Here is a 54,530-nt window from a genome sequence, read left to right on the forward strand (position 1 = left end):
TGAAGAGGCCGCCTCGGCGGGGCTCCTCGACGTGCTCATGGTCACCGGCAAGAATAAACGGTCAATCGAGGACCACTTTGACCGGGCGTTCGAGCTGGAGGGGGCCCTTGAGGCCAAGGGCGACGAGCATCGGCTGTCCCAGGTTCGCGAGCCCGCCTCGCTCGCGACGCTCCACTACGTGCGCCAGGGCGAGCCGAAGGGTCTCGGCCACGCGGTGCTCTGCGCCAAGCAGCACGTGGGCGATCACCCGTTCGCCTGCCTGCTCGGCGACGACCTGATCGACCACCGCGACCAGCTGCTCAAGCGCATGATCCAGGTGCGCGACACGTTCGGCGGAAGCGTGATCGCGCTGATGGAGGTGCCCAAGGAGCAGGTCTCGCAGTACGGCGTGGCGACCATCGAGGCGACCGCCGAGGACGACGTCGTGCGGGTCACCGACCTGGTGGAGAAGCCGCCGGCCGACGAGGCGCCGTCCAACTGGGCGATCATCGGCCGCTACGTGATCGATCCCGCGGTGTTCACGGTGCTGGAGGACACGCCGCCGGGGCGCGGAGGCGAGATCCAGCTCACCGACGCGCTGCGCACGCTCGCCGCGCGCGGCTCCTCGGAGGGCGGGCCCGTGCACGGCGTGCTGTTCAGAGGGCGGCGCTATGACACGGGCGACAAGCTCGACTATTTGCGGACGGTGGTGAAGTTCGCGGCGGACCGGGAGGATCTGGCGCCGGATTTCGTGCCGTGGCTGCGGGAGTTCCTCGATGAAATCGGTTGACGCGCATCTGGCCGACATCCTGGCCACTGTGCGTCCGCTGGCGCCCCTGGAGCTCGACCTGGAGCAGGTGCTGGGGGCGACGCTGGCCGAGGACGTGTCGTCGCCCGTGCCGCTGCCGCCGTTCGACAACTCGGCCATGGACGGGTACGCCGTACGCGCTGAGGATCTGTCGGAAATTCCGGTTACGTTGCCGGTGATCGACGACGTGGCGGCCGGGTCGACCGAGTTGCGGGCCGTCGGGCCCGGCCATGCCGTACGCATCATGACCGGGGCGCCGCTGCCCGCCGGGGCCGACACCGTGGTGCCGGTGGAATGGACGGACGGCGGCACCGTCTCCGTGCGCATCGACCGCCGCGCCGAGGCCGGCAACGCGATCCGGCGGGCGGGAGAGGACGTCCAGGCAGGCGACGTGGTGCTCGGGGCGGGCACCGTGATCCGCCCCGCGCAGCTCGGCATCATCGCCGGGGTGGGGCGGCGCCGGGTCCTGGCGCGGCCGCGGCCCAGGGTCGTGGTCCTCTCCACGGGCGCCGAGCTGGTCGAGCCGGGGTCGCCGCTGGCCACCGGGCAGATCTGGGAGTCCAACAGCTACACCCTGACGGCGGCCGTGCGGGAGGCGGGCGCCGAAGGCTACCGCGCGGGCTCGGTCGCCGACGATCCGGCCGAGCTGCTCGATCGGCTCGACACCCACCTCGTGCGCGCCGACGCGATCATCACGAGCGGCGGGGTCTCGATGGGTGCGTACGAACCGGTCAAGGAGGCCCTGTCGCCGCTGGGGACGGTCCGGTTCGAGAAGGTGGCCATGCAGCCGGGGATGCCGCAGGGGTTCGGCGTCCTGGGGGACGACCAGGTGCCGATCTTCGCTCTGCCGGGCAATCCGGTGTCGTCCTTCGTGTCATTCGTGCTGTTCGTACGCCCGGCGCTCGACAAGATGCGCGGCCTGCCCAGCGGCATGCCGGAGCTCGTGACCGCGAGGGCCGCGGGTCCGTTGCGCTCGCCGTCCGGGCGGAGGTCGTTCCTGCGTGGGGCGCTCGCGCCCGACGGCACGGTGACGCCGGTGCACGGGCAGGGCTCCCACCAACTTGCCGCCCTGGCGGTGGCTGACGCGCTGATCGTGGTTCCCGAGGAGGTCACCGAGGTGGCTGCGGGCGCCACGGTGGAGGTGATCAAGCTGTGAGCGAGCTGACCCACATCGACGAGACCGGCGCCGCCCGCATGGTCGACGTCTCCGCCAAGGACGTCTCGGCCCGCACCGCCACGGCGAGCGGCCGGGTGCTGCTGACGGCCGAGACGGTGGCGCTGCTGCGGTCGGGTGAGGTGCCCAAGGGCGACGCGCTGGGCGTGGCCAGGATCGCGGGCATCATGGGGGCGAAACGCACCCCCGACCTGATCCCGCTCTGCCATCCGATCGCGCTGCACGGCGTGAAGGTCACGCTGGAGGTCGAAGACTGGGGCGTGGCGATCACGTGCCGGGTCAAGACGGCCGACCGCACCGGCGTGGAGATGGAGGCGCTGACGGCGGTCTCGGTGGCCGCGCTGGCGCTGATCGACATGGTCAAGGCCGTCGATCCGGGCGCGGTGATCACCGACGTGCGGGTGGAGGAGAAGCTGGGCGGGAAGACCGGCCGCTGGACGAGGGATCCGGCGTGATCCGGGCTCTCGTGATCACCGTGTCGAACCGGGCGTCGTCCGGGGTTTATGCCGACAAATCCGGCCCCATCCTGGTCGACCTGCTGCGCGGCGATGCCGGCTGCGAGACCGTCGAGGGCCCCGTGCTGGTGCCCGACGGCGAGGCGGTCGAGCGGGCGCTGCGCGACGGCGTGGCGGCAGGCTTCGACGTCATCGTCACGACCGGCGGCACCGGTCTGACGCCGCTCGACCTGACGCCCGAAATGACGGCCAAAGTGATCAGCCGGGAGGTTCCAGGGATAGCCGAGGCTATTCGCCAGGCAAATCGCGAAAAAGTGCCTACTTCCGTACTATCCCGGGGATTGGCCGGACAGGCGGGCAAAACCTTGATCGTAAATTTGCCAGGATCTTCCGGCGGCGTACGCGACGGCATCGCCGTACTCGCGCCGATTCTGCGGCACGCGGTCGACCAGATCCAGGGCGGCGATCACCCGCGCTGACCACGATCCGCATCCTCGATCGCTGACCCCGTGGCGACATCATGGCCGATAGGGGGATGATGAGAATGTGGATCGACTTCGTGGCTGGCCGGCGACTCTGAGGGAAGGTCCGGTCGGCCTGCGGCCGCTGCGGCTGAGCGACGTGCGCATGTGGCGCGAGACCCGGCTGCGCAATGCCGACTGGCTGCGTCCATGGGAGCCGAGCAACCCGGAGACGCCGCTGTTCAGGACCGGTCTCGGCCCCTACATCTCCATGGTCGGCACGTTGCGCCGCGAGGCCAGGCAGGGGCTCGCGCTGCCCTGGGTGGTCACGTACGACGGGCGCTTCGCGGGGCAGCTCACCGTCGGCGCGATCGTATGGGGATCCGCCCGCTCCGCCCAGGTCGGCTACTGGATCGACGGCGCGCTGGCCGGCAAGGGCATCACCCCCACCGCGCTCGCCATGGCCGTCGACCACTGCTTCTTCACCACCGGCCTGCACCGGCTGGAAGCGAACATCCGCCCCGAGAACCAAGCCAGCCGCAGGGTGGTTGAGAAGCTCGGATTCCGGGAAGAAGGCATTCGGCGGCGCCAACTCCACATCGATGGAGCCTGGCGCGACCACATCTGTTACGCGTTGACCGTCGAGGACGTTCCTGGCGGCCTTCTCGTGCAGTGGCGTCGTGCACGTGAGTCGGCAACTCACGGCGGTTCTCCCGTCGAAGAGGTTTGACGATCTCGCGACACACCGCACCGAATGCTCGTCAATTAGTGACACGCGGTCTTACGGTGCGTGACGTGAGCACATTGAAGACGCAACCAGCACACTCGCGTCTTCGTGCTGCCCGGAGGTGCCCATGAGCATCCTCCTCTACTTCGCCATCGTCGTGATGTGGCTCTGCGTCCTGATCCCGATGTGGCTGCGCAGGGACAAGACCAACCTCGCCGAACTCGCCGAACTCGAAGAGCACTACACCGGCGAGCACCAGCTGCCCGACCTCGACAACCTCGACCCCTCCGACGCCGACGAGGACGACGGGGCGGTGCCGATGGAGGTCGAGAAGGTCGACGTCCGCCAGTTCCGGCTCCGCCGCCGCGCCATCATCGTGGCCCGCCGGCGCCGCCTCCTCTTCTTCACCGCCCTGCTGGTGCTGGCCTCGGTCGTCACGGCAGCGGTCAAGATGATCCCATGGTGGGGGGTCGCCCCCTCCGTCGTCATCATGCTGGCGTACATGGCCTTTCTCCGCATCGCCGTACAGGTCGACAGGGAACGGCGCGAACGTGCCCGCCAGGCGCGCGCCGAGCGGCTGCGGCGGGCACGTGAGCAGCGGCGGGTCGTCGAGGAGGCGGAGGCCGAAATCATCGATCTCGCCTCGCACCACTCGGATGTGCTGTTCGATCAGTACGCCGAACCGCCCAAGCGAGCGGTGGGCGACTGAAACGGTGGCGCGAGGACCCTCCGGAGTTTGCTAATCTGGTCGAGTCCTTGGGGATGTAGCGCAGTCCGGTAGCGCACTTCGTTCGCATCGAAGGGGTCAGGGGTTCGAATCCCCTCATCTCCACCCAGGGCCGTTCTTGAAACGGCCGGACAGAGGTTGACGAGTCCCGTCTGATCATCACGATCAGGCGGGTTCTTGTCGTTTCAGGGGTTTTCCGAATCGGGTTCGTCCTGGTTTGGGAGCTGCGGAGCAGGTGCCTGGGAAGGTCCGGGTGGTGTCAGGCCGCTGGTCGAGGACCGAGTTTGCGTCGTTGGGCATGGCGAAGCTGACGCTGGGCTGGGTGCTGCGACAGGGTGATCTGAATTGCGGCTTATGGGATGGGTGGTGGCCTGCTCCGACTCGGGAGCGGCATGCGGTCGACCTGCTCTGCTGGGATTTCGAGGACATCGGGCGAGGTGTCGGGCTCGTCTGGAGGCTGCTGGGTGTGGCGCCACTGGTCGAGGAAGTGGTCGTTGGCGACGGCGACGATCAGCGCGGCCAGGATGGTTTGGGCGACGCGGCCGTGGGCGAGTCGGTTCTTGGGGTCGCCGAGGTCGAGGTCGTGCCCCTTGACTCTGCCGTTGAGGCCCTCGGTGTTGGCGCGAACGGACTTGTAGGTCCCGATCCAGGCGGGACTGAGGTAGGGCAGGTCTTGGCGGAACTTGTCGAGATGGCCGAGGTCGTCCTTGCGCAGGGTGATGGTGTGCTGGCGGCAGATCTTCGGCAGTTCGCCGGCCTTCAGGTCGGGCCGTGGGGGCAGGACGCGGGGTTTGGCCGACGGGTGGGCGGCGCGCTGCCGGGCATCGGTCAGGTCGACGGCAATGGGCTGGTTGGGGCCGCGCTGGTGGAGGCGGGCGAAGCGGGGGCAGGTCAGCGATGGGGAGGTGCCTGCTGCCGGGCATTGGAAGCGGACGGTGCCGCTGGCGTTCGGGCTCTGTTTGAGGCGCAGCAAGTACGGCTCGCGCGCGCTGATCAACGCGGTGAGGTCCTCCGACGGGGTGCGGATGGCGGCGTCGTCCAGGCCGGTGGTGGCGTGAGCGAGCCGGTCGGGCATCAGCGGGCAGGCCAGGGAGCCGTCGATGAGCAGCGTCCACGGCGCGCCGTGGACGCTGCCCTGCACTCCCCGCTGATCCACCTTGTAATCGAGGGCGAGTCGAAAGCCGAGCTGGCGGGCGGGTTGGGCGAAGTGGACGCGTTGCTGGTCGGTGTAGGCGCGGTCGACGACGGCGAACGCTGTGGGAAACCCGAGTTGGGCCAGGGGCTTCAGGGTGGTGATGGCGTTGGCACCGATGCGTTTGCTCGGCGTGTCCAGGACCAGGCCGAGTGCCAGCTGCGGGAAGGAGCCGAGAACCGAGTGGGTGCGGGCGGCGACGGTGAGCGTGGCCGAGTAGCCGTACTCGGGTGGGTCGTTCCCGGCCGAGTGGTGCCAGCCTGCGGTGATCTCGGTCGAGGCGATCAGCTCGCCGGTGGAGCGGCGAGCTCGGGGTGGGCGGGCGAAGACCGGGACGGCGGTGGTGTCGATGCCGACGTCGCCGCGGAAGTCGGTCAGGTAGCCGCGGCCTTTGGCCCAGCGGACCGGGGTGAGCACGAGCGCGGTGACGATGTCTTGCAGCAGGTCCCGCTTGCGGGTGTGGTCGGGATCGTCGTCTTCCCAGGCGATGGCGAACAGGTCGGCCTCGTGCTGCGGCAGACGGGTGCGGCGGTCGTGCCGGACCGGGTCCAGCAGGCTGGTGAGCCTGTCGAAGGCGCGGTAGAAGCATCGGCTGTCGGCCAGGCAGGCGTGCGGATCGTCGGCAGCTGGCCGGTCGGCGTCCAGTCCCAGATGCTCACGGGCGGCCGGGGACAGACAGAAGGCGGCCAGCCGCCAGGCCTCGGCCAGGGTGACTTTGCCGCTGTGATGGATCGAGACCAGCAGACAGACGAGCGCCGCCCGGATAGGCACTCCCGCCGGTCCGGGGCGAGGGCCGAGCTCGGCATCGATCAACGACATGATGCCGGAGTCGTCCACCAGCCGGGCGTAGTGGCTGGTGACGGAGTCGGGGATCTGTGCCGTCTGTTTGGTGGGAGGCCGGGGGCGGGTGGCACGGGCTCGGGTGGTGCGCGGCGGCCAGGCGCGTGGCTTCGCCGTACTCAACCGGCCCGTTCGTCGGGTCGGCCGCGCAGCAGCGCGACCGCGGTGGGCTGGTCCAGGGCTGGGACGAAATGTTGGTAGCGGGCCAGTGCGGAGGTGCTCATCCCGGCCGCGGCGGCCACCACGCCCAGATCGATGCGGGCGCTCAGCAACTCGACGATCCAGGAGGAGCGCAGCCGGCGCACCGACAAGGCGGGCAGGGCGCCGGTCGGGGTGTGGCGGGCGGTCCAGGAGCTGAACAGGTTCTTGGCGTGCCGGGCGACGCGCCCGGGCCGGAACACAAACCGGCCGCCAGGCTGACCGGGGGCACCAGCCAGGACGTGCTCCCAGGCGGCGCGGCAGACGATCAACCGCTGCGTGCCGGGGACGGAGACGACGACCGCGCCGGAGTCCAGACGGCGCAGATGCTCGGTGCGGACGGCGGCAACCTCGCCGGAGGTCAGACCACAGCCGAAGGCCAGGGCCATCAACGCCAGCGCGTCGCCTCTGGCCTGGCCGGGCAGGCGTTCGGCCCAGCCGCGAAGGCGGCCGGGCTGGGCCGGCGAGTACGGTGGGCTGACCCTCTTGGGGGCTTTCATCGGCGGCGGCGCCTGCTCGCCGCGCTCCAGCCAGGCCAGCGTGGCGCGCATGTGCCGCAGCCAGCTGCGGTAGGTCTGCGCCGAGCTCGGGGCCAGGTCGGTGCAGCCGGTCAGGACGAACGCGTCGATCGTCTCGTGCCGCAGCCACACTTCCGGGTCGTCCGGCAGGCCGGAGCGGTGGCACCACACGGCCAGTCGGGTGGTCGCGGTGAGCAGCCGTTGCACCCGGTAGGGAGATCGGTCGGCGCTGGCGGCGACCAGCATCCGCACGTGCCCGGCGACAAGGTCCCATTCCGGCTGGGGGTTCTGCGGCCGGTAGCCGGTGATCGTGGCCGAGGTCTCCGCATCGAGGGTCACACCCCATCCATAGCGGCAAGACAACCTGCCGTTACGCAGTGCGACGACATCCACCGAAAGGAGCGCTTTGTCATGGTCGGAGGACGCGGGCGTTCCCGTTCGCCCCGGGACCTGGCCGAGGACCCGGAGAACTGGCCCCACGCGGACCTGTCCGGCCATGTGGCCGCCGCCGTCGTCCAAGCGATCGCCGCCACCTTGGCCGAGGTGATCGCCGACCAAGGGCTGAGTTTCCGACGCCTGGCGGTGCTGTCGGGCGTGAACCGGCAGACCATCAATGACCTGGTCGCCGGGCGTTGCTGGCCCGATGCGGCCACCATCGCGCAGTTGGAGGCCGGGCTGGGCATCCGGCTGTGGCCGGTCTCGCCCGGTGGGTCCGGTGGAAGCTGACCCGCGGCGAACGCGTCTTGGCCCTGGTGAGGGCCCCGTTGGAGACACTGTCGATCCTTCCCGCCTCGTCCTGTTGGTGGCAGGGCAGGCGAAATCCGGGCTCGACGTCTCCCCAAGAGAACCCATCCGGGTTACTCTCGGGAATGCGGGAGCCACTGTCGGTTAGACCTGCTGGTCGCTCACGCAACCTCGGGTGCCGCCGAGACGCAACCTCGGCGGCACCCTGCTCATGCACGGCATGGCCGTGATCAGGGACGGATGGTCAAATCGGCCTCCCCGGTCGGTGCGTAGCCGTTGATCCCGGCGGCGATCGCGTAAAGCCCATCGGCTTCCCGGCAAAGCCACCCATCAGTCACCAGTCGCTGCAACCGCGAACGCATCCCCTCGACCTGGGAGCGGGTGTCCGGCTTGCCGATCGCCTGCACGATCTCCCGTGCCCGCATCGGCTCATCGGCCGTAGCCAGCAGCGCCACCACCTGCTGCCTGAACCCCCGCAGCGGCGGTAGCTGTGCGTGCTCGACTTCAGGGCCGAGGCGAGCCGGGGCGGGTGGTTCCTCCTCGACGACCACGCCGTCACCTTCAGCCATGTCGGCGTCGCTGAGGTGACCGCCGGTGAACTCTGTCAGCGTCTCGCGCGTGATGGCCAGACGCTGCAGTCGTTCCTCGACCGCGGCCAGTTGCGCCCGCAAGTCCTCGGCCTGCCGTAGCGCAGCCGTCTCGGCCTGGGCCACGCGTTCCAACAGTGACGTCACCATCGCCTCCCACGGGAGAAGCAGCCGTACCCGCCTGCCGCATTCACGCCATGCAGCCCAACAACTCCACACTGTAAACGGCGAAACACTGGCAGTCACTACCGCACTCAAGATCTGTCCGCGCCAGTCAACGTCGACGCTTACTGAGCCGAGCCCAACCCCGCGGAAATGTCAGCCGCCTCTGTCAAGGTGATCTGGCCGCCGGTTGCGTCCGCGGAAGTGGTGTACGAGTTTGACCTTGTCACAGGCGTTCAGAGGATGAGCTCGGTGGCGACGGTGAGAGCGGGCGGCCAGAGCAGGGGATCCTGGGAACGTCGCGGAGTTCAGGCGCGTCGAAGATCACATGGAGGCCGTCCCAGGAAGGATCAGGAAAGCGACCGCCCTGCTGCTTTCCCCGGCTCCGGCCGGGATCGCGCTGGTGCTGATCACGTTGCTTGCCCAGGCGCAGAGCTCGCTCAGTTTGCCGCACTACGAGAATCCGCAGGAGATTTCGGCGGCGATGTGGCGTTCCGCGGCGAGCCAATCCGATAAGGAGTTCCGCGACCAATTGCTCGGCCTTGGCATATTCACTGCGGCGGCCACCGTCGTGTTCGGGGTGCTGGCGTGGCAGGTGCGGCGTGGCACGCGGCGGCCCACCTTTCTGTTCGCGGCCGCCACCGGGCTGACCGCTGTCTATGTGGCCATGCTCTGGCAGGTATTCGCCATGGAGCCGTCGGGACTCCTGCTCGTGTCCGACGGCGGACAAGAAAGTCACCTCATCAACCTGGAGCTGCCCGGTTGGTACGCCCCGCTCCGCGGGCTCCTGGTCCTGGCCGGTGCGGTCGCACAGGTATGGGGTCTCATTCTGCTGACCGGTAGGCAGGGAGTGGAATGGTGGACCGTTCACCAGAAGTGGCCCGCCGGGGCGGGCCCCGCGCCCCTGTGGATGAGCCCGCTCCGCCAGGCGGCCTTGCTGATGCTGCTCACCCCCGCGTTGTTACTGATCTACGCCCTGGCGAACTATCCCGGCGCCGTGGTCGGTCTGGCCATCGAACGCGGCGAACCCGATTTCCTCCCCTATCTATTCCTCCAGGATATGGAGGTCCACGTCGAGTTTTTCGGGATCACCGCGGCCCCTGTCGTGGTAGCGGGCCTGATCCTTTGGCGGCACCACGCCCGGGAACGGCTGGCGGCCGGTTTGCTCGCCGGTCTCATCGGAATTCCCTACGCGGGCGGTCTGCTGGACTCTGCCCTGCATTACAGCGACACAAGTTACTTCCACAATTACGTGGGCACGGGAATCATCACACCCTGGTGGCACGTGCCAGCGGTATCGACCGTCGGCCTCACCCTTCTCCTCTTCCACCTGGCCAGCCTGGCCCTCCTCTTCCGGGATCCCCGCACAAGAGCCGCGTTCTCCGTGGCTGGGTCAGGTGGTGGAGCGGGACCAGAATAGGCCGCCCGGGATTGTGCCGGTCGGACCGAGCAGCATGGCGAAGATGGCGCCGGCCAGGCAGCTGCCGAAACCGTCGGTGGAGTTGGGCCGCGTGCAGGGCGCCGATGACCGCGCTAGGTCCAGGTCGTGGTCGATACGGTCGGCTCGCTCAGCCCGGTCTCGGGCGCCATGGCGCAACCCTGGGAAACGATCAACCAGAGTCCGGGAAGCGATCTTCAGATCTCCAGCACTCGCCAGGTCGGGCCCACTCGTGAACACCCCACCCAGGGCCGTTCTTGAAACGGCTGGGCTGAAGTCGACGGGATCCCGTCTGATCATCGAGATCGGGCGGGATCTTGTCGTTTCAGGAGTTTCCGAATCGGGTTCGTCCTGGTTTGGGAGCCGCGGAGCGTGTGTCCGGGAAGGCCCGGGTCGTGTCTGGTCGCTGGTGGAGGACTGGGTTCGCGTCGCTGGGCGTGGCGATGCGGCTCCGGGCTGGGTGCTGCGACAAGGTGATCTGAATTGCGCGTTATGGGATGGGTGGTGGCCGACTCCGGCCCGTGAGTGGCGAGCGGTCGAGGTGCTCTGCTGGGATCTCGAAGGTCTCGGCGGATGCGCCGGGCTCGTTGGAGGGCTGGTGGGTGTGGCGCCAGGCGTCGAGGAAGTGGTCGTTGGCGACGGCGACGAGCAGGGCGACCAGGATGGTCTGGGCGATGCGGCCGTGAGCGAGCCGGCTCTTCGGGTCACTCAGGTCGAGGTCGTGGCGCTTGAGACGGCCGTTCAGCCCCTCCGTCATGGCCCTGACCGTGGAGTACGTCCCCCGGCACGAGGGGCTGAGGTAAGGCAGATCCTGACGGAACTTGGCGAGGTGGCCAAGGTCGCCGGGGCGCATGGTGATGGTGTGCTGGTGGCAGATCTTCGGCAGTTCGCCGGTCTTGTGGTCGGGGGTTGGGGGCAGGACGCCGGGTTTGGCCGCAGGGTGGGCGGCTCGCTGCCGGGCGTCGGTCAGGTCAACTGCGATAGGTCGGCTGGGGCCGCGCTGGTGGAGGCGGTCGAAGCGGGGGCAGGTGAGCGACGGGGAGATGCCCGCTGCTGGGCACTGGAAACGGCTGGCGCCGTCTGCGTTCGGGCTCTGTTTGAGACGCAGCAAGTACGGCTCTCGCGTGCTGATCAGCGCGGTGAGTTCTTCCGATGGCGCGCGGATGGCGGTGTCATCCAGGCCAGTAGTGGCCTGTGCGAGCTTGGCGGGCATCAGCGGGCAGGCCAGGGAGCCGTCGATGAGCAGCGCGCCGTGGACGCTGCCCTGCACTCCCCGCTGGTCCACTTTGTAGTCGAGCGCGAGTCGGTAGCCGAGCTCGCGTGCGGGTTGGGCGAAATGGACGGGTTGCTGGTCGGTGTAGGCGCGGTCGACGACGGCGAATGCTGCGGGGAAGCCGAGGGTGGGCAGGGGTTTAAGGGTGGTGATGGCGTTGGCGCCGATGCGTTTGTGCGGGGTGTCGAGGACGAGGCCGAGCGCCAGTTGCGGGAAGGAGCCGAGTGTCGAGCGGGTGCGGGCGGCGACGGTGAGCGCGCTCAGCACCCAGACGATCATACCGCCAGCGTCTGCGGCGGATGCACAGCTCGGGTCATACGGGCACCCGAAGGCACTCCTGACCTCCCCCAGCAGGCCTGTCGCGGTCGCTGCGGGATGGACCGTGGTGACACTTATCCCATGGGGGCCTCCTCCTCACGCAGAGAATCGGCCAACTCCCGCAGCGCCGCCTTGCTGCCGACGAACGCCGACCAGCGGGGGACACCGGTCATCCCGGCGAGGCGTTGACGAAGATCACATGACTCCTGGGCCGCCGCAACGCGGGCAACGTCAGCGCGGAGGACCCGGCTCACCGGACGGTGACCAGACCCGTCTCGTTCACGCTTGCCGCCATCGGGTGCGCAGGACGGCGACAGCCTCCTCAACACGTCCCTGACGGATGAGCAGTTCCTCTAAGAGGTTCTGATTGCTCCCATCGCCGTCGCCACTCACCGGCTGCAAGACCTCGATGGCATCCTCCAGGCGACCGGCACGTACCAGCAGGTCAGCCAGGAGCTCTGCACCGTCCCAGCAGCCGGACTCCGGATGGACGCGCAACTCCGTGATCGCCTGATCCGTGCGACCGGAATCGGACAGCAACCGAACACGCTGACGCAACAGGTGAAGAGACATGCCGCCCTCCTGTACGGCGAAATCGTCGATGATCGCGAGGGCCTCCTCGACGCGGCCCTGGTCGGCCAGCCACGTATACAACCGTTCGGCGAAGTAGTCGCGGTGTTCGTAGTCGTCGGTAATGGAATAGGGCACCGGGCGCAGCATCTCGATCGCCTCGTCGACTCTGCCGTTGCGGGCCAGCAAGTTGGCGAGCGCCTCTGCCGGGCCCGGTGAACCACTCCTGACGAGCGGCCGGAGCACCTCGATGGCCGCTTCCACCTCTCCGCGCTCTTCCAGAAATTGGGCCAGGCACTCAGCCGCCGTCAGACTGCCCTTCTCAGCCGCGTATGCCCGGAGCTCGTCCTGTCTGCCGTGTCTGGCGAGCAAATCGGCGAGCTCGTCGGGGCCATAATTGGATGTCAATTCAGAGGTGCGCATCAGGGCCACCGCATCGTCGACTCGCCCCTGCCGCTCCCTAACCACGGCCAGCAGGTGCACAGCGTTTGAAGGCTCGACGTATCGCATGCAGTGGGGGCGGTCCCGAGCAGCGTCGATGCGCGCCTGTAGGAGCGCGGCCACCTCCTCATCCCGGCCCAGGCCGGCGGTCACCTCGACGAGCACAGACGCGACGTCCACCCGCTCGATGTGCGGGCGCAGCAGCTCGAACGCCTCATCGCTGCGGTCGTTCCGGGCCAGCAGCCTCGCCAGATGGAACATGGCGAAAAAATTCGCAGCCTCCGTGTACGGGCGGATCAAGGCGATCGCCTCCTCCGGACGTGCCCCGCCCTCGAGGATGTCGACGGCCGTGGAAGCCGCGATCCACCAGCCGGTATCGACGAACGGGGCCAGCACCTGCAGGGCGGCGTCTCGCTGCCCCTGTTCGATCAGCATCCGCGCCCACCCCTTCGCGCAGTTCCAGTCCTCGCCGGCCTGCCGCCGCACCTTCTCCACGTGGCCGTGATCGATCATCAACGAGACCAGCCGCGGCGGGATCAACCCGTCGCCAGTGCGGAATTGTTGTGCAAGCTCGTCAGCGTCCATGACGGCAAACATAGAGGTGACCCAGCCAGCCTTTGCTCAGAAGGCGTCCGAAGGATGCTCCTACATACCGTCCATCCGAGTCTGGGAAACGATCAACCCTCGCGCGGGAAGCGATCTTCGGACGCGCCTATTCCGCCAGATCATCCACTCTCGTGAACACCCCACCCAGGGCCGTTCTTGAAACGGCTGGACTGAAGTGACGGGATCGTCTGAGCACCGCGATCAGGCGGGTGGCAGGCGCGCGGTCAGCGACCACCCATCCGGTACGGCCCGCGTGACCAGTTCACCACCCTGCGCCTGGGCAAGCGCGGTCAGGCCGGGCAGGCCGGACCCGCCGCGCCGGCCACTTCGCGCTCGTGTCACGCCGTCGTTGGTCATCATGATCTCCAGTAGACCTTCTCCGGCGCTGATGCCCAGGTCGACGCGGCTGGCCTGGGGAGCGTGCCGCCGGACGTTGGTGAGTCCTTCGATGACGATCCGGTAGGCCAGGACCGCGGTCTCGGCCGGGACGGCTACCTGCGGGTCCATGCGCAGGTGGACCGGCGCGGGGCCGGCGGCGGAGAAACGTTCGGCTGCCTCGCGGATGCCGCTGAGGTCACCGTTGGAGGTGAGGGGCCGGTGGCTCAGCTGCGCTCTGGCCTCTGCGAGCGCCTCTGCCTGCCGAGTCCAGTCTCCGCAGTCGAGGCTGCCCCCGACCATGTCGGCGCCGGCCTCCGAGTAGGCGTGGAGGCGTTCCACCACTTGGGCCGGGCTGCCGGTGACCGGTATGGCTTGCGCTTCCTCCGGCGTCATGCCGTGCACATCCACCAGGTCGCGGGTGAAGGATTCGACGGCAGCCGCGTTGTCGACGAGGATCGCATGCCCTCCCACGGCGATCGACGGGACCGGTCGTCCGAGTTCATGGGCGATCTCGCGTAGGCGTACCACCTTCTCGGCCAGGGCCGCGGGGCTGATCAAGGAGGGTGCCCAGCCGTCACCGTGGCGGACGGCGCGGTGCATCGCCGCCTCGGAGTTCCCGCCGACGAGGATGGGCGGGACCGGGGCGGCGGGGCCGAGGGTGATGTCCTCCTCGCCCAGCGGGGTCGCCTCGCCGCGAATGAGGCCGGGCAACGCTTGCAGCGCTTCTTCGGCCCGGCGGCCGCGGCCCTGCAGTGGCGCCCCGACCGCACGCCAGAACGGCGAGCCGGGGAAGCCTCCGATCCCGACGCCAAGGGTGACCCGGTTGCCTGACAGGTGCTGAAGGGTCTGTATCTGCGCGGCGATCCAAGCGGTTGGGCGCAGCGGAAGGCTGAGCACGCCGAACTCCAGTCCGATCTTGTCGGTCACGGTTGCGGCGGCTGCCAGGGCGGCAGCCTGCTTCCCGGCTGAACCGGTTGAACTTCCATGCCGGCCGGGAGCCGCCCCATTCCGTTGGGCATGGGTGACGCCTGTCGCTCGAGTCGCCGTCCGGGCCGGTCGTGCAGGTGGCCGTCCAGGCTGATGAGGGGTGCCGCATTCGCGGTGCGTAGTAAGCCGCCCTTCGAGCCGGGGCTTGTGGGCAACGATTGCAACCTGTAGGTTGCCGATTGATGGCAACCTACAGGTTGCGAAGGAGGGCGGGGCATGGTTTCGGACGCGATCGAACGTGTGGCGATGCTGCGGCACCCCATCGAGCGGGTGTGGGCCGCGCTGACCACCGCGGAAGGGCTCTCGCGATGGTTCGGCTCGGTAGCGGAGATAGATCTGCGGCCCGGCGGGCGAGCGTTCTTCCGCTGGGACGAGCTCGGGGAGGAATCCGTCGCGACGATCGCGGTGGTCGACCCACCACGCCGTTTCGCGTTCAGGTGGGGAATCGAGGGCCTGCCGGAGGATGACGCACCCCAGACGCTTGTGGACTTCACCCTGGAGCCGGTGGCGGACGGCACTCGGCTGCGCCTCGTGGAGAGTGGATTCGCCCAAGCCGCCGACGACGTGGCCCGGTCCGCCCACAAGGCCAACAGCCAAGGATGGGACACGGAGCTCGTCGACCTGGAGACCTACCTCGATGCGGCAGCCTGATGCAGAAGGGCGGGCCGTTGCGGTGTTCGCGGCGCTCACCGATCCGACGCGGCGGGCGCTGCTGGAGGAGCTCGCCCGCGCGGGTCCCGCAACCGTCACTGATCTGGCGCGGCGGTTGCCGGTCAGCCGCCAGGCGGTCGCCAAGCACCTCGGCCAGCTCGCCGAAGCCGGCCTGATCAGCGCCGGCGAACCGGTCGGCCGCCGCCACCCCTACCGGTTGGAGCCAGCCGCTATTCGTACGGCCCAGGTCTGGCTGGCCAGGCTCGCCAACCGGTGGGATGACCGGCTGGCTGCGCTGGAACGTGCACTGGACGCCACTGACCCGAACCAAGGAGTCACCTAACGATGAGCAAGCCCGAATTCACGGCCGGCCTGAACATCGCCATGAAGATCCCCAAGGCACAGTACGAGGCCACCGTGGCCTTCTACCGCGACACTCTGGGCTTCGACGTCAAGGAGGACGACGTCTCCTACGCTCCGACCGTCTCGAGAACTCATTCGGTGCGGTTCGGTCCCAATACGCTGTGGCTCGACTGCGTCGACAACTACAGCCAGCCCGACCTGTGGCTGCAGCTCCACACCGATGACCTGGACGCGGCGACGAGCAGACTGGCCGGCATCGGTATCCACCCGTGTGACGAGGTGGAGCCCCTCGATAACCTCGATTCCAGAACCCACTGGATCAAGAATCCGGCCGGTGTCGTACATCTGCTCGCGGAGTCCGGCTGATCCTGATCTCCCGGTGAGGCATCCCAGACACAAGAGAAGGTTCGCTGTCGCAACACACTTCTGAGGTCTTCGGATCGTTGGGCGGCCAGGAGGACGGTCGGCTTGACGGCGCCGGTCTTGCCTGTAGTCCAGGACGAGCTGGTAGCCCAGGGTGCGGGCGGGCCGTCTCCGCCGGAGCGCGCCGGTCGGCGCGGTCGGGGTCCTGCGGTGGTGATCCGGTCGAAGCCGCGGTAGAGACGCCGGGACGAGGCCGGCTCCTGATGCGTGGCTGCCCCCTTCCGGTCCCGCTCGGTCAGGGCTCGTCGCCCTCGGCCAACGCCCGCAGCACCTTGGCCTGTTCGACGTCGGTGCCCTCGGCCCGCATCCGGGCCGCCTCCCCGGCGGTGAAACCCGCCGCGCGCCAGGCCGCCACCTCCTCGATCGGCACCCCGGCGCGCCAGAACTCGGTCATCAGGGAAGTAGCGTCCTGCCCCGAGGCGAGCACCCGTTCGGCCTCGCGGGCGGACAGGCCGAGCGCTCCGAAGACCCGTGCCTGTCCCGCCTCGATGCCGTGTTTCGCCCACTCCACCGCGTCGGCGCCCGTCCAGCCCGCCTCCACGTAGGCGCGTGCCTGGCCCGCCGGGACGCCCGCCCGCAGCAGTTCCCGCATGCTGCCGGAGCGCTCCTCGTCGGCGAACGCGTCGCCCGGCTTCTCGCGCCGGTGCAGCAGCCGCCACAGCCGGCCGCGCGGGTGCGGGAGTTCCCCGGCGAGGTGCCGGTCCGCCGCCTCCTCGGGCGGATAGCCCAGTTCGCGCCACCGCACCGCGTCCCGCGGCGTCATGCCGGCCCGCAGCCACAGATCCACGGTGTACGGGGTGGCTCCGGCGGTGCGCCAGGGCCGCGCATCGGCCGCTGTGTAGACACCGGCCTTGCGCCACCGCTCGGCGTCGTTGATCGAGAAGCCGTCCTCGATCCACTGCCGGGCGTCGGCGATGGTGAAACCGCGTTCCCTCCACTCGTGCAGCGGCTCGGGGCTCGGCTCCTCGACGTAGCTCGTCGTCATGACTCTCCTTTCGCCGGCGCCCGACGCGGCGGGTCCGCCGGGAGGCGGGCCACGGACGCCCAGTCGGGCGCGTGCCCGCCGTCGCCGATCAGGCAGATCACCACATGCGCCGCAGGGCGCTGCTCGGGCCACGGCGTCTCGCCGTCGGTCAGCACGATGACCAGGTCGGGACGGGGCCGCAGCGCCATCGCCGCGGCGATGCCGGCCCGCATGTCGGTGCCGCCGCCACCGGCCAGTTCGATGTCGCTCGCCCGGCGCACCACCTGGACGGGATGGGGGTGGACGTCGCAGCAGAACGCCCGCAGCCGCCGGTTCGGCCCGGCCACGCCCTCGATGATCCCGGTCACCTCGGCGAGCAGCCGGTTCAGCACGTCGTCGGTGACGCTGCCGGAGGTGTCGATCACCAGCACGGTGTCCGGGACCGCGCGCACCATCGACGGCGGCACGATGTCGGTGTAGGCGCCGGCGCGGCGCGACGGGCGGCGATAGCTGAAGTCGACCTGCCCGGCCACCGCGCTCACCCCGCGCCGGATCGTCGCGCCCAGGCGGGCCCGCCAGTTCACCGAGGGGCGCAGGCGCTCCTCGGCCCAGCGGCGCCACCCCGACGGCACCTCGCTGCGCGCGCTGATCCGGTCCTGGATGCCCGCCGCGATGGAGCGTTCGAGCAGTTCCCTGTCGAGCTGGGTGAGCCCTTCGCCGGAGCCGCTGTCCTCGTAGGTGCGCTCCCGGCCGTCCACCGCGCCGCCGCAGTCGATCGCCTCTGCCAGCGCCCGCCCGCCGCGGCCCATAGCCTGGGTCAGCACGTCGAGCATCGGCACGTATTCCTCGGCGGTGCGGTTGACCGGAAGGCCCAGCTCGGCGGGCGACACCACGCCCGCCGGGGCGCGCAGGTCCTCGGCCTCCAGGTCGTCGTTGATCTCGGCGTCGGCGGCCTGGTTCCAGCGGTGGGCCTCCTCGTCGCGGACCGCGCCCGCGGCGTGGCTCACCTCCTGGCCCGGCTGCGGCCGCACCGGCGAGCGGGCCGCGTGGCCACGCACCAGATGGCCCACCTGGTGCAGCATCCACCAGCCGACCTCCTCGACCGGGGTGGCCAGCGCGGTGCCCGGTTCCACGTACAGGTTCCATCGGGTGTCGGCGGGAAAGGCGCGGAACTCCTGGTCGGCGATGGGCGCGCCGGTGTCCTCGTCCAGGGCCGGTTCCAGGATGACCGGGTTGAGGGCGAAGACGGCCGACGCGAGGTACGGCGCCTGGTGCGCCGCCCACAGCCGTGCGGCGGCGATCCGGGCGCCCACCGCCTCCTCGTAGGCGGGGGCGCGGGGGTCGTCGGCGCTCATCGCATGAGCCCCGCCGAGCGCAGCACCGGCGCGAGTCCGAGCATCGTCTTGGGCAGGGTCGCGCCTTCGGGCCGGGAGCGGGCCAGCGACCGGGCCGCGGTCGCCGCCACGTCCGGCGCGGTGCGCGCGACCCGGGCCACCACCGCCCACGCCCGCTCCCAGGTGCCGGCCGTGCCGTCCGAGTGCACGTACGCCACCACCGCGCCGAGCAGGGCGTGCAGCCGGTCGAGGCGTTCGGGCAAGCGGGCCTGGGGGTCGTTCAGCAGGGTCTCCGGATCGGGCAGGTCAAGGTTGCGGCGCCAGGAGAGCAGTTCGAACCCGGCCGCCTCGCCGACCGCGCCGAGCACCAACTCGGCCAGGACCGGCTCGCCGGAGCCCATGTGGTCGCACGCGGCGGCCGCGCGGGCGGCCATCTCCCAGCTTCGCGGGCTGGGCCAGCCGCGGCCCGCCCGGTCGGGGCTGTCCGGCACCGCCAACACGAGTTCCGGCCGTACCCGCAGGAACGCCCCCACCAGCGCCCGCGCGCCGGCCACCTCGGCGGGCCCGGCCGTGTCCTTCACGTCGAACTCCGGCACGGGGAAGCCGCCGGCGAAACCCTCGGCGATGTCGTCGGCCGAGACGGTCCAGTTCAGGTGGATGAGCCGGTTGGCCAGCGGCGCGGACAGGTCCCAGCCGTCGGCGGCCTGGTCCGGCGGGTTGGCCGCGGCCACGATCCGCACCTCGTCCGGCAGCACGAGGTCGCCGACCGTGCGCTCCAGCACCACCCGCAGCATGGCGGCCTGCACGGCCGGCGGCGCGGTGGTCAGCTCGTCGAGGAACAGCAGGCCGGCGCTCTCGGCGGCGAGCCGCTCGGCCCATCGCGGCGGCGCGAACCAGGTGCTGCCGTCACGCAGCACCGGCAGCCCGGAGAAGTCGCTGGGCTCGCGGATCGAGCCGACCACCACCTCGACGGGCAGGCCGACGGCCGCGCCGAGCGCGGTCACCGCGGAGGTCTTGCCGGTGCCTGGCGCACCCCAGAGGATGACCGGCAGATTGGCCGTCACCGCGACTGCGAGAGCTTCTCGTGTCACTGATGGCACTGCCATGCTTCGTCCTCCTCGCCGGCACTCCGGACCGTCTTCTATGCCGTCATCCTAGGTTGACGATTGGGCGAGCGTCAACCTAAATTGACGCCCGGTGGGCGTCGTGTCCGGCCGGCGAGCTGCTCAGCAGGCCGTCGTCATCGGCACAGGCTTCGTTCGGCGGTGGTGGCGAGTATCGTCGCGGTCTGGTCGAGGGGCAGGTTGCGGCCGGTGTGCAGCAGGTCGAAGCTGTCGAAGCCGGTCAGCAGCCAGAGCAGGTCGGTGGCCTGGTCGAGGGTGACGTCAGGGCGCAGCACCCCCTGCTCGTCCAGGCGCTGAGCCAGCTCGTCCATTCCGGCGGCGCGGCCTTGCTCCATCCGCTGCACCGCGCCGCCTACCGCGGCGGCGTCCAGCAGCGCCATCGACGCAAGCACGCGCAACACGTCCCGGTGGGCCGCGTACATCTCGACGATCGTGTGGATCGCGCCGCGCAGCGCCTCGCGGGCGTCGGGATGGGCCGACGCCTGGAGCATGCGGTCGAAGCCGCCGCGCTGCAGCAGGTCCGCGCCGACCGCGTCGAAGAGCCCGGCGCGGGAGCCGAAGACGAGATAAACGGTAGGGCGCGCGACGCGCGCCATGCGGGCGATGCGATCGATGCTGACCGGTTCCGATGGCGCTTCGCGCAGCCGTTGGTAGACCGCGTCCAGGATGCGGCGCCGGGTCTCCTGCGCCGCCTCCGCGCGGAGGCGCTGTTCGTACTTCCGGGTGGCCATGGGCCTCATCCTAACATTGGGTTGACAGGATGTATTTTGAAATACAAGCTGTCGTTCGAAATCGAGGTCACCGCAGGACGCGGTGACAGCCGATCCCGACAGTGAATGCGAGGAGCCCGTCGTGCACGTGATGATCCGCTGGCAGATCAAACCCGATCAGGTGGAGCGCGAACTGGAGTTGCTGCGTGCCGTCTACGAGGACATGCACGCGGTTCGGCCAGAGGGCCTGCGCTACGCCACCTTTCAGCTCGACGACGGCGTGACCCTCGTGGACGTGGCCGAGATGGCCGACGGCCCCGGGGTGTTGCAGCAGGTGGAGGCCTTCCAGCACTACAGGGCCACCCTGGAGGAGCGGTGCGACGAGCCTCCTGCCGTCACCGTGCTGCAGGAAATGGGCGCCTACCGCTTCCCCTGATCCCGATCAGCGGTTCGAGGCCCGAGCCAGACACGTACACCAGCGTTCCGGAAGGCAACCCGTCATGCGATCCACGATCCAACCGCCCGCCGCCGACCAGTCCCAACACACCAGCAGGCCGAAGGTGGCGATCATCGTCGGCAGCACCCGCCCGGGCCGCAAGGCCGAAGCGGTCGCGGCTTGGGTGCACGATCTCGCCGCCCGCCGCGACGACGCGACCTTCGAGGTCGTGGACATCGCTGACTACGCGCTGCCCCATCTGGACGAGCCCGTCCCGCCACGCGCCGGCCACTACAGCCACCCTCACACCCATGCCTGGGCACAGAAGATCAGCGCCTTCGACGGGTACGTCTTCGTGACCCCGGAGTACAACGCCTCTGTTCCCGGCGCGCTGAAGAACGCCATCGACTTCCTGTACGCCGAGTGGAACGGCAAGACCGCGGGATTCGTCAGCTACGGCATCCAGGGCGGCCGTCGAACACCTGCGGCAGATCCTCAGCGACCTGGAAGTCGTCGCCATGCCCCACGACGGTCGCCTTGACCCTCGCCGACGACTTCCCGGACCACACCTCCTTCACGCCGGGCGCGGTGCCGGCCGAGAATGCCGCCGGCATGCTTGACGAGTTCGTAGCCCAGACCGCGCAATCGAAGGATGCGGGGCGCCGCTGAGGCCGGCCTTTCGAGAACGGCCAGGAAGGAGCGGCGGACGTTGTGCGCCCGTCCGTTGGCCGATCGGGCGGGCGGGAGGGGACACTATGCGGAGTGCATCAGCAGAAGGTTTCTGGTCAATCGGGTTGCAGTCTCGCAGAAGGCGTCCTCCTGCCCGCCGGCGAGCGGACGGATCTATGGGCGACAGCAGCGACGACCGGCCCGGGATGGATGCGGTGAGGTACTTTCGCCGGCCCTGGGACGATGATCGTGGGGATCGGTACGCCGGCTGGGGAACGTCGGTGTGCTACCTCGCGATCGACGGCGCCGGAACTGCTCGCCAACAGGTCGAGGTATACGCCAACGAAGTGGTCCTCGCGTATGACGAGCAGCACGATGATGACGAGTTCGGCGGGTTGACCTACGCAGACCTCGATCTGGAGGAGTTCTCGCCTTTCGAGATATCGCGGCGGGATTTCTTCGACGCACTGGCTGGCCTCAAGCCGATGAACCGGTGCTGCGGTGAGTGACGAAGAACGCTGTTTCCGGGTGCGGTTCACCTGCGTCCTTCGTTTGAAGGGGCAGGGCCGGAAGGGGAACCCACGACGAGGTGCCGGCCGACGACGCCGGCGACCGTCGCCTGCTGGCCGGCCGGACGCTGTCCTGTGCCCCTGTCCGGGTGGCCTTGGCGGGCCGGATGGGTGCAGTGATCGGGCGCCGATCGGCCAAGATATTCCTTGACACGAATATTCTTTAGGGTGAATACTTCTCGCCCATGGAGGCACTCATCGCCGCACTGGCCGACCCGGCCCGGTGGCGGCTCGTGACTTTGCTGGCCGAGCGGCCTAGGTCGGTCGGCGTCCTGGCCAAACTCGCCGAGGCGCGTCAGCCGCAGACGACCAAGCACCTGCAGACCCTCGAACGCGCAGGTGTCGTCGTCTCTCAGCGCACCGGCCAGCGTCGCGTGTACGCGCTCCAGCCCGGCCCCCTGCGGGATCTGGCGGCTGTGCTGCATCGGCTCGCGGACACCGCGGACCGGGGCGGAGGCCCACGCGAGACGTATGACCGTTACGGGGTAGGCCTCCACGCCGAGAGGCAGGCCGCACGGGCGCCGGGATGGGCCGACGGCCGCTCGTTCCGCTTCCGTCGCTCTCTGACAGGACGCCCCGAGCGGATCTGGCACTATCTGACCGACGCATCGCCGCTCGCCCGCTGGTGGGCGCCCGACGGACTGCGCGTCTCGGAGTTCGTGTTCGAGGCGCGACCGGGCGGGCGGATCGTCCTGGAATACCGCGATGCCGAGGACCTCGACGACTCCGACCTGGTCGTCGGGCGCGCACAGGGTGTCGTCGACGACCTACGCCCCGGCGAGCACCTGGCCTACCGGCTCTCCCCCCTGCTGCCCGACGGCGGCCTCGCCTTCACCGGCCACCTCGACTTCGACCTCCGGCACACCGAAACCGGCGCCGACCTGGAGGTCCATTACCGGATCACCGACAGCACCACCGACTCGGCGGACTTCATCGCCGGCATCGAGATCGGCTTCGGCCAGAGCCTCGACCGACTCGCGGCGGCCCTCGCCGCAGATCGTCGCAACACCGACGGCACCGAACACGACACCGACACGAGGAGCACGACATGACCGAGCAGACCGCCGGCCGCAAAGTCACCGCCAACCTGGTCATCAGCCTCGACGGACGCTACCACGGCGCCGGTGGGCCCACCGATTTCGCCGCGTTCGCCTCGTACGCAACCACCGACGTGGCGCGCGACCAGATGACCCGTATGCGGGAGAACGCGACCACCGCCGTGCTCGGCCGGGTCCTCGCCGAAGGGTTCATGGGGTACTGGCCGCCGGTCGCGGCCGACGACAACGCCGATCCGCGCGACCGCGGCTATGCCAAGTGGCTGGTCGACACTGAGAAGGTGGTCTTGTCGACCACCCTGGCCGAGGCGCCGTGGGAACGGACCCGCGTGGTGAACGCCTCCGCCGCTGATCTCGTCTCCGAGCTCAAGGCCGACGGCGAGGGCGACATCCTCGTCAACACCAGCCCCAGCGTCACCAAGGCGCTGCTGTCGGCCGACCTGCTCGACCGGATGTACCTCGTCCTCATCCCGGAGATCGCCGGAGGCGGGCTGCGACTGTTCGACGACGGCCTTCCGCCGTCGAAGTGGAAGCTCACCCACCAGGAAGCCGGCGAGCGCGGCGTGATGGCCTTGGTCTACGACCGGGTCCGCTGAACCGGCTCCGCAACGTTCCTGAGCTTGCCGGATCGAGGGTGGTTGTGGCCGGCCCGGGTTTCCGGCGGAACCCGCCGGAGGAAGATCTGGGGTCAGGCTCGGGGCACGCCGGTGAGGCGGGCGTTGACGAGATGCCGGCGTTCCGGCGGGAGATCGTGAGCGTCCATGGCCCTTCGCAGCAGTTCGGCGTCGAACGAGTGCGCCGCCAGGTGGTCGAGGAGGGGTTCGTACCGATCGGGGCGGTCGCGCAGGAGTTCCGTCGCCAACCGCAGCTCCAGCCGCACCACGGGCACTCGGTACGCGCCACAAGCGATCATGACGTAGTGCTGCCACGGGCCGCGGCCGACGCACTCCATCCCGTCGGAGTCGGTCTCCCGCTCGACCGTGCTGATTTCCACGTGGACCCCGTTCACCTCGTACCTGGTGAAATACTGCAAGCTCTCGGGCAGCCACGATGGGGCGTACAGGCAGGGAAAGGGCGAGAGGGCGGCGGCGAACGTGTCCACGTCCTCGCGCCGGGCCGCCAACAGGTCGACGTCTCCGACGGGGAGCCGGACTCCTTGCAGCAGGGCGGCGCTCGTGCCGCCCACGCGGTACGTCGGGTCGGCCCCCGCCGCGCTCAGGGCGGTGAGAGCCGCCTCCAGCGCCGACGTCACATTTGCTCTTCGCAGTGATGCCATGCGGGTCAGCGTACGGAGCGCGGGCTCGTCCCCGTCAGGGGTGCGGCGTCGCCGAGCGCTCCCGAGCGAAGCCCGGCTGCTCGGGCAGGCGCCACTGCCCGGAGCGGAGCGGCGGAGCGGGTGCCCGGGAAGGCCCGGGCGGTGGACTGCTCCTGACCGCGGGGCCTGGCATCAGCGGAAGGCCGCGGCGTTGCGCTTGGCCCAGTCGGCGAAGGTGGCGGGAGTACGGCCGAGGATCTTCTGGACATCGGGGCTGACGGTGCGTTCGCGGACGGTAGGGGTGCCGAGAATGTCGAGGGTGGTGTCGGCCACCGGGGCGGGCATGAACGTGAGCATCCGGGCGTGGGCCTCTTCCCTGGTCTGGTCGATGAAGGTGACGGGCTCGCCGATGGCGTCCCCGATCGCGGCCGCGCGCTGGCGCGGGGTGGTCGGCATCGGGCCGGTCAGTTCGTGGATCGCCTTCGTGTGGCCCGGTTGGGTCAGGGCGGCGGCGGCCACGGCGGCGATGTCGCCGGGGTCGATGACCGGGAGGCCGACCTCGCCGAAGGGCGCGGCGATCGTGCGGGTCGCCTTGACGGACGGGGCCCAGGCGTAGGCGTTGGAGGCGAAGCCGCCAGGCCGCAGGATGGTCCAGCCGGTGCCGGAATCCATGACGACCTGTTCGAAGGCGGCGAAGGCCTTTCCGTGGGACAGGGAGTCCGGGCGGGTGGCCACTCCCTGGGAGGAGAGCAGGACGATCTTTCCGTAACCCGCGAACGGAGCGACGACCCGAGCGGGGTCGCCGCCCATCATCAGGTCCCCGCCGACGAGCAGGAAGACCGCGTCCGCTGTGGAGGGCATGCCGGCGGACGGCTGGGAGAGGTCGGCGGAGACCGCGCGGACGCCGGGCGGCACGTCGCCATCGGTGATGCGGCGGGAGGCGGCGGTCACCTCATGGCCCTGCTCGGCGAGGATCCGGACCAGTGTACGGCCGACATTTCCGGTGGCTCCCGTGACAACGATCACGATGGACTCCCCAGTTCTGAGTTAGTTGGCTGACTAAAGAGAACCTAGCACAGCGCCGCATCGTCCGACCACGCCCGGCAGCTGGACCAGCTCTCCGACCCCGCGCCCGCCACTCCCGCTGTCCGCCTTGTCGTCGTGTGTAGTACGGTGACCTGCGTGACTGCCGGGTCGGCCTTGGGCCACGCACCAGAGAGCAGCCCGGCTGACGCTTGATCGCCGGGCGGGCCCGCGGCCCGCCATCTTCTTCTCCCTTCAGTACGTACGGCAGAACGCACCCATGGAGAAGAATGGATTTCAACCAGCAGGTCATCGGCGAGTTCCGCGCCAACAACGGTCAGGTCGGCGGCTATTTCGATGGAGCGAGACTGCTCCTGCTCACCACCACGGGCGCCCGCTCGGGCAAGCCGCACACGACTCCGCTCGGCTACCTGCCCAACGGCGGTGAGCGCACGCTGGTCATCGCCTCAGCCGGGGGAGCGCCGAACAACCCGGCCTGGTATCACAACCTGAAGGCCAACCCGCGCGCCACCGTGGAGACCGGCGTTCTCATCTTCGACGTCGAGGCGGAGATCCTGGAGGGCGCCGAGCGTGACGTGGCGTTCGCCCGCGCGGTGGAAAGCGACCCCGGATGGGCCGGCTACCAGGCCAAGACGACGCGTACCATCCCGGTCGTCGCGCTTCGCGTGGTCGGCCGGCCCCGGGCCGGCGCACCGCCGGGCGGTGCGTACCTCAAGCTCGTGCACGACGGCTTCCGCCGCGAACTCGCGCTGATCCGCAAGGAACTGTCCGATTCAGGACGGCCAGGGCTGGGCGTGCAACTGCGCATCAACTGCCTGACCCTCTGCCAGGGGCTGCACCACCACCACACGGGCGAGGACACCATGATGTTCCCCGGCCTGGCCGAGGGGCATCCCTCGCTCGCTCCGACCTTGGAGCGGCTGGCCAAGGAGCACGAGCGCATCGCCGCGCTCCTGGAGGAGCTGAAGCAGACCCTTTCCGGTGATGATCCGCTGAAGGTGCGGGCCGAGATCGAGCGGCTCGCCGACGAGCTCGAAGCGCACCTGAGGTATGAGGAGGAGCAACTGATCCCGATTCTCGACCTCGCCTGAAGCCCGCCGGCCGCGGGTCTCGTACCTGCCGGGAAACGATGACACTCGTGGGCGCCCTCCCCGGCTGTGGCCGGGGAGGGCGCCCATCGTTCGGACGCCCCGGGCTCCCGCCCGAGTCCGGCTCCACGTCCCACATCACCGTGCGCCTCCGGTGTTCGGCCAGATACAGCGGTAGCGCCAGCAACTTCTTGCCCGTCGGCGGACGGAACAGGATCTCGCCGCGCTGCCCCGCCGTCCGGATGGCCGCATCGGTGCGTTCGATCTCGCCCGCCATGGTGGAGGGGGAGACGAAGACCATGCGCCGATGGGTGTAGGTGTGGTTGGCGAGCTGATGGCCTGCGGCGACCAGCGCCTGCGCGTCCTGTGGCCGGGCCTTGACCTGGGTGCCGACGACGAAGAACGTCGCGCGAACGCGCTGCTCGGCGAGGACGCCGATGATCTCGCGGGTGTGCTCGTCGGGGCCGTCGTCGAAGGTCAGGGCGACGACCTTCTCGTCGGTCGTCACGCGGTCGGTCAGCTCTCCCGCCAGCTGGAAGGTCCGGGCGTTCATCAGCTGGTACAGACCCATCGCCCCGAGGAGGAGGAAGATGGCGAGAAGGGGCACGAGGAGCTTGAGCCATCTTCTTCGTACGGTCGTTTCGGCTGCGTCCATAGGCGATCATGGAATCATGAGCCGGAGAACCCGGAGGCCCTTCCCTCCGGAGTCGGCGGGAGCCGATCGGGAAGCCATGTCACTCGGATGGCTCCGGCGCCGGCGACCTCGACGTCCCGCACGCGCCGGCCGCCGAGGCAGCATGCGCTGGGACGGGCGGTCCGGGCCGGCCACGGCGCGATCTCCTGTTCGGTTTTGCGTTCGAGCGCGCTCGAAGGCATAACGTCCCCGCCATGACGACACAGACCTGGATCATCACTGGCGCGTCCCGCGGTTTCGGTCGGGCACTGGCGGAGTCGGCGCTCGGGGCGGGCGACCACGTGGTCGCGGCGGTGCGCCGGCCCGAGAGCGTGGCCGATCTGGCGGCCGAATACCCGGACAGCTGCCTGATCGCGAAGTTCGACGCCCGGGACGTCGCCGCGGCCGCGGACCTCGTACGCGACACCCTCGACCGCTTCGGTCAGCTCGATGTGCTGGTCAACAACGCCGGCCGGGCCGTGGTCGGAGCGGTTGAGGAGGTCAGCGACGCGCGGTTGCGTGAGCTGATGGGTCTGCACCTGTTCGGCCCTGCCGCGCTCGTACGGGCTGCGCTGCCCGCGATGCGTGCGCGGGGCACCGGGACGATCGTGCAGATGAGCAGCCAGGGCGGGCGGACGTCGTTCCCCGGGGTGTCGGCGTACTCCGCGTCGAAGTTCGCCCTGGAAGGCTGGTCCGAGGCCCTGGCCGGTGAGGTGGCACCGTTCGGGATCCGCGTGATGCTCGTCGAGCCCAGCCGGTTCAGGACCGGCTTCAACGGGGGCGACGTGCTCGAGTTCGTCGAGCCGTCCGCGACCTACCGTGACGTGCTCGCCGACATCCGCGCGGACATGGCAGGGACCGACGGCCGCCAGGAAGGCGACCCGGCGCGGGCGGCCGAGATCATCGTGTCCCTCGTGCACGGTGACGAGGTGCCGCTGCGGCTGCCGCTCGGGCGCGAGGCGGTCGAGCGTCTCTCGCGTGCGTACCGGCGCGGCCTGGACGAGGTCGAGCGGTGGGCCGAGACCGCCCGCAGCGCCGACTTCGAGGGCGTCTCCGCATCGGTACGGCCCGTCTAGGCTCGGGGTCATGGCCACCGACGATCTGATGACCAGGGCGCTCGAAGCGCTTGGGGATGACGGTCCGCTGTCGGTCGAGGCGATCCACCGCCTCGCCGACCTGGCCGACCTGGCCGACCTGCCCGAGACGATGACGATCGCCGAGGTTGCCGGCCTTCTCGACATCTCGCCTCACACGCTGCGCTACTACGAGCGAACCGGGCTGGTCGAGGTGGCCCGCGACGGTAGCGGTCATCGCGTCTACGACGCCGGAGCGGTTCGGCGGCTGGTGTTCCTCACCCGGATGCGGTTGTCCGGCATGCCGATGCGTGACCTGCGGCACTACATCTCGCTCGTCGACGCAGGCGAGCACACGGTGCCCGAGCGGCTTGACGTCCTGGTCGAACATCGCGACATCCTCCGGCGCCGGATCCGTGAGCTGACCCTTTCCCTCACGGCGGTCGAATACAAGATCGCCACGTACGGTGGGTCGACCGGGCCGGACGTCCAGGACCGCTAGTTCCAGGCGCCAGGCACCTGGTAGGGCACCTTGCCCTCGAGCTGCTTCTGGTCGAGCACCTCGCCCTTGAGCGGCGGCGCAACCGTGACCCGCCGTCCCCAGGCTGAGTAGCGGGTGTCCGACTCGACGCGGAGCACCGAGCCCTTCCAGTGGCGCAGGGCTCCCTTGGTGGTAAGCCGTTCGACGAGTCCCGCCCCGCTCAGGCGGAGGGTGTACGAGATGGTGCTGACGGGCTTGCTGATGGAGTAGCCGTGGAAGTTCGAGGCGAAGGAACGGGACACCTTGACCAGCTTGTCGGCCTTGATCGTGCCCTTCACCACCCCGCCCCGCCACGACGTGCGGTGAGCCAGCAGCGCCTTGAGCGTGGCGGGCTCGAGAACGTCCAGCAGCGGGTTGCTGGCAGGCAGATCGGTATGCGGGTAGCGCACCCAGTTCGTGCCCTGCGGCAGCACGTCGGCGAATCGAGGGCCTGAGACGTAGTCGTCGTGGCCTGACGAGATCACTCTCAGCGGCGTCTCTTCCAGGGCGGCGTCCTCCGCCATGCCGAGCTTTTTCGCGGCGCTCATCGCCGTCCTGCTGTATTTCAGGCGCTGGGACGTATCGGAGGCTGTTACACCGCGCGGCCCGAACGCGACCAGGCCGTCCAGTTCCAGGGTGTAGTACACGCCGCGACCGTGATCCATCTTCGCGGTGGAGACGACGTTCGCGCCTTTGCCCGGGCTAAGGCGGATCGGAGCGCTTTCACGGGGTCGGGCGCTGCCTGCACGGGGGCGGCGACGAGTTGTGCCAGGCCCGCGACCAGCATTACCCCCACGGCGGTCCGCATCATCACGATCCCTAAGAAAATGGACGGAGGGACGCAATAATCTTGTGGATACGAGATCAACTGTCAAGCCGATTCGGCTGAGTGACCGAGCGGACAGGAGCCAGCGGTGCGGACGCGACGAGGTGCCCGGGTTGTGCTGCTGGACCAGGACGATCGGATTCTGATGATCCGGCACAGGGACGACGGCGCCATCGTCGTTCCCGGGTCTCCGGTCCGGGAGCTGTTCTGGGTGCCCCCGGGTGGAGGCTTGAAGGAGGACGAGGACTTCGTTCAGGCCGCTCGCCGGGAACTGCTGGAGGAGACCGGGCTGGCGGAGGTCGAGTGGGGGCCGTGCCTGTGGACCCTCGATGCGGACGTGCGGTGGCGCGGCGAACCCGTGCACATGCACGAGCGGTACTTCCTCGCGCGGGCACGCGGCGCGCAGACCATCACCCGCGCCTATCTGGAACCGGGCGAACAGCAGGCGATCATCGACCACCGATGGTGGTCCGTGGCTGAGCTTGTCGCGGCCCGGACCACGGAGACCCTGCGGCCTGTGGGACTTCCGGAGTTGCTGGCCGAGTTGCTGGCCGCAGGGGGACGTCCGTCAGGCGGGCCGCGTGCCCTGTCCGTCCAGCACGGCGCCACGGAGTGAGACGGGGTCAGGAGGCGGGCGTGGCGTTGTGGCGCTGATAGTGGCGTGCCGCCCGCGCCCGGTTGCCGCATGACGGCTTGCACCATTCCTGCCGCCCGTGGCTCTTGACGAAATAGCGCACGCAGCGCGGCGCGTTGCAGGCCCGCAACTGTTCGCGTTGCGGGCCGCTCAGGAAGTCGATGGCAGCCCGGGCCAGGGCGGCGATCAGCCGGACGTTCGCGTCGGATTCATCCGACAGCACGCCCGCCCGAGGTGGTGAGTCCGCGGGCCAGTCGAGTTGCGGGGCGATGGCTTCGCGGGCGGCCGCCGCGTTGAGGTGAGCCAGCGCCTGCTCGACCGGCATCAGCCGGTGGGCGTCGGCCCGGCTCGGCGGCGCGGGGCTGACCGCCTGCGCGAAGAGGGCCCGCACGGCCCGGCGCAGCTCGACGATCTCGCTGCCGAGTTTCTCGTCCACCGTGAGCGCCGCGACGTCGACGTGGTCGGCCAGCAGTTCGGCCTGCTGGTGGATCCAGCGGGCGGTGCTCTGCGGCGTGGCCAGGTCGTCGGCGACCCCGCCGCTGCCGTCATGGCGGATCGTGCTCGCCAGTTCAAGGGCAGGCCAGCGCTCCACGCTCACCCCTCCGGGTTGTCCATCTCCTCTTCGTACCTTACCGTTCTAACGGTAAATCTTATTAAACCATTAGAAGGACGCCACGATGACGTTGTTGCTGGCCCAGATCAGCGACCTGCACCTCGACGGCACCGACAGAGCGCTCCGCCGCGCCACCCGGGTCATGAACTACCTGCGGGCACTTCCCCGACCGGTCGACGCCGTGCTGGTCACCGGCGACATCGCCGATCACGGGGAGGAGGCCGAGTACGAGCAGGCCGCCCAGGTCCTGCCCGCCCCCTTCCCCGTGCTCACCTGCCCCGGCAACCACGACGCCCGCCCGGCCTACCGCAAGGCACTGTTGCGGCAGCCGCCCGACCCCGGCCCCGTCAACGAGGTGCACCACATCGGTGGCACCGCCATCCTGATGTGCGACTCCACCATCCCCGGCCGCAACGAGGGCCGCCTCGACCCGGAAACCCTCGCCTGGATGCACGCCACCCTCGACGGCCTCACCCCTGACACGCCCGCGCTGATCGCGTTCCACCAGCCGCCCGTCGCCCTCCATCACCCGTTGCCCGACTCCCAGCGGCTGGAGGAGACCGGCGACCTGGCCGCTCTGCTCGACGCCCACCGACAGGTCGTGGCCGTGCTCACCGGCCACGCTCACACGCCGGTCGCGTCCACCTTCGCGGGCCGCCCTCTGATCGTCGCGCCGGCCATCACCTGGACCCTGCGCCTGCCGTGGGAGGGCGACCAGCCCGCCGACCGCGAACAACCGCCCGGCCTGGCCTTTCACATCCTGGACGACGACCGCCGCCTGACCACCCATTACCGCGTGGTGCTGAAGGGGTGATCCACCCGTACGCGGTCGCCGCGTTCGTCCTGGCGATCCTGCCCGTCATCGCCACCCCGGGCGCCAGCCTGACCCTGCTGATCCACCACGTCGCAGCCGGCGGCCGCCGCCGGGCTCTGCCCGTCATCCTCGGTACGGTCAGCGGCCTGTACGCCCACGCGACCCTGGCCGTCGCCGGCCTGTCGGCGCTGGTCATGCACTCCAGCCAGGCCTTCACCGCCGTCAAACTCCTCGGCGCGGCCTACCTCGTCTGCCTGGGCCTGTGGACCTGGCGCTCCACGACCAGGCCTCCCCCTCCCGCGCTGACGGACCAGCCGGAAAGGCGGACCGGCTCCGTCTACACCCAGGCCCTGCTCGCGAACGTGCTCAACCCCAAGGCCGCCTCGATCTACCTGACCCTGGTCCCGCAGTTCATCCAGCCCGGGCGCGATCTCGGCGGGCAGATCATCGCCCTGGCCACCGCCCACGCCCTGCTGATCTCGGTGTGGTTGCTGGCCTGGACGGCGCTCCTCCATCGGGGGGCGCAGCTCCTGCACAGGGCCCGCTTCAAGCGTGCGGCCGGCAAGGTGGCGGCGGTGGTGCTCGTCGTCCTCGGCCTCCGGGCCGCCACGACGTAGGCGGTGTACACCGGCCACGGGTGAGACGCGCCGTGCGCGGCAGCCAGACGGACAAGGGCTCCTACACGACGTACGCCGGTCCGGTGAGCGTGTACGCCAAGGGCAAGTGCATCAGCTTCGCGGGGCAGGTCGGCAGCAGCAGGCCGCTCGAAGGCGTGACCAACGCCTATTGCGACTGACCGCGGACGACCCTGAACAGCCGGTACGTGGCCCCTGGGTGGCCGGGGCCGCACCGGTCACCCGCTGCGCCGGCGAGGCGTGTCCCCTTCGGGGCCGGGGCGCGTACGGCCTGCGGCGAGGGCGATCGCGGAGGCGGCGGCGCACAGGATCGCGGTCCACGCCAGGGTCGCCTCGGTGGAGGTGTGGTCGGCGACCACGCCGGCGATCCACGGCCCGGCGGTCTGGCCTGCCGCGAACACCGTGGTGAAGGCCGCCAGCGTGGCGGTCCAGTCGGCGGACGGGACGTTGCCCTTGATGAGGGCGGTGATCGCGGCGGGGACGCCCATGAAGGTGGCCCCGTAGACGATCGCGGAGGCGAGGATGACCGGCGGCGCGGGTGCCGCCAGCGCCAGCGCGGCGCCGCCACCCAGGAGCGCGAGCAGGGTGGCCAGGGCCCGGGTGCCGGGCCATCGGGTGGTGGGACGGTTCCACAGCGCGGGTGCGGCGATGACGGCCAGGCCGAGCGCCGTCCAGGTGAGCACCACCTGCCCGAGCGGGGCGCGCTGGTCGGCGAGGTAGGCGGACAGGAACGTGATGTAGGTGATGTATCCGGCGGCGAACAGCAGGTAGGCCAGGGCGGGTCCCCACAGCGGGCGTACGCGGGCCTGGCCGGCCGTGGCGGGTCGCGCGTCCCCGTCCGTACGCGCCGCGCCCCAGCTCGCCACGGTGGCCAGCGCGGCGGCGGCGGCCAGGCCGGCCCAGCCCAGGCGCCAGTGCTCGCCCAGCACGGGGACGCCCACGCCGCTGACGACGATGCCCAGGCCGGTGCCGGCGAAGTACACGGTGATGGGCGTCCCGGAGGCCGCGCGGGCGGCGACGTGTGAGGCGATCACGCCGCCGGTGACGAACACCACCGCCCCCGCCACTCCGGCCGCGGCCCGCGCGGCGAGCAACGGCAGGTAGGCGTCGCTCGCCGCGGTGGCGGCCAGCGACACGGCCGTGAGCGCCATGCCGATGCGGAAGGCGGCGGTGGCGCCCCAGCGGCGCACGACCGCGGCGGTCACCAGCGCGCCGAGGAGGTAGCCGAGCCCGTTGGCGGTGCTCATCGCCCCGGCTTCGGACAACGTCCAGCGCAGGTCCTCGCGCATGGCGGGGAGGAGCAGGCCGTAGGCGAAGCGCGCGAGGCCGAGGGCCGAGGCGGTGCCGAGCGCCAGCAGGCCCGCCTGCCATGCCGCACCGGACCCCGCCTTCGGCGCCGTCCGCGTCATCGGCCGCACCTTCTGGTGGCGGCGTCGCGGCGGCGGGTCGCGGCGTTGCGGGCTTGCGGGGAGGAGAACTGGACGGGCATGGCACCCCATAGATCGAACCGATCGGTACGAACTCGATGCTAGCAGCGGAAGCACGACGTTCCGCCAGGCGGCAGCGCCGGTCCTCCCAGGTCGCGCGGGCCCGCAACGTCGACGTACCGAGGCCCGGCGACCCGCCGGCTCGGGCGCGGCCGTGCGGGATGTCCGGCTGGAGATGTCCGCCGACGACGGCAGGACCTGGCAGCCCGTCAAGGCGCGACGTGGGGGGACGGGCTGGCGCGCAACGATAACGAATCCCGATACTTCAGGATTCGTTTCTCTTCGGGCTGAAGTCACGGATAAGTCCGGCGCCACGCTCACCCAGACGATTGCCCGTGCATACGCGGTCGGATAACAAGGAAACGGGCTGCTCCCGCATGGGCGGCGGCGCCCATTTCTGCCCTGTGGCCCGCATGCGGCGCAGTCCACAGGGCTTTCCGTCGCCCTCCGGTGGGGGCCCAAATGTTTGAGAATTAATTCTCCCGCCCACGCCAGGTCGTGCCGTCGAATCCATGAGGCGTTTGTTAATCTCCACACGCAAACGGTCCGTTCGCAGCTGGAGGGGAAATCTCATGGCTCGACCGCACGTCCGAACACTGGCATTTCTGGCGGCAATGGGCGCCGCGCTGCCGGTGGTGGCCCAGGTGCCGGCGCACGCCTCCGCCCTGCCGGTCTTCAGCAGTTGCCAGGACGTCCGCCGGACGAATCCGATCGCCAGGGACGGCACGTACCTGCTCATCAACAACGGAAACGTGTTCACGGTGTACTGCCACAACATGGCCACCAGGCCCAGCGAATACATCACTCTCGTGAGGAGGGGCCGGGACGCCAATTTCTCGCAGTACACCGCCGGCGGCGCCTCGCCCGGCACGGACGTCAGGACGACCTTCACCAGGCTGCGCGTCGACCCCCGCACCCTGACCGTGGACATCGGCGACCTGACCTTCGCGTCGTCCACCGGTTCGCTGCGGCACAGCTCGACGACCGTGACGAGCATGCCCTACGGCGCCGCCATGGCGTGCACCGGCCGGGCCGACGGCCGGGGCAACATCGACCTGCGTGACACGCCGTTCCAGGTGGACGACACGTTCGTCACGGCCGGCAACGGCGCCCACGGGTCGGCGAGCGTGAGCGCGCGCAACCAGGTGGTCGGCCTGCGGGGCGGCGGCTACTGCGGCTGGATCACGCCGGCTCCGGCGATGTACAACCCCTTCAACCCGAGGCCGGGCACGCCCCACCTCGAGCTGAGGTGCGCGGGCGACGGCATGGTCTTCTCGCGGGGCCAGTTCTGCCTCCGCCTCGACGACGGCGCCCCGGTGACCACGCAGGTGCGGCGGCAGGGCGGCCAGGGCCGGGTCATCGTGCAGCACGGCGGCAAGGCGGTGGCGGTGCTGGCCCCCGACGGTCAGGTGCGCTCCCTGCGCTGAGACGTTCCGCTCGGCAGGCCCGGTTCCCCGACGGGGAGCCGGGCCTGCCGCCCAGCGACTTCGCGGCGACCGCCGATCCCGTCACCCTGGTGATCACCGTGGTCGTGGTGTTCGCCGTCAACAGCCTGCTCGAAGAGGTCTTCTACCGGCGCTGGCTGCAGACCCGATGGGAGCACCTGCTGGGTCCCTGGCCCGCGATCGTCCTTTCCTCGCTGCTCTGGGCGGCCTGGCACGTCGGTATTCAGGGCACTGGGGACCTGCCGGGAGACCTGGCCGCCACGTTCGTCAACCAGGGGGTCCAGGGGTTGTTCCTCGGCTACCTGTGGAGCCGCTACCGGCTGATGTGGCCCCTCCTGACCGTGCACGGCGCGGTGAACGCCGCCCCCGTCCTGCTGGGACTGTGGTGACCCGCGCCTCGTGAGATAATGACGGGGTACGGAGCCCTCTCCGCCTCGGACCGCGTCCAGGCGAGAGGGTTTTTTCATGCCCGCGGTGACGCCTTCCCGCGGACGCCTTCTCCCCGATCAAGGAGTGATCCCCGTGGACCTGGGTCTGACCTGCCCGCGTTTCACCTGGCCCGGTGGCGACGCCGCCATCTCCGACAGGTTCGCCGCCGCGGCCCGCGGCGCCGACCAGGCGGGGTTGCGCAGCTTCTGGGTTATGGACCATCTCTTCCAGATCCCCAACTTCGGGACCGTGGAGGATCCGATGCTGGAGGCGTACGGCGCGCTGTCCTACGCCGCCGCCCTCACCGGCCGGGTGAGCCTGGGCGCGCTCGTGACCGGCGCCGTCCACCGCGAGCCTGGCCTGCTGGTGAAGCAGGTCAGCACCCTCGACGCGCTCTCCGGCGGGCGGGCGGTGCTCGGTATCGGCGCCGGCTGGTACGAGCCCGAGGCCCGCGGGCTCGGCCTGCGTTTCCCGCCCTTGGCGGAGCGGTTCGAGCGGCTGGAGGAGACGCTCCAGATCGCCCGGCAGATGTGGAGCGACACGGACGAACCGTACGAGGGCCGCCACTACCGGCTGGAACGCACGCTCAACGCCCCCCAGGCGAACCCGCCCGTCCTCATCGGCGGCAGCGGGGAGAAGAAAACCCTCCGGCTCGTCGCCGAATACGCCGACATGTGCAACTTCCTGTACGGCGCGGACGTCACGCACAAGCTCGGCGTGTTGCGCGCCCACTGCGAGCGGCTGGGACGGCCCTACGAGGAGATCGAGAAGACCCTCCACATGCGCGTCCCCGACGGCCAGAGCGTCGAGGAGAGCGTCCAGCGCTGCGGCGAGCTCGCCGGGCTGGGCATCGACCACGTCATCGTGGCCGTGCCGGACGCGGCCGACGACCGGTGGCTGGCGCACCTGGCCGAACTGGCCGTACGGATCGCCGGCATCACCCCGTCCGGCCGCTAGGCGCTGGGGCGGCCGAGACGTCCCCGGCCGCCGCTCCGCTGTCGTCCACGTCCCGCCGGAGAGGTCACGGGCGAGCGCGGAGGTCGTGCGTCCGGGTCAGCAGCGGGGCGCCACCGCGTCGATGCGGCCGCCGAAGTCGTTGTCGTAGACCCTGCGGTAGTCGCCGTTCCTGACGATGCGGGTCTCCTTCCTGGTGGGCACGTGGATCCAGTTGATGAAGCAGCCGGCGGCGTGGGCCCGGAACGACCCGACGTTGTCGTGCAGCGCGGGCGGCACGTCGACGTAGCCGTTGCCCGGGTTCCAGCACCAGGACGCGCCCGTGTAGTTTCTGCCGCTCCACAGGCAGATGTCGCCCGCCCTGGACGATCCAGGAGCCGCCGCGGCCGGGACGGCGCCCGCCACCAGGACGAGGCCGATGGCGGTGGTGACAGCGGCGGTGAGGGTGGCGATCCGCGCGCGAGTGGTCTTCATGCAGTTCTCCTCGTGTCGGTGCTGCCGCGGGCTGCTGCCCTGGCGGCTCCGTCACATTGTGTAGCAGCGCGGATACGTATCGCGTTCGCCCGGTGGATACAAGATCCGGGACCTGGGGCGGGGGAGAACTGACGTACTCGTGACAGCGGTCGCTCAGGGGGGCGTGAGGTCGCCGGTGAGGTGGTGCTGCACGACCGGGGCCACGTACGCGACCGCGGCAGGCCGGTCCAGGGCGGCCAGCGGCTCGACGCGCAGGACGTAGCGCGCGGTCGCGACGCCGAACAGGTAGGCGCCGGTGAGGGTGGCGCGGAGCTCGGCCTGGTCGGCCCCGATGGCGCGGGCCAGAGGCAACATCACCGCGTCCGTCATGAACGCCGTCACCATCGCCGAGGCGCTGGGAGCCGCGGCGGCGGCCCTGATCACGGCGAGCATCCGGGGGCCGGTGTGCGGGTCCTCCCACAGTTCCAGGTAGCGGTCGGCGAGCCGGGCGCCGAGGTCGGACGGGTCGCCCTCGCCGGCGAGCGAGACCAGCGAGGCGACGGGCGGGTCGTCGCGGAGGGCGGCGTCGAAGAGGCCGTCCTTGCTGCCGAAGAACTGCAGGACCAGCGCCGGATCGACGCCCGCGGCGCGGGCGACGCCCCTGATCGTGGTGAGGACGTAGCCGTGTTCGGCGAAGCTCCGCTGCGCGGCGGCCAGGATGTCGACCCGTGTCCGTGTCGTGCCTGGCCGGCGGCCTCCTGGCCTTGTGGTCACTCGTTCAAGCATAGCCATCGATGTTGAACTTCTCGGTCACTCCAACTAACTTGGTCTCAACACTGTTGATATATGGAGGCGTGACCATGGAGTACCTGCTTGTCCGCCAGCGGTTCACCGACTACGACCAGTGGCGCGCGGCGTTCGACAGCCTGGCGGAGGTCCGGGCGGCGGCCGGCATGCGTACGGCGCTCGTCAGCGTCAACGCCGACCAGCCCGATGAGGCCGTCGTGCTGTTCGAGTGCGAGGACGCGCAGGCCATGCAGCAGCACTACGCGTCGGAGGCGCTCCAGGACGCGCACCGGCGCGCCGGCGTGGTGCCCGGAAGCAACCAGGCCACGGTGCTGCTCACCCGCTGACCCGACCCTCGGCCCGTGCGCCGGCTCCCGTACGGTTCCGTCCATGACAGAGCGACGCGCGATTCTCAGCGGCTCCACCTTCGAGGAGCAGATCGGGTACGCCCGCGCCGTGGTGGACGCGCGGCGGGGCGGCGCCGCATGAGCGTCTCGCCGCGCTGGAGAGAGCTGCACCGCGACCGCGTGGACGAGGCGGTGCGCAGGTTGTCCGCGATCCCCGGCGTGCACGGCCTGATCGTCGGCGGCAGCGTCGGACGCGGCGAACCCTGGCCGATGTCCGACATCGACGTGCTCCCCCTCTACGACGGCGACCCCGAGCGGACCGCGGCGCACGTCGAACGCGAGCAGGCCGAGCTCGTGGACTGGTGGGCCGCCAGCGGCCGGGCTCAGACGCTCGACCTCGGCTGGCTGGCGTTCACCGTCGCGGAGGCGCGGGAGGCGGTGTCGGCGGACGCGGCGTGGGCGGTGGAACGGCTGACGCGTGACCGGCGCTGGTTCCACGGGATGGACAAGGCCTTCCGTGGACGTCCCGCCGACCCCGGCGACCTGCTCACGGGCCGCTTCGTGGCCTGGCTGACGGAGATGCGCTTCCATCCCGCCGTGGTCGAGGCCAGGATCGGCTGGTGGTCGCGGAGCGCGGCCGAGGCCCGCGATCGGGCCCATCGGGAACGCGCGGCGCAGCGCCTGGACGCGGCCACGTACGAGCTGCGGGAGGCGGCGCGGGCCCTTCGCCTGGCCGTGCTGGAGCGGTGGGGCGAGCGGCTGGGCTCCATGGGCAGGGAATGGACCAGGTTCGAGCGGATGGCGGCCGCCCGTGGGGAGGAGGCCCTGGCCGAGCGCATCGCCCTCCTGGCCGGCGCGCGTGCCGGCGACGCGGCCGAGCGTGAACGGCTGGCGCCGCCGTGGTTGCGTGAGCGGATCGACCTGTGCTGGGAGGCCCGCCAGGCCGTGGGGGAGCAGGTCACGTACCAGCAGAACGCCCGCGACCAGTTGGCCGCTTTCGACGTGCACGTCGCCCGCCACCGCCCGGATCTGGCGGGCCCCTGGACGGGCAGTCCGGACCCCGCCCTCGACGACCGGCTCCGCCGGCTCGACGTCCTGCTCGCCGAGCATTCCTGACGGCCGGTCCTCAGATATCTAAGTGCTGTTACATTTATCCAAGCACTGTTACATCTGAGAGGGACCGCCTTGAATTCCCCCATCGAGCCGTACGAACACGGCATGCTCGACGTCGGTGACGGCAACCTCGTCTACTGGGAGGTCTGCGGCAACCCGGAGGGCAAACCCGCTCTCGTCGTGCACGGCGGGCCGGGCTCGGGCTGCTCGACCAACGTGCGCCGCACCTTCGACCCCGAGCGTTACCGGATCGTCCTGTTCGACCAGCGCAACTGCGGGCGCAGCCGCCCCCATGCCGCCGACCCGGCGACCGACCTGAGCGCCAACACCACCCACCACCTGATCGCCGACATGGAACTGCTGCGCGGGCACCTCGGGATCGACAGGTGGTTGCTGTACGGAGGGTCGTGGGGGTCGACGCTGATCCTCGCCTACGCCGAGACCCACCCCGAGCGGGTGTCGGAGATCGTCATCCCCGCCGTCACGACCACCCGCCGCTACGAGATCGACTGGCTCTACCGGGGCGTCGGGCGGTTCTTCCCCGATGCGCTGGAGCGGTTCAGGGAAGGAGTGCCCGAGGCCGACCGTGGCGGCGACACGTTCGCGCTGCTGGCGGCGTACGCGCGGCTGCTGTCCGACCCCGATCCCAAGGTGCGGGAGAAGGCCGCCACCGACTGGATCACCTGGGAGGACGCGGTGATCTCCATGGAGGTCAACGGCAAGCCGAACGCCTACAGCGACCGGCCCGCCGACGCGGTGATGGCCATGACGCGCATCTGCTCCCACTACTTCTCCAACGGCGCGTGGCTGGAGGAGGGAGCGCTGCTGCGCGACGCCCACAAGCTGGCCGGCATCCCCGGCGTGCTGATCCACGGCCGCCTCGACATGGGCGGACCGCTGGAGACGGCCTACCAGCTCGCCCAGGCCTGGCCCGGCGCCGAACTGGTCGTGGTGGAGGACTCCGGGCACACCGGCAGCACGACGTTCAGAGACGCGATCTTCGCGGCTCTCGACCGTTTCGCCGGCACGTGAGAGCGAACCCGCGGCTCGGGATCATCTGGGGGATCAGGACGGTGCCCCTGGTGACCATCGCCTCGCCGTCGGTCGGGTGAGCCGCGGGTTCGTACGGCCCGCAGGGGAAAGGGCGCGGCCAAGCACCGGCGTCCGCATCGCCGTGCCCCGGCCCCCGTGCTGACCTGCTGTTACGCTAACCGCGGCGGACGTGCGCACACCACCGGTTTTTCGCCTGCGGCCGGTGAGCGCGCTCCGGTCGCGGATCAGGGACGGGCCGCCACGCCGCGCGGAGCCCGCCCGACCGTGCCCGCGGCTCCCGCCACGACCAGCGCGGCGACCACCAGTGCGGCGCTCACCCACAGCGGGGAGCGGAAGCCGAGCCCGGCCCCGATGGCGAGCCCGCCGAGCCAGGGCCCGGCCGTGGCGCCGACGTTGAGCGCCGCCGTCGCGAAGCCGCCGCCCAGGGTGGGCGCCTCCGCCGCCGCGTAGAGCGCCTGGGAGATCAGCGTGGAGCCGACGGCGAACGACAACGTTCCCTGCACGAAGACGAGCACGATCGCCGGCGCCGGCTCCCCGGCCGTCATCGCGAACGCCGCCCATCCGGCGGCCAGCGCCACCCCGCCGCCCACCAGCAGCCCGATCGGACGCACGTCGGCGAGCCGCCCGCTGATCGTCACCCCGGCGAACGACCCCAGCCCGAACAGGGCCAGCATCGCCGGCATCCAGCCCGGCCCGATCCCGGTGGCCTCGGTGAGCAGCGGGGCGAGGTAGGTGAACGTGCAGAAGGTGGCGCCGTTCACCAGCGCGCCCAGGAGCAGCAGCACCAGCAGGCGCGGGCTGCGCAACGCCCGCGACTCGCCCCGAGCAGTGGGCCCGTGGAGGTCCGCGGGGGCGGCGGGGACCGATCGTACGACCGCGACGATGGCCGGGAGCAGGGCGGCGGCCACCGCCCAGAACGCCGAGCGCCACCCCCACACCTCGCCCAGCAGGGCGCCTGCGGGCACGCCCGCGACGCACGCGAGCGTGATGCCGCCGAGCAGGACGGAGGTGGCGCGGCCCTTGGCGTCCGGCGGGGCCAGGCCGATCGCGGTCGCCATGGCCACGGCCAGGAAACCGGCGTTGGCCAGCGCCGCCACGACCCGGCTGACCAGCAGGACCTCGTAGCCGGGAGTGACCGCGCCGGCCACGTGGGCCAGCAGGAACGTGAGCAGGAAGGCCAGCAGCGCGCGCCGCCGGGGCCAGCGCAGGCTCAGCACCGCCATCAGCGGCGCGCCGGCCACCATTCCCACGGCGAAGGCCGACGTCAGCAGCCCCGCGGCGGGGACGGATACGTGCAGGTCTCGCGCGATGCCCGGCACCAGACCGGACAGCATGAACTCGGACGTGCCCTGGGCGAAGACCGCCAGCGCGAGCAGGTAAACGGCGAATGGCATGAGAAGAACTCCGCGACCACGATCGGGCAGGCCGGACGTCGGCCCGCCGATGGAAGAAGAACCTGACGGCGGCACGCGAGAGCGGCGCACGGCTCAGGTGGGAAACAGCCCGCAGCGGTGATCCGAGTGGCGAGCGGTCGCGGGACAGCGAGGATCCCGGCCTCAGCGAGGCCGGGCGAGGCGACAGCGCGAATCAGCCACCGGACGACCGGTGGCTAGCGTCTTGACGCCTCAGGGCTGGACATACGCGGCAACCTAGCAACCCCGCGGGCGGCCCGTCCAACCCTTTCCTCGCCTCATGCCCTTCCCGGTGCCGGCGATCACCGGTCTCTGCCAGGGAAGAAGTCCGCGCTCTGGACGTACTCCATCGCTTTCATGAACTCCGGGTCACCCAGGCGGCGCTCCATCTCCTCCTCCGAGACGTCCTCGATGTGGGTCTGGATCCAGTAGAGGTTGCCGAACGGGTCACGCACACGCCCCACCCGGTCGCCGAAGAACAGATGGGTGACCTCGGTGACCGACGTCCCACCCGCCTCGACGGCCCGGCGGTGGACGGCGTCGGCGTCGGGGACGTACAGGCGCAGGAAGGCGGGGGTGGGCGGCCAGTCGGGCTGGGCGTCGAACATCATCACCACCGCGTCGCCGACGCGGACCTCCGCGTGCCCGATGCGCCCGTCGGCGACGGTCATGCGGCCCAGCTCGACGGCGTCGAAAGCGGCCTTCAGCCAGTCGATCAGGCCGGCCGTGTCGTGGCCGATGATCCACGGCGTGACGCTGGTGTAGCCCTCGGGTATCGCGCTGACGGTCATGATTCCTCCTGGTGCGAGTAGGCGCGGACCACGCTAGACGCCCAGTAGGTCAGGACTTGTCCTACATGTCGGGCATGCTGAGATTTATGAGCGACTCCCGCCTCCTGACCCTGCTGTCCCTGCTCCAGACCCCGCGCGAGTGGCCGGGCGGCGAGCTGGCCGAACGACTCGGGGTCAGCCGCCGCACGGTCCGGCGCGACGTCGAACGCCTGCGCGCCCTCGGCTACCCGGTAGCGGCCAGCATGGGCGCCGACGGCGGATACCGGCTGGTCGCCGGCACCGCGATGCCGCCCCTGCTGCTGGACGACGAGGAGGCGGTGGCCATCACCGTCGGCCTGTCCACCGCCGCCCGGCATCCGGTGCAGGGCATCGAGGAGGCTTCGGTACGCGCCCTGGCCAAGCTCGAACAGGTGCTGCCGGCCCGCCTGCGCCATCGCGTCGGCGCGCTCGGCGCCGCCACCGTGCCGATGCCCGTGCCCGGCGCGCCCGAGGTCGATCCCGAACTGCTCGCCGCCCTGTCGATGGCCGTGACGGGAAAGGAACGCGTGCGCTTCGCGTACCGGACCAACGACGGCAGGACGGGCGGGCGGCTGGTCGACCCGCACCGGCTGGTCGCGGCCGGGCGGCGATGGTACCTGCTCGGGCACGACCGCGACCGCGACGACTGGCGGATCTTCCGCATCGACCGCATCGCCGATCTGCTGCGGACGGGCGCCAGGATCGCACCGCGCGAGCCGCCGGCCGACGCCGCCGCCTACGTCGCGGACCAGCTCTACTCCACCGCCCCCGCGTACGAGGCCGTCGTCACGCTGCACGGCCCCGGCACGGAGGTCGTCAGGGCGCTCGGCGAGGTCGTCGGCGAGGACGAGCGGACCTGCCGGCTGCGCATGCACGCCGACACCCTGGACTGGCTCGCCTTCCGGCTGCTCTCGCTGGGCTGCGAGTTCGAGGTGCACGAACCGGCCGAGCTGGCCGCGCACCTGCGGAAACTGGCCGCCCGCCTCACCCGGGCCGCCGGCTAGACCGCGCGGGCCGATCCGGCCAGGAACTCCAGCACCAGCGGGCTCGCGACCTCGCGGAACTCCTCGAAGTACGCGTGCCGTGCCCCCTTTACCATCCGCAGCCGCGCGTCCGGGATGCGTTCGGCCAGCAGCGGCGCGTTGGCCGCCGGGTTGAACACGTCGTCGGTGCCGTGCACGATCAGCGTGGGGGCGGTGATGGAGGGAAGCGCATCCCAGCTGTCGTGCCCGGCGCTGGCGGCCAGATGGCGGCGCCGCGCGTACGCCGGCATGCTCGGGTCGCCGACGGTGCGATGCGGGCCGGGGTGCGTGGCCAGCCAGGCGGGGGTGTACATGAGCTCCAGCAGCGCCCGCTCGGCCGCGGCCCGGTCCGGCTGGGCCAGCGACCTGCGGACGTCGTTGTCCCGCTCGAACCCGTGGGCGCCGCCCGGCGAGCTGCACCCGAGCACCAGCGCCCCGACCCGATCCGGATGGTCGGCCGCCAGCCACTGGGCCACCCGCCCGCCCATCGACGTGCCGTAGATGTGCGCCCGTTCCACGTCCAGCTCGTCGAGCACTGCCAGCACGTCGGAGGCGAACCCGCGGGTCGTGTACGGCTCGTCGGGCTTGTCGCTGTGGCCGGTGCCGCGGTAGTCGAAGGTGATCGTGGTGTACGACGACCCGAAGTCGGCCCGCACCGGGTCCCACCAGCGGTGGTCGTTGGCCTGGCCCTGCAGCAGCACGAGGGGCGGCCCTGCGCCGCGGACCTGGTAGGACAGCTTGACGCCGGTGGCGTTCGCGTATGGCACGCCTTCGATGGTGCCCTACGCGCGGGCCCGTACGTCATCGGGGCGGTCACGGGCGTGGACGGCGGCGGCGTGCTCGTGTGAATCTTTTCCGGGAACGTGTCCGGCACGCGGCCTCGGCTCCGACGTCCCTGGCGAGAGGCAACGGAGGAAGGAATCACCACGATGAAGTACATGATCCTTTCGTACGGCTCGCAGCGTGACTACGACGTGCTGTCGGGCAAGGACTCCGGCGGCGAGGCCGCGTGGAAGCCGGAGGCCGTGGAGGCGATGGTCGCGTTCATGACCGAGTTCAACAGGGAGCTGGAGGAGTCGGGGGAGCTCGTCGAGACCCGGGGCCTGGCGGCGCCCGTACACACCAGGAGGCTGGAGTCGAAGGACGGCCGGCCGGTCGTCACCGACGGGCCGTACGCGGAGACCCAGGAGGTTCTCGCCGGCTACTGGATCGTCGACTGCGAGAGCTTCGACCGCGCCACCGAGATCGCCGCCAGACTGGGGCGGTGCCCCTACCCCGGCGGCGCCTACGACGACGCCTACGCCGACGTCAGGCCCATCGTCGACGCCGCGGCCGACATGGGGTTCTGAGTGACGGACGAGCCGGTGACCGAGGACCTGCTGCGCGAGCTGGCGCCGCAGGTCCTCGGCGCGCTCGTCCGGCGGTACGGGCACTTCGCGACCGCCGAGGACGCCGTGCAGGAGGCGCTGCTCGCGGCCGCCCTGCAGTGGCCGGACGAGGGCATGCCGGACGACCCGCGGGCCTGGCTGATCACCGTGGCGTCGCGGCGGCTGACCGACCTGCTCCGCAGCGAGCAGGCGCGCCGGCGCCGCGAGGACACCCTCGCCTCGTGGAGGCTGCCGGAGGAGTGGCTGTCGCCCGCCGCCGACCAGCCCGCCCCGGCGGCGGACGACACGCTGGTCCTGCTGTTCATGTGCTGCCACCCGTCGCTCGCGCCCGCCTCGCAGATCGCCCTCACGCTCCGCGCGGTGGGCGGCCTCACCACGCGGGAGATCGCCCGCGCCTTCATGGTGTCGGAGCACACCATGACGCGCCGCATCACCAGGGCGAAGAACCAGGTCAAGCGGAGCGGGGTGCCGTTCCGGCTGCCCGGTGAGGGCGAGCGGTCCGTACGCCTCGGCGCGGTGCTGCACGTGCTCTACCTGATCTTCAACGAGGGCTATTCCAGCTCCTCGGGGCCGCACCTGCAGCGCGCGGAGCTGGCGGCGGAGGCGATCAGGCTCGCCCGCGTGGTCCACCGGCTGCTGCCCGACGACGCCGAGGCGGCCGGGCTGCTCGCGCTCATGCTGCTCACCGACGCGCGGCGACCGGCGCGTACGGGCCCTGACGGCGCGCTCATCCCGATGGCCGAGCAGGACCGCGGCCTGTGGGACGCCGCCGCCATCGAGGAGGGCATCGCTCTCGTCACCGCCGCGCTCTCCCGCCGCACGCCCGGCCCCTACCAGCTCCAGGCGGCGATCGCGGCGCTGCACGACGAGGCGCGCACCGCGGAGGAGACCGACTGGCCGCAGATCGTGGCACTGTACGAGCGGCTGCTGGAGATGTCCGGCAACCCCATGGTGGCGCTCAACCACGCCGTCGCCGTGGCCATGGCCCGCGGCCCTCAGGCGGGCCTCGACCTGCTCGAACGCCTCCAGCACGACGACCGGCTGGCCGGTGACCACCGGCCGTACGCGGTCCGCGCGCACCTGCTGGAGATGTCCGGTGACCACGCGGCCGCCCGCGAGGCGTACGAGGAGGCGGCCGGTCGCGCGATGAGCGGGCCCCAGGAGCGCTACCTGCACGCCAGGGCCGCCCGGCTCGCGCCCGACGGCGCCCCCGCGCATGAGCCGCCGGGAAAAATCGCCTGACGGGGAATGTCCGGCCGCCTGGCGGGGTTATATGACGCGTGGCCGGTGTGATCAGTGTCCCCGGGCCTCACCTATTGCCTTCGCGGACTACCGTTCGGCTGGAGCCGCGTTGTGCCTTTCGCCGAGAGGCGACCTGCACACCGGTGCGCACTCGTGGAGCGCCCGCCCTCTCCGGAGGGCGGGCGCTTCGCGCTTTTCAGGCCCTCCCGTAGTAGGGGTCGGTCACGCCGCCCGGGGAGGCCAGGGCCTCGGTGTCGAGCCGGGTCAGCCTGGCGCCCGCCAGGTAGGCGCTGTCGAGGAACTCCAGCACCGCCGCCACCGGGTCTTCCATGCCCCGCACGTCGTCGTAGCGGAGCACGGCCAGGTGGCTGCCCCTGGCCGGCAGCCATTCGGCCTGCGCGGGCCGCAGCGGCTCGCGCTCCAGCCCTTCGGGCTCGGGCGCGGTGTAGGAGTAGAACGCCGGCCATGGACGTTCTTTGTCGCCGAACCAGAAGCCCGAGCTGATGACCTCCCAGCTGTAGGCCTCGCGGGTCACCGGGTCGGCGTCGGGCGAGACCCGGACCACGCGCCCGGTGAACCGGGTGACGGCGACGTCGAACGTGTGCCAGAAGTGGTGCACCGGGCTCGTCTTGCCGGCGAATCCGGCGGCGAACCGGTCGAGGAGCTGCACCACCTGCGACAGGATCCGCCAGTAGCGGTTGATCAGCACGGGGTCGTAGCGGGCGTGCAGGCTGTCCTCGGGGAACGGCGTGTCGTCCCCCATGTCGAACGGCACCGCCCAGATCTCGGGCCGGATGCCCAGCCCGGCCAGGGTCTCGAACAGCCGGTCGTGGAACGACGCCACGGACCGCCCGATCAGGCCGAACTCCGCGCTGCGCCCGTCGAGCACGTCGATCAGCAGGCGGTGGCGGACGAGGTCGAAGTCGATGCAGAACAGCGGCTGCTCGCCCAGGCCGCCCATGGGTCGCGTGGTGAGCCCTCGCCCGGTCGGGTGGAAGGGCACCTGCCACCAGTGGTTGCGCCGGTTGCTCGACGCCAGCCGGATCTTGCCCACGATCTGCGCGAACCTGTGAAAGGTCTCCTTGGCCTCCGTCCACTCCGCGAGCGGCATGGCAGGGAACAGCTCCATGACGGCCCCCCTTCTGGTGCTGCCCCGCCATCGTAACTACCGCACGTGTTCGAACAGCTCTCCGGGGTCATGGGCGGAGGCCGGAGCTCATCCCGAGCTGACGTATTTCCTCGGCCGCAGCGCGTGTGCGCGCAGCGCCGCCAGCGCGGCCAGCTGGCCCGGGCGGCGCATCCGCACCGCCAGCTCGTCGCTGTAGGCCAGCTCCAGCGCCGTGAGCTGGGCGACCAGGTCGGTCACGGGCGCGGCGACGTCCTCCAGGCTCGTCGCGGGATGCCAGCCCTCACCGCCGACCACCTCCGCCACCCGCTCGCGCAGCTCGGCGGGCGACATCAGGGTGCCGTCGGCCAGCAGCATGAGCGCGGCCTCGCGGGCCGACACCTCGAACTCGTGCTCGCCCCTGGCCAGCAGCAGCTTGGTGACCGCCCTCCACATCGCCTTCGGGGACTTGAGCAGCCGCTTGCCGTGGTCGGTGATGACCAGCTTGGCGCCGTCGCGGCTGATCGCGCCCAGCTCGCGTTCGGCGAGCTCGCGCAGCCTGAGCGCCTCCGGAGACGGGGCCAGCCGCAGCGGCAGGCTGCCTTCCGAGGCGGCGGCCAGGGAGAGCAGCCGGTGCAGGGCGGGCAGGGGTTGCGGGGTCACGGGCGCGTGCAGGCGCACCTCGAACGGCTGGGCCAGCTCGCGCCTGGCCGGGCCGCGGCCCAGCACCCAGCGGTTGAGCCGCTCGCCGTGCACCCGGTTGAGCCAGCTGTCGCCGCCCAGCTCGGCCCGTGGCTCGGTGAGCCAGCGGCGGGTCAGCGCGGTGCGGTCGACGCTCGCGCGGGCGACGATGGCCAGCTCGAGCGCGGCGGAGCAGGCCAGGTGGGCGCCCAGCTCCTCCGGGCCCATGATCATGCTCCACTGGAGTTCCGGCACGTCGGGCGGGAGCACGCCCGTGGCCTCCAGCGCCTGCTGGTAGGCGCTCGCGCCGGCGTCCTCGCCCTCGCGGGTGTACGTGCGCAGGATCTTGATCGTCGTGGGGGACGTGCACAGGTCGGCGTACCGCTCCAGCCCGCCGAGCCGCAGCAGTTGGCCGAGCGAACGTGCGAGGCGCTCGTGGTCGCCTCCGGGCTTGAGCGGCCCTACCTTGATCGGCAGGGTGTACCAGAGAAACTCGCAGACGTCGAGCTGGGTTACCGTCTCCAACGGCTCCCCACCCGTCAACCATTCGACGGCGGTCCTGGCCTCTTCGGCAAGGTCCGGCTGAGAGCGCTCCAACTCGGCGAGAAGGGCGGTGACATCCGGTGCACTCATGCCTCGAAGTTTGCCGTATCGACCCCGGACCTGACGATGTCCGAAGGTGGTGCGTATCGGGTCTTGCACTGCGACTGCCCTAATAAACCACTATTGAGCCGACGAAAACGTGATCATATCCACTGCTTCTCGAACAGCATGCGGGCCTTCCACTCGACGTACGGGATCAGCTCACCCGACAGGACGGGATGCAGCCACCAGAAGTTGATCAGAGCGAGCAGGGCGAAGGCGCCGACGACGGCGGCAGCGGCCGGCCGGCGATAGTAGGGGTATCCCGGCACCCTCTTGCCCGCGCGCCCGATCATCAGCCCCGCGCACAGCGTGATGGCCAGCACCATGAACGGCACCATCGGGATGGCGTAGAACAGGAACATGGTGCGGTTGCCGGCGATGGCGAAGTAGAACCACGGCAGCCAGCCCATGCCGTAGGCCAGCAGCACGGCGCCGGCCCGCCAGTCGCGCGAGGAGACGTACCACGCGATGAGGGCCACCAGCGCCGCCGCCGCGCCGAACCAGATCACCGGCGTGCCCACGCCCAGCACCGCCTCCGAGCAGTCCTTGACGCCGCAGGCGTTCTGCCTGGCCTCGTAGTAGAAGGCCACGGGACGCAGCAGCAGCGGCCACTGCCACGGCTCGGACATGTAGGGGTGCGAGGTCTCCAGCCCGCTGTGGAAGGTGAAGACCTGCCATTGGTACTGGACCCACGACCGCATCGAGTCGAAGACGAAGTAGAGCGGCCCGGACGAGGTGGCCTGGTCCCAGTTGCGGCCGTAGCCGGTGGCGTTGACGAACCAGCCCGTCCAGGTGGCCATGTACGCCACGAACGGCACCGCCACGAACGCCAGCGCCCCCTGCGGCACGTCCCTGTTGAACGCCCCCATGTACGGGCTGCGCAGCCCCACGGCCCTGCGCGCCCCGAAGTCCCACATCAGCGACATGATCGCGAACGCCACCGCGAACGCCAGCCCCGACCACTTGACCGACATCGCGAAGGCGAGGCACACGCCGGCGGCGATCCGCCACCACCTGATGCCCAGCCACGGCCCCTGCGGCGACAGCGGCGAGCTCTCGTACCAGGCGACCAGCCGTTCCCGTGCCTGGTCGCGGTCGGCCACCAGGCAGGCGAACGCGGCCAGCACCCAGAACATGAGGAAGATGTCGAGCAGCGCCGTGCGGGAGAGCACGAAGTGCAGGCCGTCGAGGGCCAGCAGCAGACCGGCGAAGCAGCCGAGCAGCGTCGAGCGGGTCATCCGCCGCGCCACCCTGGCCAGGACGAGGATCGACAGGGTGCCGATCAGCGCGGCGGCGAAGCGCCAGCCGAACGGGTTGAGCCCGAACAACCACTCGCCGGCGCCGATCATCCACTTGCCCAGGGGCGGGTGCACGACGTAGGAGGCGCACTTGTCCATGGTCTCGGCCGTGCACGACTGCCAGATGCCGCCGGTGTCGCCGGCGATGATGGCCTTGTCGGCGTCCTTGACCGTGACCCGCTCGACCCCCCAGGTGATCAGCGAGTAGCCGTCCTTCATGTAGTACGTCTCGTCGAACACCACGGCCTTGGGATGGCCGAGATCGAGGAAACGGAGGACCCCGCCGAACACGGTGACCAGCAGCGGGCCGAGCCACCCCCACAGCACGCTTCCGCGCATGGGAGGAATCACCCGATCGCGTACGGACCGGGCGGCCTCGTGCTGGCCGTCGCCGGCCTCCGAGTCGTCAAAGGCCTGGTACGAGGAGTCGGTCACCGCCATTCGGCCATCGTACGGGCCCCCAGCGGAAAGCCATGCAGAAACACCGTCTAATAGGGATAGCCTGCCACAATGGTCGGGTGACTGGAGAGCGCGGCAGGCTGGTGCTGGCAGGAGCCCCCATAGGCCAGGCGGGCGACGTCTCGCCCCGCCTGCGCGAGGCGCTCGAAGACGCCGACGTGGTCGCCGCCGAGGACACCCGCCGGCTGCGCAGGCTCGCCGCGGAGCTGGGGGCGGAGATCACCGGCCGGATCGTGTCCTACTACGACCAGAACGAAGCGGGCCGGGCCCAGGAGCTCGTCGAGGTGCTGCGGGAGGGCCGCACGGTCGTCGTGATCACCGACGCGGGGATGCCGGGCGTGTCGGACCCGGGCTACCGCCTGACGACCCTCGCGGTCGAGGCGGGCGTCACGGTCACCGCGCTGCCGGGCCCGAGCGCCGTCACCACCGCCCTGGCCGTGTCGGGGCTGCCGAGCGACCGGTTCTGCTTCGAGGGTTTCCCGCCGCGCAAGCCGGGCGAGCGCGCCCGCCGCCTGGCCGCGCTGGCGGGCGAGGAACGCACGATGGTCTTCTTCGAGGCGCCGCACCGGCTGGCGAGCTCCCTCACGGCCATGGCGGAGGCGTTCGGGCCCGGCCGCGAGGCGGCGGTCTGCCGCGAGCTGACCAAGACGTACGAGGAGGTGCGCCGGGGCGGCCTCGGCGAGCTGGCCGCGTGGGCCGAGGGCGGCGTCAAGGGCGAGATCACGGTCGTGGTCGCCGGTCACGTCGCGCGGGCGGAGGAGCAGGACATGGACGCGCTCGTCGCGCAGGTCGACCGGATGGTCGCCGAGGGCGCGCAGCGCAAGCTGGCCGTCGCCGAGGTGGCCAAGGGGGCGGGCATTCCCAAGCGCGAGCTTTACGATCTGGTGCACAGGAGATCAGCGACACCATAAGGTGCGCTTCGTGAGTAAATGGGGGGCTTCACCGCGTCGACTGATCCCGCCCATGCAGGACGGCGTCCTGCTGGGGTGGGTCGGGCCGATCGTGGTGGCGATCTTCGGCGGCATCCTCAGGTTCGTCAGGCTCGGCGATCCCAAGTCCGTCGCCTTCGACGAGACGTACTACGTCAAGGACGCCTACTCGCTGCTGCTCCACGGCGTCGAGCGGACCATGCTCGGCGACGCCGACAACCCCATCGCCGACCGCCGGCTCATCGCCGGCAACCTGGACATCTTCAAGCAGTGCGCGCAGCCCTCCGACTGCGCGTCGTTCGTGGCCCATCCGCCGCTCGGCAAGTGGATGATCGGCGCGGGCGAGTGGTTGTTCGGGATGAACCCGTTCGGCTGGCGCTTCGCCGCCGCGCTGATCGGCACCCTGTCGATCCTGATCATGGCCAGGGTGGCGCGGCGGATGACCCGCTCGACGCTGCTCGGCTGCCTGGGCGGGCTGCTGCTGGCGCTCGACGGCCTGCACCTGGTGTTGTCGCGCACCGGGCTGCTGGACATCTTCCTGATGTTCTGGGTGCTGGCCGGATTCGCCTGCCTGGTGGCCGACCGCGACCAGGCGCGGGAACGGCTGGTCGCCTGGTACGAGAGCTCGCCCGTCGCCGGCATGGGGCCGCGGCTCGGGCTCAGGCCCTGGCGGATCGCCGCGGGTGTCTGCCTCGGCGCCGCGTGCGCGGTCAAGTGGTCGGGCATCTTCTTCCTGCTCGCGTTCGCCGTAATGAGCCTCATGTGGGACATGGGGGCCAGGCGGGCGCTGGGGGCGCGCGAGCCGGTCAGGGGGGCTCTGGCGTACGACCTGCCCGGCGGGTTCGGGGCGATGGCGCTCGCGTCCGCGGCGACGTTCACGGCGTCGTGGGCCGGGTGGTTCGTCAGCGCGGACGGCTGGGGACGCAACTGGGCGCAGGCCACCTCGTCGGGGCCCGCGTTCTTCGTGGTCGACTCGGTGCGGTCGTGGCTGCAGTACCAGCTGCAGGTGCTCGGCTTCCACAGCGGGCTGGACACCTACCACCAGTACATGTCGGAGCCCTGGCAGTGGCCCGTGCTGCTGCGGCCCGTCACCTTCCACTACGCCGGTGACCTGCCGCCGTCGGCGTGCGGGGCCGACAAGTGCTCGCAGGCCGTGATCGGGGCCGGCACCCCCGCCCTCTGGTACGGGGCCGCGCTCGCACTGATCGCCCTCGTCGTGTGGTATTTCAACACCCGCGACTGGCGGGCCGGCGCCGTGCTGCTGGCCTACGCGGTCGGCTGGCTGCCGTGGTTCTACTACGCCATCGCCGACAACCGCACCATGTACCTGTTCTACATGATCCCCGTCGTGCCGTTCATGGTGCTGGCGCTCGTGCTGGTGGCAGGGCTGATCCTGGGCAAGGCCGCGGCCACGCCCGCGCGCAGGGCGTTCGGGGCCGCGGTCGTGGGCGCGTTCACGCTCATCGCCCTGGTCAACCTCTGGTGGCTTTACCCCGTGCTGACCGCCGAGACCATCGCACACGCAGAATGGTGGGCCCGGATGTTCCTGCGCTCCTGGGTGACCGTCGCACCGAAGTGACGCCCTTGCGCAGCGTGATCGCCGCCGCGATGCAGGCCAGCGGCACGGCCGGAAGCACGTAGCGGTAGTCGAACTCCGCCGTCGCGGCCGGGGCCAGCAGCAGCCCGAACGCGCCGAGCCACGGAAGCACGACCGGGCCGCCGAACTTGCGCCACCGGACCGCGACGCCGTACAGGCCGATCAGCAGGATCCCGCCGAGCACGATGCCGCGCAGGTAGAACACCTTCTGGTAGCCGCTCATGATGTCGGCCCACGGATGCACGATCCTCGTCTCGGGCGGGCCCTGCTCGTAGCTGAACGCGTCGGTGTCGGTGCGGCCGCCCGCGTACGACGACCACTTCGGCAGCCGCTTGGGCTGGCCGTTCGCATCGATCTCGTAGTAGGGCTTGAACTGGTACATGTTGTACGTGGACTCGTCGGGGAAGCGCGGCCGGGCCCAGTGGAACGAACGGAAGAAGTCGCGCACGACCACCTGCAGATAGTCGCCGGGCTGCGACAGGATCGCCCGCGTGGCGAACTTGCTGGCCGCCTCGTTGGTGATCTCGCTGAACTTCTTGTTGGTGCCCCATCGGTGCAGCACCTCGCCCGTGCCCGTGCCGTCGCCGTTGCCCTGCCCCCACAGATACCACTGGGCATAGTCTTTGCGCTGGCTGACCGGGTCGTTGATGCAGAGCAGCAGCAGCTGCACCTCGGTGTACTTGTCGATGTCCATCTTGTTGCAGTCGGCGAAGATGGCCGTGCGCATGTACAGGATGAGGCCGTCGCTGTTGGTCATGGCGAATTTGCCGTACGCGGAGGCGAACCAGCCCATGTAGGCCAGCACCGGGATCGCGCAGGCCGTGATGACGGCCGTGATGGGCCGCCAGCCGGTGCGCTTGACCAGGAGATAGAGCACCACCAGGGCCAGGATGGGCAGGCCGATCGAGCGGGTCAGCCACGTCAGCGACAGCAGCAGGCCGATCACGGTGCCCGCCTGCCACGTCAGCCGCCGCTTCCACAACACCATCGTGATGACGCCGACCACGAGCAGCATGAACATGGTGTCGGACATCACCAGCTGCTCCAGCTGGATCTGGTAGGCGTCGAACAACACCGGCGCGGCGGCCAGCGTCGCCCCCCACTTCGGCAGCCTGAACTTGATGCGCAGCAGCGCGTAGATCAGGCAGGCCGTGGCCAGGCCCATCAGGTGCTGCGTCAAGACCACCAGGGTGAAACTGTGGAACGGCTTGAGCAGCATCAGCCAGAAGCTGTAACCGTCGGGCCTGATCGGGTGGGGCCTCGGGTGCAGGGCCACCGAGACGTACTCGTAGGAGTCGTTGAACCACATGGCCGGGCCGTAGCCGAGCATGGTGATGAGCCGCAGCACGGCGCCGACGCCGAAGGCCGCGGCGAACACCCGATGCCGGCGCATCATGGACAGCGCACGGGCTGCCGGGCCAGGAGCGGAGTGGTCCACAGGGGTAATCTCCGCGACGCTCACCATGCTGTAAAGAATGCCAGTCGTTTGTGGGTCTTGACCCGACCACACTCGGGCACAGGGCATGATGGTTGACTGGAACAGCCTTAACTGAAGGGTAGACACGTGGAACTGACGGTGGTCATGCCCTGCCTCAACGAGGCGGAGACCGTGGAAGTCTGTGTGCGCAAAGCACTGGCGTGCATGGAGGAGCACGGCATCGAGGGCGAAGTCCTGATCGCCGACAACGGCAGCACGGACGGCTCGCAACAGCTGGCCCGTGATGCCGGCGCCCGCGTTGTCCACGTCGATGAGAAGGGCTACGGCAACGCCCTCATGGGCGGGATCCGGGCGGCGCGCGGCAAGTTCGTGATCATGGGCG

General features: G+C 70.4%; 60 protein-coding genes, 1 tRNA gene and 1 pseudogene (2 of these 62 running past the window's edge). 37 read left to right on the plus strand and 25 right to left on the minus strand.

Annotated features, from left to right (window positions below; translation table 11 throughout):
* The 7 genes from galU to ACTWPV_RS14965 all read left to right on the plus strand — a co-directional run.
* Window positions 1-769 carry the 3' portion of a UTP--glucose-1-phosphate uridylyltransferase GalU gene (gene galU, locus ACTWPV_RS14935; protein WP_347645850.1) on the plus strand. Its footprint begins 134 nt before the window's first position, so 769 of the gene's 903 nt are visible here — the last part of the coding sequence; its start codon lies beyond the left edge, outside the window; its stop codon occupies window positions 767-769.
* The gene (gene glp, locus ACTWPV_RS14940; protein ID WP_443152209.1) at window positions 756-1,943 is read left to right on the plus strand and encodes a molybdotransferase-like divisome protein Glp; all 1,188 of its coding nucleotides are present in this window, start codon (window positions 756-758) and stop codon (window positions 1,941-1,943) included. Before galU ends, glp begins: the two co-directional genes overlap by 14 nt.
* A complete protein-coding gene (moaC, locus tag ACTWPV_RS14945; protein ID WP_132519471.1) occupies window positions 1,940-2,416 on the plus strand; it encodes a cyclic pyranopterin monophosphate synthase MoaC in 477 nt (158 codons plus the stop codon). Before glp ends, moaC begins: the two co-directional genes overlap by 4 nt.
* The gene (locus tag ACTWPV_RS14950) at window positions 2,413-2,895 is read left to right on the plus strand and encodes a MogA/MoaB family molybdenum cofactor biosynthesis protein (protein WP_443152210.1); all 483 of its coding nucleotides are present in this window, start codon (window positions 2,413-2,415) and stop codon (window positions 2,893-2,895) included. Before moaC ends, ACTWPV_RS14950 begins: the two co-directional genes overlap by 4 nt.
* Before the next feature lie 67 nt (window positions 2,896-2,962).
* A complete protein-coding gene (locus ACTWPV_RS14955; protein WP_347645854.1) occupies window positions 2,963-3,607 on the plus strand; it encodes a GNAT family N-acetyltransferase in 645 nt (214 codons plus the stop codon).
* A gap of 124 nt (window positions 3,608-3,731) precedes the next feature.
* A complete protein-coding gene (gene sepX / locus ACTWPV_RS14960) occupies window positions 3,732-4,313 on the plus strand; it encodes a divisome protein SepX/GlpR (RefSeq protein ID WP_347645855.1) in 582 nt (193 codons plus the stop codon).
* A 49-nt stretch (window positions 4,314-4,362) separates the two neighbouring features.
* Window positions 4,363-4,436: transfer RNA gene (locus tag ACTWPV_RS14965), tRNA-Ala, on the plus strand.
* A 247-nt stretch (window positions 4,437-4,683) separates the two neighbouring features.
* On the opposite strand, the gene ACTWPV_RS14970 is transcribed toward ACTWPV_RS14965, so the two are convergent.
* Together ACTWPV_RS14970 and ACTWPV_RS14975 are read right to left on the minus strand one after the other, a co-directional pair.
* Window positions 4,684-6,486, minus strand: coding sequence for a hypothetical protein (locus ACTWPV_RS14970; RefSeq protein WP_443152211.1), 1,803 nt, complete (start codon window positions 6,484-6,486; stop codon window positions 4,684-4,686).
* Window positions 6,483-7,418 (minus strand): hypothetical protein, encoded by a 936-nt coding sequence (locus ACTWPV_RS14975; RefSeq protein ID WP_443152212.1) that lies wholly within the window; start codon window positions 7,416-7,418, stop codon window positions 6,483-6,485. The genes ACTWPV_RS14970 and ACTWPV_RS14975 overlap by 4 nt, the downstream gene beginning before the upstream one ends.
* 72 nt (window positions 7,419-7,490) lie before the next feature.
* On the opposite strand from ACTWPV_RS14975, the gene ACTWPV_RS14980 reads away from it, so the two are divergent.
* The gene (locus ACTWPV_RS14980; RefSeq protein ID WP_443152213.1) at window positions 7,491-7,805 is read left to right on the plus strand and encodes a helix-turn-helix domain-containing protein; all 315 of its coding nucleotides are present in this window, start codon (window positions 7,491-7,493) and stop codon (window positions 7,803-7,805) included.
* A 248-nt stretch (window positions 7,806-8,053) separates the two neighbouring features.
* Here the strand turns inward: ACTWPV_RS14980 and ACTWPV_RS14985 are convergent, their stop codons facing one another.
* Window positions 8,054-8,560 (minus strand): hypothetical protein, encoded by a 507-nt coding sequence (locus ACTWPV_RS14985; RefSeq protein WP_443152214.1) that lies wholly within the window; start codon window positions 8,558-8,560, stop codon window positions 8,054-8,056.
* 415 nt (window positions 8,561-8,975) lie between these two features.
* Here ACTWPV_RS14985 and ACTWPV_RS14990 point away from each other — a divergent pair, with 415 nt between their 5' ends.
* On the plus strand, window positions 8,976-9,992 hold the full coding sequence (locus ACTWPV_RS14990) for a hypothetical protein (RefSeq protein WP_443152215.1): 1,017 nt from the start codon (window positions 8,976-8,978) through the stop codon (window positions 9,990-9,992).
* Between the two features lie 508 nt (window positions 9,993-10,500).
* Here the strand turns inward: ACTWPV_RS14990 and ACTWPV_RS14995 are convergent.
* The 3 genes from ACTWPV_RS14995 to ACTWPV_RS15005 form a co-directional block, all read right to left on the minus strand.
* Complete coding sequence (locus ACTWPV_RS14995) at window positions 10,501-11,562, minus strand: hypothetical protein (protein ID WP_443152216.1); 1,062 nt, start codon at window positions 11,560-11,562, stop codon at window positions 10,501-10,503.
* A gap of 318 nt (window positions 11,563-11,880) precedes the next feature.
* Window positions 11,881-13,197, minus strand: coding sequence for a tetratricopeptide repeat protein (locus tag ACTWPV_RS15000; protein ID WP_443152217.1), 1,317 nt, complete (start codon window positions 13,195-13,197; stop codon window positions 11,881-11,883).
* A 222-nt stretch (window positions 13,198-13,419) separates the two neighbouring features.
* Entirely contained in the window at window positions 13,420-14,841 is a 1,422-nt protein-coding gene (locus ACTWPV_RS15005) for an LLM class flavin-dependent oxidoreductase (protein ID WP_443152218.1), read from the minus strand.
* Here ACTWPV_RS15005 and ACTWPV_RS15010 point away from each other — a divergent pair.
* The 3 genes from ACTWPV_RS15010 to ACTWPV_RS15020 are packed head-to-tail and all read left to right on the plus strand — an operon-like array spanning window position 14,800 to window position 15,963.
* Window positions 14,800-15,234, plus strand: coding sequence for an SRPBCC domain-containing protein (locus ACTWPV_RS15010; protein ID WP_347650850.1), 435 nt, complete (start codon window positions 14,800-14,802; stop codon window positions 15,232-15,234). The two genes, ACTWPV_RS15005 and ACTWPV_RS15010, sit on opposite strands and share 42 nt — an antisense overlap.
* On the plus strand, window positions 15,221-15,577 hold the full coding sequence (locus ACTWPV_RS15015; RefSeq protein ID WP_347650849.1) for an ArsR/SmtB family transcription factor: 357 nt from the start codon (window positions 15,221-15,223) through the stop codon (window positions 15,575-15,577). The genes ACTWPV_RS15010 and ACTWPV_RS15015 overlap by 14 nt, the downstream gene beginning before the upstream one ends.
* Window positions 15,578-15,579: 2 nt before the next feature.
* Entirely contained in the window at window positions 15,580-15,963 is a 384-nt protein-coding gene (locus ACTWPV_RS15020; protein WP_347650848.1) for a VOC family protein, read from the plus strand.
* Window positions 15,964-16,255: 292 nt separating this feature from the next.
* Here ACTWPV_RS15020 and ACTWPV_RS15025 read toward each other — a convergent pair whose 3' ends face one another.
* The 4 genes from ACTWPV_RS15025 to ACTWPV_RS15040 form a co-directional block, all read right to left on the minus strand.
* Window positions 16,256-17,005 (minus strand): hypothetical protein, encoded by a 750-nt coding sequence (locus ACTWPV_RS15025; protein ID WP_443152219.1) that lies wholly within the window; start codon window positions 17,003-17,005, stop codon window positions 16,256-16,258.
* Window positions 17,002-18,339, minus strand: a complete 1,338-nt coding sequence (locus tag ACTWPV_RS15030; protein WP_443152220.1) for a vWA domain-containing protein — start codon at window positions 18,337-18,339, stop codon at window positions 17,002-17,004. The genes ACTWPV_RS15025 and ACTWPV_RS15030 overlap by 4 nt, the downstream gene beginning before the upstream one ends.
* Entirely contained in the window at window positions 18,336-19,424 is a 1,089-nt protein-coding gene (locus ACTWPV_RS15035) for an AAA family ATPase (RefSeq protein ID WP_443152221.1), read from the minus strand. The genes ACTWPV_RS15030 and ACTWPV_RS15035 overlap by 4 nt, the downstream gene beginning before the upstream one ends.
* Before the next feature lie 134 nt (window positions 19,425-19,558).
* The gene (locus tag ACTWPV_RS15040) at window positions 19,559-20,173 is read right to left on the minus strand and encodes a TetR/AcrR family transcriptional regulator (RefSeq protein WP_443152222.1); all 615 of its coding nucleotides are present in this window, start codon (window positions 20,171-20,173) and stop codon (window positions 19,559-19,561) included.
* Between the two features lie 121 nt (window positions 20,174-20,294).
* Between ACTWPV_RS15040 and ACTWPV_RS15045 the strand changes: the two genes are divergently transcribed.
* From ACTWPV_RS15045 to ACTWPV_RS15070, 6 genes are all read left to right on the plus strand, one after another.
* Entirely contained in the window at window positions 20,295-20,588 is a 294-nt protein-coding gene (locus tag ACTWPV_RS15045) for a hypothetical protein (protein WP_443152223.1), read from the plus strand.
* Between the two features lie 64 nt (window positions 20,589-20,652).
* Complete coding sequence (locus ACTWPV_RS15050) at window positions 20,653-21,129, plus strand: NADPH-dependent FMN reductase (protein WP_443152224.1); 477 nt, start codon at window positions 20,653-20,655, stop codon at window positions 21,127-21,129.
* Window positions 21,126-21,257: a hypothetical protein gene (locus ACTWPV_RS15055; RefSeq protein WP_443152225.1), complete on the plus strand. Its 132-nt coding sequence runs from the start codon at window positions 21,126-21,128 to the stop codon at window positions 21,255-21,257. The genes ACTWPV_RS15050 and ACTWPV_RS15055 overlap by 4 nt, the downstream gene beginning before the upstream one ends.
* Before the next feature lie 176 nt (window positions 21,258-21,433).
* On the plus strand, window positions 21,434-21,766 hold the full coding sequence (locus ACTWPV_RS15060) for a hypothetical protein (protein WP_443152226.1): 333 nt from the start codon (window positions 21,434-21,436) through the stop codon (window positions 21,764-21,766).
* A 245-nt stretch (window positions 21,767-22,011) separates the two neighbouring features.
* Complete coding sequence (locus tag ACTWPV_RS15065; RefSeq protein WP_443152227.1) at window positions 22,012-22,878, plus strand: metalloregulator ArsR/SmtB family transcription factor; 867 nt, start codon at window positions 22,012-22,014, stop codon at window positions 22,876-22,878.
* On the plus strand, window positions 22,875-23,477 hold the full coding sequence (locus ACTWPV_RS15070) for a dihydrofolate reductase family protein (protein WP_443152228.1): 603 nt from the start codon (window positions 22,875-22,877) through the stop codon (window positions 23,475-23,477). Before ACTWPV_RS15065 ends, ACTWPV_RS15070 begins: the two co-directional genes overlap by 4 nt.
* A 92-nt stretch (window positions 23,478-23,569) precedes the next feature.
* Here the strand turns inward: ACTWPV_RS15070 and ACTWPV_RS15075 are convergent, their stop codons facing one another.
* Window positions 23,570-24,157 (minus strand): hypothetical protein, encoded by a 588-nt coding sequence (locus ACTWPV_RS15075; RefSeq protein WP_443152229.1) that lies wholly within the window; start codon window positions 24,155-24,157, stop codon window positions 23,570-23,572.
* A gap of 171 nt (window positions 24,158-24,328) precedes the next feature.
* Window positions 24,329-25,162, minus strand: a complete 834-nt coding sequence (locus ACTWPV_RS15080) for an SDR family oxidoreductase (RefSeq protein WP_443152230.1) — start codon at window positions 25,160-25,162, stop codon at window positions 24,329-24,331.
* A 287-nt stretch (window positions 25,163-25,449) separates the two neighbouring features.
* Here ACTWPV_RS15080 and ACTWPV_RS15085 point away from each other — a divergent pair, with 287 nt between their 5' ends.
* A complete protein-coding gene (locus tag ACTWPV_RS15085) occupies window positions 25,450-26,271 on the plus strand; it encodes a nitroreductase/quinone reductase family protein (protein WP_443152231.1) in 822 nt (273 codons plus the stop codon).
* Between the two features lie 244 nt (window positions 26,272-26,515).
* Here the strand turns inward: ACTWPV_RS15085 and ACTWPV_RS15090 are convergent.
* Window positions 26,516-26,923 (minus strand): annotated as a pseudogene (locus tag ACTWPV_RS15090) (polysaccharide deacetylase family protein); the annotation flags it as partial.
* 233 nt (window positions 26,924-27,156) lie between these two features.
* Here ACTWPV_RS15090 and ACTWPV_RS15095 point away from each other — a divergent pair.
* Both ACTWPV_RS15095 and ACTWPV_RS15100 read left to right on the plus strand, forming a co-directional pair.
* Window positions 27,157-28,017 carry an SDR family NAD(P)-dependent oxidoreductase gene (locus ACTWPV_RS15095; protein ID WP_443152232.1) on the plus strand — a complete coding sequence of 287 codons (861 nt, stop codon included), beginning with the start codon at window positions 27,157-27,159 and terminating at the stop codon, window positions 28,015-28,017.
* A 10-nt stretch (window positions 28,018-28,027) separates the two neighbouring features.
* Entirely contained in the window at window positions 28,028-28,516 is a 489-nt protein-coding gene (locus tag ACTWPV_RS15100) for a MerR family transcriptional regulator (RefSeq protein ID WP_443152233.1), read from the plus strand.
* Here the strand turns inward: ACTWPV_RS15100 and ACTWPV_RS15105 are convergent.
* Window positions 28,513-29,181 (minus strand): hypothetical protein, encoded by a 669-nt coding sequence (locus ACTWPV_RS15105; RefSeq protein WP_443152234.1) that lies wholly within the window; start codon window positions 29,179-29,181, stop codon window positions 28,513-28,515. The genes ACTWPV_RS15100 and ACTWPV_RS15105 overlap by 4 nt on opposite strands.
* Window positions 29,182-29,448: 267 nt before the next feature.
* On the opposite strand from ACTWPV_RS15105, the gene ACTWPV_RS15110 reads away from it, so the two are divergent.
* Complete coding sequence (locus ACTWPV_RS15110) at window positions 29,449-29,976, plus strand: NUDIX hydrolase (RefSeq protein ID WP_443152235.1); 528 nt, start codon at window positions 29,449-29,451, stop codon at window positions 29,974-29,976.
* 7 nt (window positions 29,977-29,983) lie between these two features.
* On the opposite strand, the gene ACTWPV_RS15115 is transcribed toward ACTWPV_RS15110, so the two are convergent.
* Window positions 29,984-30,586, minus strand: coding sequence for a CGNR zinc finger domain-containing protein (locus ACTWPV_RS15115; RefSeq protein WP_443152236.1), 603 nt, complete (start codon window positions 30,584-30,586; stop codon window positions 29,984-29,986).
* Window positions 30,587-30,671: 85 nt separating this feature from the next.
* Between ACTWPV_RS15115 and ACTWPV_RS15120 the strand changes: the two genes are divergently transcribed.
* Genes ACTWPV_RS15120 through ACTWPV_RS15130 form a run of 3 tightly spaced genes read left to right on the plus strand, consistent with a single transcriptional unit; the run spans window position 30,672 to window position 32,217 of the window.
* A complete protein-coding gene (locus tag ACTWPV_RS15120) occupies window positions 30,672-31,421 on the plus strand; it encodes a phosphodiesterase (RefSeq protein WP_443152237.1) in 750 nt (249 codons plus the stop codon).
* The gene (locus tag ACTWPV_RS15125) at window positions 31,418-32,038 is read left to right on the plus strand and encodes a LysE family translocator (protein ID WP_443152238.1); all 621 of its coding nucleotides are present in this window, start codon (window positions 31,418-31,420) and stop codon (window positions 32,036-32,038) included. Before ACTWPV_RS15120 ends, ACTWPV_RS15125 begins: the two co-directional genes overlap by 4 nt.
* 20 nt (window positions 32,039-32,058) lie before the next feature.
* The gene (locus ACTWPV_RS15130) at window positions 32,059-32,217 is read left to right on the plus strand and encodes a hypothetical protein (protein ID WP_443152239.1); all 159 of its coding nucleotides are present in this window, start codon (window positions 32,059-32,061) and stop codon (window positions 32,215-32,217) included.
* Between the two features lie 57 nt (window positions 32,218-32,274).
* Here ACTWPV_RS15130 and ACTWPV_RS15135 read toward each other — a convergent pair whose 3' ends face one another.
* Window positions 32,275-33,465: a YbfB/YjiJ family MFS transporter gene (locus tag ACTWPV_RS15135; protein ID WP_443152240.1), complete on the minus strand. Its 1,191-nt coding sequence runs from the start codon at window positions 33,463-33,465 to the stop codon at window positions 32,275-32,277.
* A gap of 650 nt (window positions 33,466-34,115) precedes the next feature.
* Here ACTWPV_RS15135 and ACTWPV_RS15140 point away from each other — a divergent pair.
* The 3 genes from ACTWPV_RS15140 (at window position 34,116) to ACTWPV_RS15150 (ending at window position 36,374) form a co-directional block, all read left to right on the plus strand.
* A complete protein-coding gene (locus ACTWPV_RS15140) occupies window positions 34,116-34,970 on the plus strand; it encodes a GON domain-containing protein (protein ID WP_443152241.1) in 855 nt (284 codons plus the stop codon).
* An 89-nt stretch (window positions 34,971-35,059) separates the two neighbouring features.
* Window positions 35,060-35,377, plus strand: a complete 318-nt coding sequence (locus tag ACTWPV_RS15145; protein WP_443152242.1) for a lysostaphin resistance A-like protein — start codon at window positions 35,060-35,062, stop codon at window positions 35,375-35,377.
* A 133-nt stretch (window positions 35,378-35,510) separates the two neighbouring features.
* Window positions 35,511-36,374 (plus strand): LLM class F420-dependent oxidoreductase, encoded by an 864-nt coding sequence (locus ACTWPV_RS15150; RefSeq protein WP_443152243.1) that lies wholly within the window; start codon window positions 35,511-35,513, stop codon window positions 36,372-36,374.
* Window positions 36,375-36,470: 96 nt separating this feature from the next.
* Here the strand turns inward: ACTWPV_RS15150 and ACTWPV_RS15155 are convergent, their stop codons facing one another.
* On the minus strand, window positions 36,471-36,845 hold the full coding sequence (locus ACTWPV_RS15155; protein ID WP_443152244.1) for a peptidase inhibitor family I36 protein: 375 nt from the start codon (window positions 36,843-36,845) through the stop codon (window positions 36,471-36,473).
* Between the two features lie 153 nt (window positions 36,846-36,998).
* A complete protein-coding gene (locus ACTWPV_RS15160; RefSeq protein WP_347650816.1) occupies window positions 36,999-37,598 on the minus strand; it encodes a TetR/AcrR family transcriptional regulator in 600 nt (199 codons plus the stop codon).
* A gap of 86 nt (window positions 37,599-37,684) precedes the next feature.
* Here ACTWPV_RS15160 and ACTWPV_RS15165 point away from each other — a divergent pair, with 86 nt between their 5' ends.
* From ACTWPV_RS15165 to pip, 3 genes are all read left to right on the plus strand, one after another.
* Window positions 37,685-37,957, plus strand: a complete 273-nt coding sequence (locus ACTWPV_RS15165; protein ID WP_347650815.1) for an antibiotic biosynthesis monooxygenase — start codon at window positions 37,685-37,687, stop codon at window positions 37,955-37,957.
* A gap of 138 nt (window positions 37,958-38,095) precedes the next feature.
* Entirely contained in the window at window positions 38,096-39,073 is a 978-nt protein-coding gene (locus ACTWPV_RS15170) for a nucleotidyltransferase domain-containing protein (protein ID WP_443152245.1), read from the plus strand.
* Between the two features lie 69 nt (window positions 39,074-39,142).
* Window positions 39,143-40,102 carry a prolyl aminopeptidase gene (pip, locus tag ACTWPV_RS15175; protein ID WP_443152246.1) on the plus strand — a complete coding sequence of 320 codons (960 nt, stop codon included), beginning with the start codon at window positions 39,143-39,145 and terminating at the stop codon, window positions 40,100-40,102.
* 245 nt (window positions 40,103-40,347) lie between these two features.
* On the opposite strand, the gene ACTWPV_RS15180 is transcribed toward pip, so the two are convergent.
* Window positions 40,348-41,517 carry a Cmx/CmrA family chloramphenicol efflux MFS transporter gene (locus tag ACTWPV_RS15180; RefSeq protein WP_443152247.1) on the minus strand — a complete coding sequence of 390 codons (1,170 nt, stop codon included), beginning with the start codon at window positions 41,515-41,517 and terminating at the stop codon, window positions 40,348-40,350.
* 320 nt (window positions 41,518-41,837) lie between these two features.
* Entirely contained in the window at window positions 41,838-42,326 is a 489-nt protein-coding gene (locus ACTWPV_RS15185; RefSeq protein WP_443152248.1) for a VOC family protein, read from the minus strand.
* 86 nt (window positions 42,327-42,412) lie between these two features.
* On the opposite strand from ACTWPV_RS15185, the gene ACTWPV_RS15190 reads away from it, so the two are divergent.
* On the plus strand, window positions 42,413-43,348 hold the full coding sequence (locus ACTWPV_RS15190) for a helix-turn-helix transcriptional regulator (RefSeq protein WP_443152249.1): 936 nt from the start codon (window positions 42,413-42,415) through the stop codon (window positions 43,346-43,348).
* Here ACTWPV_RS15190 and ACTWPV_RS15195 read toward each other — a convergent pair.
* Window positions 43,345-44,133, minus strand: a complete 789-nt coding sequence (locus ACTWPV_RS15195) for an alpha/beta fold hydrolase (RefSeq protein WP_443152250.1) — start codon at window positions 44,131-44,133, stop codon at window positions 43,345-43,347. The genes ACTWPV_RS15190 and ACTWPV_RS15195 overlap by 4 nt on opposite strands.
* Before the next feature lie 162 nt (window positions 44,134-44,295).
* On the opposite strand from ACTWPV_RS15195, the gene ACTWPV_RS15200 reads away from it, so the two are divergent.
* Together ACTWPV_RS15200 and ACTWPV_RS15205 are read left to right on the plus strand one after the other, a co-directional pair.
* Window positions 44,296-44,715 carry a YciI family protein gene (locus tag ACTWPV_RS15200; RefSeq protein ID WP_347646191.1) on the plus strand — a complete coding sequence of 140 codons (420 nt, stop codon included), beginning with the start codon at window positions 44,296-44,298 and terminating at the stop codon, window positions 44,713-44,715.
* Complete coding sequence (locus ACTWPV_RS15205) at window positions 44,716-45,996, plus strand: RNA polymerase sigma factor (RefSeq protein WP_443152251.1); 1,281 nt, start codon at window positions 44,716-44,718, stop codon at window positions 45,994-45,996.
* Window positions 45,997-46,192: 196 nt separating this feature from the next.
* Here the strand turns inward: ACTWPV_RS15205 and ACTWPV_RS15210 are convergent, their stop codons facing one another.
* From ACTWPV_RS15210 to ACTWPV_RS15220, 3 genes are all read right to left on the minus strand, one after another.
* Window positions 46,193-47,125, minus strand: coding sequence for a DUF5996 family protein (locus tag ACTWPV_RS15210; protein WP_443152252.1), 933 nt, complete (start codon window positions 47,123-47,125; stop codon window positions 46,193-46,195).
* A gap of 87 nt (window positions 47,126-47,212) precedes the next feature.
* Entirely contained in the window at window positions 47,213-48,415 is a 1,203-nt protein-coding gene (locus tag ACTWPV_RS15215; RefSeq protein ID WP_443152253.1) for a hypothetical protein, read from the minus strand.
* A gap of 113 nt (window positions 48,416-48,528) precedes the next feature.
* Window positions 48,529-50,166, minus strand: coding sequence for a dolichyl-phosphate-mannose--protein mannosyltransferase (locus ACTWPV_RS15220; protein ID WP_443152254.1), 1,638 nt, complete (start codon window positions 50,164-50,166; stop codon window positions 48,529-48,531).
* A 77-nt stretch (window positions 50,167-50,243) separates the two neighbouring features.
* Here ACTWPV_RS15220 and rsmI point away from each other — a divergent pair, with 77 nt between their 5' ends.
* Both rsmI and ACTWPV_RS15230 read left to right on the plus strand, forming a co-directional pair.
* Window positions 50,244-51,095 carry a 16S rRNA (cytidine(1402)-2'-O)-methyltransferase gene (gene rsmI / locus ACTWPV_RS15225; protein ID WP_347646196.1) on the plus strand — a complete coding sequence of 284 codons (852 nt, stop codon included), beginning with the start codon at window positions 50,244-50,246 and terminating at the stop codon, window positions 51,093-51,095.
* 52 nt (window positions 51,096-51,147) lie between these two features.
* Window positions 51,148-52,692, plus strand: a complete 1,545-nt coding sequence (locus tag ACTWPV_RS15230) for a dolichyl-phosphate-mannose--protein mannosyltransferase (RefSeq protein ID WP_347646197.1) — start codon at window positions 51,148-51,150, stop codon at window positions 52,690-52,692.
* On the opposite strand, the gene ACTWPV_RS15235 is transcribed toward ACTWPV_RS15230, so the two are convergent.
* Complete coding sequence (locus ACTWPV_RS15235) at window positions 52,586-54,175, minus strand: hypothetical protein (RefSeq protein WP_443152255.1); 1,590 nt, start codon at window positions 54,173-54,175, stop codon at window positions 52,586-52,588. The two genes, ACTWPV_RS15230 and ACTWPV_RS15235, sit on opposite strands and share 107 nt — an antisense overlap.
* 99 nt (window positions 54,176-54,274) lie before the next feature.
* Between ACTWPV_RS15235 and ACTWPV_RS15240 the strand changes: the two genes are divergently transcribed.
* On the plus strand, window positions 54,275-54,530 hold the start of the coding sequence (locus tag ACTWPV_RS15240; RefSeq protein WP_347646199.1) for a glycosyltransferase family 2 protein. The gene runs 965 nt beyond the window's last position; the window shows 256 of its 1,221 coding nt (coding positions 1-256); the start codon lies at window positions 54,275-54,277; its stop codon lies beyond the right edge, outside the window.

The organism is Nonomuraea sp. KM88, assembly GCF_052245635.1.
In the GTDB taxonomy this organism is placed as follows: Bacteria; Actinomycetota; Actinomycetes; order Streptosporangiales; family Streptosporangiaceae; genus Nonomuraea.

Coding starts and splice junctions, on each gene's coding strand:
- glp (WP_443152209.1), top strand. CDS start 756: ATGAAATCGGTTGACGCGCATCTGGCCGACATCCTGGCCACTGTGCGT.
- sepX (WP_347645855.1), top strand. CDS start 3,732: ATGAGCATCCTCCTCTACTTCGCCATCGTCGTGATGTGGCTCTGCGTC.
- ACTWPV_RS14980 (WP_443152213.1), top strand. CDS start 7,491: ATGGTCGGAGGACGCGGGCGTTCCCGTTCGCCCCGGGACCTGGCCGAG.
- ACTWPV_RS14985 (WP_443152214.1), bottom strand. CDS start 8,560: ATGGTGACGTCACTGTTGGAACGCGTGGCCCAGGCCGAGACGGCTGCG.
- ACTWPV_RS14995 (WP_443152216.1), bottom strand. CDS start 11,562: ATGATCGTCTGGGTGCTGAGCGCGCTCACCGTCGCCGCCCGCACCCGC.
- ACTWPV_RS15000 (WP_443152217.1), bottom strand. CDS start 13,197: ATGGACGCTGACGAGCTTGCACAACAATTCCGCACTGGCGACGGGTTG.
- ACTWPV_RS15010 (WP_347650850.1), top strand. CDS start 14,800: ATGGTTTCGGACGCGATCGAACGTGTGGCGATGCTGCGGCACCCCATC.
- ACTWPV_RS15015 (WP_347650849.1), top strand. CDS start 15,221: ATGCGGCAGCCTGATGCAGAAGGGCGGGCCGTTGCGGTGTTCGCGGCG.
- ACTWPV_RS15020 (WP_347650848.1), top strand. CDS start 15,580: ATGAGCAAGCCCGAATTCACGGCCGGCCTGAACATCGCCATGAAGATC.
- ACTWPV_RS15025 (WP_443152219.1), bottom strand. CDS start 17,005: ATGACGACGAGCTACGTCGAGGAGCCGAGCCCCGAGCCGCTGCACGAG.
- ACTWPV_RS15030 (WP_443152220.1), bottom strand. CDS start 18,339: ATGAGCGCCGACGACCCCCGCGCCCCCGCCTACGAGGAGGCGGTGGGC.
- ACTWPV_RS15035 (WP_443152221.1), bottom strand. CDS start 19,424: ATGGCAGTGCCATCAGTGACACGAGAAGCTCTCGCAGTCGCGGTGACG.
- ACTWPV_RS15040 (WP_443152222.1), bottom strand. CDS start 20,173: ATGGCCACCCGGAAGTACGAACAGCGCCTCCGCGCGGAGGCGGCGCAG.
- ACTWPV_RS15050 (WP_443152224.1), top strand. CDS start 20,653: ATGCGATCCACGATCCAACCGCCCGCCGCCGACCAGTCCCAACACACC.
- ACTWPV_RS15060 (WP_443152226.1), top strand. CDS start 21,434: ATGGGCGACAGCAGCGACGACCGGCCCGGGATGGATGCGGTGAGGTAC.
- ACTWPV_RS15065 (WP_443152227.1), top strand. CDS start 22,012: ATGGAGGCACTCATCGCCGCACTGGCCGACCCGGCCCGGTGGCGGCTC.
- ACTWPV_RS15070 (WP_443152228.1), top strand. CDS start 22,875: ATGACCGAGCAGACCGCCGGCCGCAAAGTCACCGCCAACCTGGTCATC.
- ACTWPV_RS15075 (WP_443152229.1), bottom strand. CDS start 24,157: ATGGCATCACTGCGAAGAGCAAATGTGACGTCGGCGCTGGAGGCGGCT.
- ACTWPV_RS15085 (WP_443152231.1), top strand. CDS start 25,450: ATGGATTTCAACCAGCAGGTCATCGGCGAGTTCCGCGCCAACAACGGT.
- ACTWPV_RS15095 (WP_443152232.1), top strand. CDS start 27,157: ATGACGACACAGACCTGGATCATCACTGGCGCGTCCCGCGGTTTCGGT.
- ACTWPV_RS15100 (WP_443152233.1), top strand. CDS start 28,028: ATGGCCACCGACGATCTGATGACCAGGGCGCTCGAAGCGCTTGGGGAT.
- ACTWPV_RS15120 (WP_443152237.1), top strand. CDS start 30,672: ATGACGTTGTTGCTGGCCCAGATCAGCGACCTGCACCTCGACGGCACC.
- ACTWPV_RS15135 (WP_443152240.1), bottom strand. CDS start 33,465: ATGACGCGGACGGCGCCGAAGGCGGGGTCCGGTGCGGCATGGCAGGCG.
- ACTWPV_RS15140 (WP_443152241.1), top strand. CDS start 34,116: ATGGCTCGACCGCACGTCCGAACACTGGCATTTCTGGCGGCAATGGGC.
- ACTWPV_RS15155 (WP_443152244.1), bottom strand. CDS start 36,845: ATGAAGACCACTCGCGCGCGGATCGCCACCCTCACCGCCGCTGTCACC.
- ACTWPV_RS15165 (WP_347650815.1), top strand. CDS start 37,685: ATGGAGTACCTGCTTGTCCGCCAGCGGTTCACCGACTACGACCAGTGG.
- ACTWPV_RS15170 (WP_443152245.1), top strand. CDS start 38,096: ATGAGCGTCTCGCCGCGCTGGAGAGAGCTGCACCGCGACCGCGTGGAC.
- ACTWPV_RS15180 (WP_443152247.1), bottom strand. CDS start 41,517: ATGCCATTCGCCGTTTACCTGCTCGCGCTGGCGGTCTTCGCCCAGGGC.
- ACTWPV_RS15185 (WP_443152248.1), bottom strand. CDS start 42,326: ATGACCGTCAGCGCGATACCCGAGGGCTACACCAGCGTCACGCCGTGG.
- ACTWPV_RS15190 (WP_443152249.1), top strand. CDS start 42,413: ATGAGCGACTCCCGCCTCCTGACCCTGCTGTCCCTGCTCCAGACCCCG.
- ACTWPV_RS15200 (WP_347646191.1), top strand. CDS start 44,296: ATGAAGTACATGATCCTTTCGTACGGCTCGCAGCGTGACTACGACGTG.
- ACTWPV_RS15210 (WP_443152252.1), bottom strand. CDS start 47,125: ATGGAGCTGTTCCCTGCCATGCCGCTCGCGGAGTGGACGGAGGCCAAG.
- ACTWPV_RS15215 (WP_443152253.1), bottom strand. CDS start 48,415: ATGAGTGCACCGGATGTCACCGCCCTTCTCGCCGAGTTGGAGCGCTCT.
- ACTWPV_RS15220 (WP_443152254.1), bottom strand. CDS start 50,166: ATGGCGGTGACCGACTCCTCGTACCAGGCCTTTGACGACTCGGAGGCC.
- ACTWPV_RS15230 (WP_347646197.1), top strand. CDS start 51,148: ATGCAGGACGGCGTCCTGCTGGGGTGGGTCGGGCCGATCGTGGTGGCG.
- ACTWPV_RS15235 (WP_443152255.1), bottom strand. CDS start 54,175: ATGGTGAGCGTCGCGGAGATTACCCCTGTGGACCACTCCGCTCCTGGC.